Origin of the sequence: Nibrella viscosa (assembly GCF_039541875.1) — a bacterium.
GTDB classification, from domain to species: domain Bacteria; phylum Bacteroidota; class Bacteroidia; order Cytophagales; family Spirosomataceae; genus Nibrella; species Nibrella viscosa.
Genome location: NZ_BAABHB010000003.1, coordinates 461371 through 519041, shown reverse-complemented (window position 1 = coordinate 519041; position 57671 = coordinate 461371). Strand labels below are relative to the sequence as shown.

Annotated in this window: 51 protein-coding genes (1 of these 51 running past the window's edge); 44 read left to right on the top strand and 7 right to left on the bottom strand. The window is 53.7% G+C overall.

What is annotated here, in order from left to right; genetic code table 11:
* The 11 genes from ABD931_RS10740 to ABD931_RS10690 form a co-directional block, all read left to right on the top strand.
* Positions 1-427, top strand: partial view of a glycosyltransferase gene (locus ABD931_RS10740; RefSeq protein WP_345266832.1) — the 3' portion only. It extends 608 nt beyond the left edge of the window; the window shows 427 of its 1035 coding nt (coding positions 609-1035); its start codon lies beyond the left edge, outside the window; it ends in the stop codon at positions 425-427.
* A 14-nt stretch (positions 428-441) separates the two neighbouring features.
* Complete coding sequence (locus ABD931_RS10735; protein WP_345266831.1) at positions 442-1431, top strand: hypothetical protein; 990 nt, start codon at positions 442-444, stop codon at positions 1429-1431.
* A 99-nt stretch (positions 1432-1530) separates the two neighbouring features.
* Positions 1531-2634: a glycosyltransferase family 4 protein gene (locus tag ABD931_RS10730; protein WP_345266830.1), complete on the top strand. Its 1104-nt coding sequence runs from the start codon at positions 1531-1533 to the stop codon at positions 2632-2634.
* A gap of 1 nt (position 2635) precedes the next feature.
* Complete coding sequence (locus ABD931_RS10725) at positions 2636-3526, top strand: glycosyltransferase family 2 protein (RefSeq protein WP_345266829.1); 891 nt, start codon at positions 2636-2638, stop codon at positions 3524-3526.
* On the top strand, positions 3526-4866 hold the full coding sequence (locus ABD931_RS10720) for a hypothetical protein (protein WP_345266828.1): 1341 nt from the start codon (positions 3526-3528) through the stop codon (positions 4864-4866). Before ABD931_RS10725 ends, ABD931_RS10720 begins: the two co-directional genes overlap by 1 nt.
* 74 nt (positions 4867-4940) lie before the next feature.
* Positions 4941-6101: a glycosyltransferase family 4 protein gene (locus ABD931_RS10715; protein ID WP_345266827.1), complete on the top strand. Its 1161-nt coding sequence runs from the start codon at positions 4941-4943 to the stop codon at positions 6099-6101.
* Positions 6102-6114: 13 nt separating this feature from the next.
* A complete protein-coding gene (locus ABD931_RS10710; RefSeq protein ID WP_345266826.1) occupies positions 6115-7263 on the top strand; it encodes a glycosyltransferase in 1149 nt (382 codons plus the stop codon).
* Positions 7260-8201 carry a glycosyltransferase family 2 protein gene (locus tag ABD931_RS10705; RefSeq protein ID WP_345266825.1) on the top strand — a complete coding sequence of 314 codons (942 nt, stop codon included), beginning with the start codon at positions 7260-7262 and terminating at the stop codon, positions 8199-8201. Before ABD931_RS10710 ends, ABD931_RS10705 begins: the two co-directional genes overlap by 4 nt.
* Positions 8143-8721 (top strand): WcaF family extracellular polysaccharide biosynthesis acetyltransferase, encoded by a 579-nt coding sequence (locus tag ABD931_RS10700; protein WP_345266824.1) that lies wholly within the window; start codon positions 8143-8145, stop codon positions 8719-8721. Before ABD931_RS10705 ends, ABD931_RS10700 begins: the two co-directional genes overlap by 59 nt.
* Positions 8718-9482, top strand: coding sequence for a glycosyltransferase family 2 protein (locus ABD931_RS10695; RefSeq protein ID WP_345266823.1), 765 nt, complete (start codon positions 8718-8720; stop codon positions 9480-9482). Before ABD931_RS10700 ends, ABD931_RS10695 begins: the two co-directional genes overlap by 4 nt.
* Positions 9483-9601: 119 nt before the next feature.
* On the top strand, positions 9602-10810 hold the full coding sequence (locus ABD931_RS10690; RefSeq protein WP_345266822.1) for an MraY family glycosyltransferase: 1209 nt from the start codon (positions 9602-9604) through the stop codon (positions 10808-10810).
* A 90-nt stretch (positions 10811-10900) separates the two neighbouring features.
* Here ABD931_RS10690 and ABD931_RS10685 read toward each other — a convergent pair whose 3' ends face one another.
* Together ABD931_RS10685 and ABD931_RS10680 are read right to left on the bottom strand one after the other, a co-directional pair.
* Positions 10901-11044, bottom strand: coding sequence for a hypothetical protein (locus ABD931_RS10685; protein ID WP_345266821.1), 144 nt, complete (start codon positions 11042-11044; stop codon positions 10901-10903).
* Positions 11045-11295: 251 nt separating this feature from the next.
* On the bottom strand, positions 11296-11730 hold the full coding sequence (locus tag ABD931_RS10680; protein ID WP_345266819.1) for an ANTAR domain-containing protein: 435 nt from the start codon (positions 11728-11730) through the stop codon (positions 11296-11298).
* 370 nt (positions 11731-12100) lie between these two features.
* Between ABD931_RS10680 and ABD931_RS10675 the strand changes: the two genes are divergently transcribed.
* From ABD931_RS10675 to ABD931_RS10635, 9 genes are all read left to right on the top strand, one after another.
* A complete protein-coding gene (locus ABD931_RS10675; RefSeq protein ID WP_345266817.1) occupies positions 12101-12328 on the top strand; it encodes a hypothetical protein in 228 nt (75 codons plus the stop codon).
* 418 nt (positions 12329-12746) lie between these two features.
* A complete protein-coding gene (locus tag ABD931_RS10670; RefSeq protein ID WP_345266815.1) occupies positions 12747-12926 on the top strand; it encodes a hypothetical protein in 180 nt (59 codons plus the stop codon).
* A gap of 126 nt (positions 12927-13052) precedes the next feature.
* The gene (locus ABD931_RS10665) at positions 13053-14411 is read left to right on the top strand and encodes a Na(+)-translocating NADH-quinone reductase subunit A (protein ID WP_345266813.1); all 1359 of its coding nucleotides are present in this window, start codon (positions 13053-13055) and stop codon (positions 14409-14411) included.
* Between the two features lie 119 nt (positions 14412-14530).
* A complete protein-coding gene (locus ABD931_RS10660) occupies positions 14531-15688 on the top strand; it encodes an NADH:ubiquinone reductase (Na(+)-transporting) subunit B (protein ID WP_345266811.1) in 1158 nt (385 codons plus the stop codon).
* Positions 15681-16394 (top strand): NADH:ubiquinone reductase (Na(+)-transporting) subunit C, encoded by a 714-nt coding sequence (gene nqrC / locus ABD931_RS10655; protein ID WP_345266808.1) that lies wholly within the window; start codon positions 15681-15683, stop codon positions 16392-16394. The genes ABD931_RS10660 and nqrC overlap by 8 nt, the downstream gene beginning before the upstream one ends.
* Positions 16395-16496: 102 nt before the next feature.
* Positions 16497-17216 carry an NADH:ubiquinone reductase (Na(+)-transporting) subunit D gene (locus tag ABD931_RS10650; protein ID WP_345266806.1) on the top strand — a complete coding sequence of 240 codons (720 nt, stop codon included), beginning with the start codon at positions 16497-16499 and terminating at the stop codon, positions 17214-17216.
* Between the two features lie 11 nt (positions 17217-17227).
* Complete coding sequence (gene nqrE / locus ABD931_RS10645) at positions 17228-17842, top strand: NADH:ubiquinone reductase (Na(+)-transporting) subunit E (RefSeq protein ID WP_345266804.1); 615 nt, start codon at positions 17228-17230, stop codon at positions 17840-17842.
* Between the two features lie 10 nt (positions 17843-17852).
* Positions 17853-19103: an NADH:ubiquinone reductase (Na(+)-transporting) subunit F gene (nqrF, locus tag ABD931_RS10640; protein WP_345266802.1), complete on the top strand. Its 1251-nt coding sequence runs from the start codon at positions 17853-17855 to the stop codon at positions 19101-19103.
* 11 nt (positions 19104-19114) lie between these two features.
* Positions 19115-20110 carry an FAD:protein FMN transferase gene (locus ABD931_RS10635; RefSeq protein WP_345266800.1) on the top strand — a complete coding sequence of 332 codons (996 nt, stop codon included), beginning with the start codon at positions 19115-19117 and terminating at the stop codon, positions 20108-20110.
* Here the strand turns inward: ABD931_RS10635 and ABD931_RS10630 are convergent.
* Positions 20088-20312 carry a hypothetical protein gene (locus ABD931_RS10630; RefSeq protein WP_345266798.1) on the bottom strand — a complete coding sequence of 75 codons (225 nt, stop codon included), beginning with the start codon at positions 20310-20312 and terminating at the stop codon, positions 20088-20090. The two genes, ABD931_RS10635 and ABD931_RS10630, sit on opposite strands and share 23 nt — an antisense overlap.
* Before the next feature lie 173 nt (positions 20313-20485).
* Here ABD931_RS10630 and ABD931_RS10625 point away from each other — a divergent pair, with 173 nt between their 5' ends.
* The 6 genes from ABD931_RS10625 to ABD931_RS10600 all read left to right on the top strand — a co-directional run bounded on the left by ABD931_RS10625 (position 20486) and on the right by ABD931_RS10600 (position 26503).
* Complete coding sequence (locus tag ABD931_RS10625) at positions 20486-20920, top strand: CBS domain-containing protein (protein ID WP_345266796.1); 435 nt, start codon at positions 20486-20488, stop codon at positions 20918-20920.
* A 121-nt stretch (positions 20921-21041) separates the two neighbouring features.
* The gene (nhaD, locus tag ABD931_RS10620; RefSeq protein ID WP_345266794.1) at positions 21042-22379 is read left to right on the top strand and encodes a sodium:proton antiporter NhaD; all 1338 of its coding nucleotides are present in this window, start codon (positions 21042-21044) and stop codon (positions 22377-22379) included.
* Between the two features lie 202 nt (positions 22380-22581).
* Positions 22582-23268 carry a DUF4230 domain-containing protein gene (locus ABD931_RS10615; RefSeq protein ID WP_345266792.1) on the top strand — a complete coding sequence of 229 codons (687 nt, stop codon included), beginning with the start codon at positions 22582-22584 and terminating at the stop codon, positions 23266-23268.
* Positions 23269-23335: 67 nt separating this feature from the next.
* Positions 23336-25321, top strand: coding sequence for a M1 family aminopeptidase (locus ABD931_RS10610; RefSeq protein ID WP_345266790.1), 1986 nt, complete (start codon positions 23336-23338; stop codon positions 25319-25321).
* Positions 25322-25362: 41 nt separating this feature from the next.
* The gene (locus ABD931_RS10605; RefSeq protein WP_345266788.1) at positions 25363-25794 is read left to right on the top strand and encodes a VOC family protein; all 432 of its coding nucleotides are present in this window, start codon (positions 25363-25365) and stop codon (positions 25792-25794) included.
* Positions 25795-26065: 271 nt separating this feature from the next.
* A complete protein-coding gene (locus tag ABD931_RS10600; protein ID WP_345266786.1) occupies positions 26066-26503 on the top strand; it encodes a response regulator in 438 nt (145 codons plus the stop codon).
* 70 nt (positions 26504-26573) lie between these two features.
* Here ABD931_RS10600 and ABD931_RS10595 read toward each other — a convergent pair whose 3' ends face one another.
* Complete coding sequence (locus tag ABD931_RS10595) at positions 26574-26798, bottom strand: hypothetical protein (protein WP_345266784.1); 225 nt, start codon at positions 26796-26798, stop codon at positions 26574-26576.
* 428 nt (positions 26799-27226) lie between these two features.
* Here ABD931_RS10595 and ABD931_RS10590 point away from each other — a divergent pair, with 428 nt between their 5' ends.
* The 12 genes from ABD931_RS10590 (at position 27227) to ABD931_RS10535 (ending at position 44056) form a co-directional block, all read left to right on the top strand.
* Positions 27227-28807 carry a site-specific DNA-methyltransferase gene (locus ABD931_RS10590; protein WP_345266782.1) on the top strand — a complete coding sequence of 527 codons (1581 nt, stop codon included), beginning with the start codon at positions 27227-27229 and terminating at the stop codon, positions 28805-28807.
* A gap of 48 nt (positions 28808-28855) precedes the next feature.
* A complete protein-coding gene (locus ABD931_RS10585; protein WP_345266780.1) occupies positions 28856-31561 on the top strand; it encodes a DEAD/DEAH box helicase in 2706 nt (901 codons plus the stop codon).
* Between the two features lie 45 nt (positions 31562-31606).
* Positions 31607-31780: an antitoxin Xre/MbcA/ParS toxin-binding domain-containing protein gene (locus ABD931_RS10580; protein ID WP_345267237.1), complete on the top strand. Its 174-nt coding sequence runs from the start codon at positions 31607-31609 to the stop codon at positions 31778-31780.
* A 579-nt stretch (positions 31781-32359) separates the two neighbouring features.
* Positions 32360-33616, top strand: a complete 1257-nt coding sequence (locus ABD931_RS10575) for an HD domain-containing protein (protein WP_345266778.1) — start codon at positions 32360-32362, stop codon at positions 33614-33616.
* 152 nt (positions 33617-33768) lie between these two features.
* On the top strand, positions 33769-34821 hold the full coding sequence (lpxD, locus tag ABD931_RS10570; protein WP_345266776.1) for a UDP-3-O-(3-hydroxymyristoyl)glucosamine N-acyltransferase: 1053 nt from the start codon (positions 33769-33771) through the stop codon (positions 34819-34821).
* A gap of 83 nt (positions 34822-34904) precedes the next feature.
* Positions 34905-36299, top strand: a complete 1395-nt coding sequence (locus tag ABD931_RS10565) for a bifunctional UDP-3-O-[3-hydroxymyristoyl] N-acetylglucosamine deacetylase/3-hydroxyacyl-ACP dehydratase (protein WP_345266773.1) — start codon at positions 34905-34907, stop codon at positions 36297-36299.
* A 98-nt stretch (positions 36300-36397) separates the two neighbouring features.
* Positions 36398-37195, top strand: a complete 798-nt coding sequence (gene lpxA, locus ABD931_RS10560) for an acyl-ACP--UDP-N-acetylglucosamine O-acyltransferase (RefSeq protein WP_345266771.1) — start codon at positions 36398-36400, stop codon at positions 37193-37195.
* A 102-nt stretch (positions 37196-37297) separates the two neighbouring features.
* Positions 37298-37915, top strand: a complete 618-nt coding sequence (locus tag ABD931_RS10555; RefSeq protein WP_345266769.1) for an ABC transporter ATP-binding protein — start codon at positions 37298-37300, stop codon at positions 37913-37915.
* Between the two features lie 65 nt (positions 37916-37980).
* Positions 37981-41211: a DUF7948 domain-containing protein gene (locus ABD931_RS10550; protein ID WP_345266767.1), complete on the top strand. Its 3231-nt coding sequence runs from the start codon at positions 37981-37983 to the stop codon at positions 41209-41211.
* A gap of 113 nt (positions 41212-41324) precedes the next feature.
* Complete coding sequence (locus tag ABD931_RS10545) at positions 41325-41783, top strand: DUF4920 domain-containing protein (protein ID WP_345266765.1); 459 nt, start codon at positions 41325-41327, stop codon at positions 41781-41783.
* Positions 41784-42032: 249 nt separating this feature from the next.
* Positions 42033-43322 (top strand): metal-dependent hydrolase family protein, encoded by a 1290-nt coding sequence (locus tag ABD931_RS10540; protein ID WP_345266763.1) that lies wholly within the window; start codon positions 42033-42035, stop codon positions 43320-43322.
* A gap of 83 nt (positions 43323-43405) precedes the next feature.
* On the top strand, positions 43406-44056 hold the full coding sequence (locus ABD931_RS10535) for a response regulator (protein ID WP_345266761.1): 651 nt from the start codon (positions 43406-43408) through the stop codon (positions 44054-44056).
* On the opposite strand, the gene ABD931_RS10530 is transcribed toward ABD931_RS10535, so the two are convergent.
* On the bottom strand, positions 44037-46124 hold the full coding sequence (locus tag ABD931_RS10530) for an ATP-binding protein (protein WP_345266759.1): 2088 nt from the start codon (positions 46122-46124) through the stop codon (positions 44037-44039). The two genes, ABD931_RS10535 and ABD931_RS10530, sit on opposite strands and share 20 nt — an antisense overlap.
* 313 nt (positions 46125-46437) lie before the next feature.
* Between ABD931_RS10530 and ABD931_RS10525 the strand changes: the two genes are divergently transcribed.
* The 5 genes from ABD931_RS10525 to ABD931_RS10505 are packed head-to-tail and all read left to right on the top strand — an operon-like array spanning position 46438 to position 52840.
* The gene (locus ABD931_RS10525; protein WP_345266757.1) at positions 46438-48135 is read left to right on the top strand and encodes a trypsin-like peptidase domain-containing protein; all 1698 of its coding nucleotides are present in this window, start codon (positions 46438-46440) and stop codon (positions 48133-48135) included.
* Between the two features lie 23 nt (positions 48136-48158).
* Positions 48159-49352, top strand: coding sequence for a serine/threonine-protein kinase (locus ABD931_RS10520; protein WP_345266755.1), 1194 nt, complete (start codon positions 48159-48161; stop codon positions 49350-49352).
* A 36-nt stretch (positions 49353-49388) separates the two neighbouring features.
* Entirely contained in the window at positions 49389-50324 is a 936-nt protein-coding gene (locus ABD931_RS10515; RefSeq protein ID WP_345266753.1) for a Stp1/IreP family PP2C-type Ser/Thr phosphatase, read from the top strand.
* A gap of 13 nt (positions 50325-50337) precedes the next feature.
* Complete coding sequence (locus ABD931_RS10510; protein WP_345266751.1) at positions 50338-52164, top strand: serine/threonine protein kinase; 1827 nt, start codon at positions 50338-50340, stop codon at positions 52162-52164.
* 43 nt (positions 52165-52207) lie between these two features.
* On the top strand, positions 52208-52840 hold the full coding sequence (locus tag ABD931_RS10505; protein WP_345266749.1) for an outer membrane beta-barrel protein: 633 nt from the start codon (positions 52208-52210) through the stop codon (positions 52838-52840).
* Between the two features lie 51 nt (positions 52841-52891).
* On the opposite strand, the gene ABD931_RS10500 is transcribed toward ABD931_RS10505, so the two are convergent.
* Positions 52892-54325 carry an ester cyclase gene (locus ABD931_RS10500; protein WP_345266747.1) on the bottom strand — a complete coding sequence of 478 codons (1434 nt, stop codon included), beginning with the start codon at positions 54323-54325 and terminating at the stop codon, positions 52892-52894.
* Positions 54326-54682: 357 nt separating this feature from the next.
* On the opposite strand from ABD931_RS10500, the gene ABD931_RS10495 reads away from it, so the two are divergent.
* On the top strand, positions 54683-57253 hold the full coding sequence (locus ABD931_RS10495; RefSeq protein ID WP_345266745.1) for a TonB-dependent receptor domain-containing protein: 2571 nt from the start codon (positions 54683-54685) through the stop codon (positions 57251-57253).
* A gap of 1 nt (position 57254) precedes the next feature.
* On the opposite strand, the gene ABD931_RS10490 is transcribed toward ABD931_RS10495, so the two are convergent.
* Positions 57255-57587, bottom strand: coding sequence for a hypothetical protein (locus ABD931_RS10490; protein WP_345266743.1), 333 nt, complete (start codon positions 57585-57587; stop codon positions 57255-57257).
* Between the last annotated feature and the right edge of the window lie 84 nt (positions 57588-57671).

Sequence of the window (57671 nt, the reverse complement as noted above, 5' to 3'; positions counted from 1 at the left end):
GCTGGTGGCGGCTGCCTACAATGCCATCGACTTTGTGGATAAACCTATGCAGTTGTACCGGATTCACGTCAGGCAGCAGGTGGGCGTGAAAGGGGCAGATGATTCAGCCGGCAAACCCATTTCGCTGTGGGACCGCCTGAGTCGGGAGCGCACCATCAAACTGGAGCCGCTGCAGGAAAAGCATCAGCAACTGCAATCGATTTACAACTTTCTGACCGAGCGCGTACCGGCCAATGCCCCTGGTATGCCCCAGATCTGCCGCCGGCTCAGCCACTACCAGATGCGCAGTAGCTTACCAGACAACCGAATCAAACGCTTTTTCCCGGTCATCCGTAACGTGTGGCAGGGTAACTATCACCGCTACGCCGACGCAGCCGCCAACTGGTATGCCCCATATCTGGCGGCTTTAGGCGATATGCTGGAATAATTCTGAACAATCGAGTGCTACTAACTATTTGTACCCTTCGGCAACTGCCTCAGGCCCTGGCCCTGGGCGAGAGTTTTCGTCAACACCATCCGGATCTGCCCTTTGTGGTGGGTCTTGCCGATGATCCCTCGCACCTGCCGGCCTCCTTTTCTATACCTTATCCGATCATTACGGTCGCCGACTGTCTGGGTGAGCAGCTTTCGGCCCTGTCGGCCCGGTATACACCTGTCGAATTAGCAGCCGCCTGTAAACCGGCCCTGATTCGTACCGCTTTTGAGCGCTACCCGGCTGTCAGCTATCTGCTCTACGCCGATCCGTCTGTGTATATTTACCAGCCGTTAACGCCTGTTTTTGACAAACTGGCCGACCACACACTGGTACTGACGCCCCATATTACCCGGTCCCCGGCCGATGCTCATTTCCCGGATGAGAAGTATTTTCAGAACACCGGCCTGTACAGCGCCGACTTTCTGGCGTTCCGGCGCTCGGCCGAAACCGACCGCCTGCTCACCTGGTGGCAGGACCGGGTCACTCCGCGGGCGGTCATCGACTATTGTGAGGGGCTCTGCCTGGATCAGATCTGGCTGATGCACACCCCGGCCTTTTTCAATGGTGTTTTGGTGGTGAAAGATCCAGGATGGCATGTGGCACTCTGGAACCTCCACGAACGGCAGCTCGCGCAGGGGCCGGCCGGCTGGCAGGTCAATGCAGCCGGCCCGCTGCTGTTTGCCAACTTCAAAGGGCTGCATAATCCCGACGACGGCCTGTTTCCTTATCAGAATCGGTTCCGGTTATCGCAGCGCCCGGATGTGCAGCAATTACTGCAACAATACCGGTCACGCTGGCGGCAGCCGGCCTACAAAGAACTTTCCCGACTGCATCCGGCATACGGTATCCGTCCCGAACCCGTAGTTCTGCGCGGCTGGCGCCGTATTCTGGTAGGGTATATTCGGAAAGTAAATGATTTTATTGATTCTGTGCCGCTACCCGTGCTGAATCGCTGACGCATACTCAGTTCTTCACCTACGGCTTGGGATTTATAATATAAATCCATTTATTTGCGGGCAATTTTTCTAAGAAAAATCCAAACAGGCTCCGCTGGTATGAAGGTATTGTATGACCATCAGTCATTTACGGGTGCTGCTTATGGGGGGGTCAGTCGGTACTTTTTCGAACTGCTGCGGTCATTTGCAAAACGCGACGATATAGAGTTTGAACTGTCGCTCCGCTTTTCCAACAACGAGTATTTAGATCAGGAGTCGTTCAGTCGCCATTTTCGGTTTCGTCCCTTAGCGCATCTGCAGAACGTCAACCGGCTGGCGTCTATGCTAAATCGTATCCATAGCATTCAGCGGCTACAGAAGGCCCGGTTCGATGTGTTTCATCCAACCTATTACCATCAGTACTTTCTGAAATACATCAACGGCAAGCCCTTTGTACTGACGTTTCACGACGCTACCAGCGAGCGCTACGGTCACCAATACCCCGAACTTGGTGAAAACCTGAATGACGTAAAAAAGCTGCTTATCAAACGGGCCGACCGGATTATAGCGGTTTCGGAGTATTCAAAACAGGAACTGCTGACCTTTTATAATGTTGACCCGGATAAGGTCCGGGTTATTCACCTGGGCACCTCATTTGCCCACTATACACCCCGGCAAACCACCCCGGCCTTACCGTTTCCCTACCTGCTCTTTGTGGGAAAGCGCCCTTTGTACAAAAACTTTCCTGCCTTTTTTCGGGCCGTACAGCCGGTTTTGCACCGGCACCGGGATATACACCTGGTGTGTGCCGGGGGTGGAACTTTCACCCATGCTGAGCAGGAATTATTTCATGCCGCCGGGCTTACCCATCGGGTGCATTACCGGCCCGTTACAGACGCTGCGCTCTACAACCTCTACCAGCATGCGCTGGCGTTTGTCTTCCCTTCACTGAACGAAGGGTTCGGCATACCCGTTCTGGAGGCTTTTAGCTGCGGCTGTCCGGCGGTATTAAGCAATCGCAGTTCGTTGCCGGAGGTAGGGGCCGACGCGGCTGTTTACTTCGATCCGGACGATGACGAAGCCATCGCCGATGCCGTTGAGCGCGTAATTACCCAACCCAGCCTGCGCGACGACCTGCGCCGGCGGGGAGCCGGGCGTATCCGGCTTTTTTCCTGCGAAAAAACGGCGCAGCAAACGTTTCAGGTCTATAAAGAACTTGTCTGATATGCCAACCGGTGCCACCGATTTATTGCGTAATTTTGTAACCAGGCCCCTGTTCAACACCAGCGGCCCGCCGGCCGATGTTCGGGGCATACCCAAAATAACGATAGTTACCCCATCGTTTAATCAGGTCGACTACCTGGAACGAACCATCCTGAGTGTGCTGAACCAGCAGTATCCCAATCTCGAATACTTTATTATCGATGGCGGATCGACCGACGGCAGTATCGATATCATTCGAAAGTATGAACCGTATCTGACCGGCTGGGTCAGCGAAAAAGACAGGGGGCAGACCGACGCCATCAACAAAGGATTCCGGCGGGCTACCGGCGATCTGATTGCCTTTCAGAACTCCGACGACCTTTACGCGCCTGGTTCGTTTCACCGGGTGGCGCAAGCCTGGCAGCAGGCACCTAATACCGATGTTTTCTACGGAAACTTATATTTTATTGATGAGCAGGACGTTATCACAGAAGAGATGCGGGCCCTCACGTTCTGTGCTGCCTGTCAGGTGTATGAAGGTATGCAGGTTTTCAACCAATCGCTTTTTCTCAAACGGGATAGTCTGACCCGCTTTGGCCTGCTGGATGAGCAACTGCGGTTTGTTATGGACTACGAAATTATTACCCGACTGGGTGTACAGCCAGGCGTTCGTTTTCAGTACCTTAGCGATCTCTGGGGTGGGTTCCGCGTACAGCCGGCGGCCAAATCGTCGAACATCGCCGTAACAGGCCGCCAGGAGCACCAGATGATTAAGGACAAATACCGGGGCCGGCTCAATAGCCGGTTTGGCGAAACCTTCTGGCGACGCTACTGCCGGGTGCGAAAGCTCGCGTGGCATTTGACCAGGGGTGAGTTTACGTATATTTTACATCGACTATTACTCAAGAAATAATGATAGGCAGGCTGATCTACAGACTGGACTTAATGCGGATGTGCCTGGGCATCTTTTTGCTGATTGATGGGTTTCCGCTTATTTTTTACATCAAAGAATTTCTGCGTGTAGCCCCCGGTAGCACTACGTTCACGGCCATTTTTATTCTGGTCGGGCTCATAATCATGATTCCCATCAGTATGTTTCGGAAGCTCTACAAGCCTAATGTTACTTTATTCTGGTTCCTGCTGGCTTTCCTGGTCTGGTGTATGGCCTATATGTTCTTCTATAACCGGGGCGATAATGAGCGAACGAAAGACCTGATTTACTACAGTTATGTCATTGCCTTTCTGATCATACTGGTCAACGTTCCTAATACCGTAAACCGGGAGATTGTTATTGTGGGTGCCTTGTTTGCCCTGGTTTCCAACCTGGCACTTATTCACGCCCTGATTGCCGACCCAACCTGGACGATTGGACAACGGGCGGCTATTCTGTACGGCGAAGGCGATAACCGGACTGGTAATCCGCACGTGTTCTCCCGAAACGCCCAGATTGGTATGGTCTGTTCGCTGATCTGGGCCTATAGGTCCAACGCCGGTATTTTTGTTCGAAGTTTTGGCTTGATTCTGGCCTTTTTTAATCTGATCATTCTGGTGCTTACTTTCAGTAAAGGAGCCATTCTTTCTACGCTGATCGCCTTGGGGCTGTTTGCTGCGGCCAACTTCAACGCCAAAACCATGCGAAATATGGGCCGCCAGCTTGTGAGCCCTACCGGAATTGCCATCATGTTAATTCCATTCATCGCATTTCAGTATTTTATTTACAAAAGGCCGGATATCTGGGGCATTATTCTCTCGTATGGTTTTGCCATTTATGACCGCTTTTCTGAGAATATTCTAGCCCTGCTGGCAGATCGTTCGGCAAATGCCGGCCCGGTGGAGCTCGACGCATCATCGGCCAACCGGGTGGTCAGTTTTCACTTTGCCAACCTGGCCCTGGAAGGGCACGCTCACCGCCTGATCTTCGGATTCGGCTACAAGTTTCAGTACATGGATGTTCCGGTGCTGGAAACCCTGATTTGTCTGGGCATCTTTGGCTTCCTGCTGTACAGCACCATGCTGGTGAAATTCATGATACACGCGGTCCGGATAATCTTCAAAGGAGGTATTGAAATAGAGTTGTTCATTGCTTTCCTGTATATCTTCGTCTTTGTTAACTATTTTACAGGGGGGCGGCCATACGAAATGGCCAATTTGCTTCCGCTCTGTCTTTTTGTTCGTTTTCTGGGTATCTATTATCCCGATTATGTTCCCAGTTTCTTAAGCTCTGCCCGTAAACTACCGGCGGTGCCGGGTTAAAAGCAACCTACCGGCACACCAGGTACGATGCGCCGGTTGAGTTCTCGTCCAGTACAAGTCCGCCTTATCGGTTCATGCGAATTCTTATTGTTCATAACACCTTGTGGGCTCACTACAAGTCGGTACTGTTTCATCATCTGGCAAAAACTGCCCGGCAGGCATCGGCAGAGGTGTATGTAATTCAGATTGCACTCACCGAAAAGCACCGCATAGGCCTGGGCACCCCCGATCAACTTATCAGCGACTATCCCCATGAGGTGCTGTTCGACTCGGCGCTGGAAGACATCTCCCTGCTCCGGCGCGCCTGGAAACTCCTCAAACGCGGCTGGGCCTACAACCCGGACATTATTACCATTACGGGCTACTACGATCCGGCTCAGGTTCTGCTCGCCCTCGCCTTGAAGCTGCGTGGCTGCCGCATTGTGGTACAAAATGAATCAACGTCTGTGGATCAGGCCCGGCATTCCTGGCGGGAAACGCTGAAAACCTGGTTTTTAGACGCTTGCGACGGCTTCTTTTGTTTTGGCAGCCGCGCGGCCGACTATCTGCTCCGGCTGGGCGTCCGGCCCGACCGTATTCTGGTCAGCAACAACGCCGTGGTTGATAACCAGCGGCTCCAGGCCGTCTATGCTGAAGCCCGGCTGTACCGGGCCGAACGCCGGCGCGAACAGCAACTGAAGCCCTGCAACTTTATTTATGTAGGTCGCTTTACAGAGGCCAAAAACCTGCCTATGCTGCTCCAGGCCTTTGCCGAAGTCAGCCGGCGCAGTGCAGCGGCCGCCACGTGGGGGCTGCTGCTGCTGGGCGATGGCCACCAGAAGAACGAACTACAGCAGCAGGCAGAGCAGCTCAACCTGAGCGACTCGGTACGGTTTATTCCCGGTCAGTACTGGTATAAAGTCCCGGAATACCTGGCCCTGGCCGATGTGCTGGTTCTGCCCAGCCGCTCGGAACCCTGGGGGCTGGTCGTCAACGAAGCGATGGCCTGCGGCATGCCCGTTATCGTCTCTGACCGCTGCGGCTGTGCCCCCGATCTGGTGCGGCCCGGTGAGAACGGCTTTGTTGTCGGCGTCGATAACCCGGCGGAGCTGATACGCGCTATGGAGCTGTTTATCAACGAAACCGTCTCGGGCCCGGCCATGGGAGCGGTATCGCGCCGGCTTATTGCCTCGTATGCGCCCGAAGCCGTTGCCGGAGAAATGATGCAGGAATTTGTGAAACTCAACGGTACCTAGTTATTTGCGATCCATGCGCATTCTTACCATTTGTGCCTACACCTGGTCAATCGGCGGTCCGGCAAAGTTTATTTACGACCAGACGGAAGTTGCCCTGGCCAAAGGTCACCAGGTCGATATTCTTAGTCCGGTTTCGCCCGGCGATGAGGTGTATCCGGCTCCGCCCGGCGCACGGGTGATTACCTGCCTGCGTACTACGCCCATCAGCCGGTTTTTCCGGGAGTTTTCGGTAGCGCTATACCAGTTTCTGAGAGCGCATATTCACGACTACGACATTATTCTTTGCCACGGGCTGTGGCATTTCGGCAGCATCGCGCCGTTTCTGCTCGACCGTACCATTCCTAAGGTGGTCACCATTCACGGGCTCCTCGACCCCTGGGCTTACCGGCAGGGGTACTGGAAAAAGCAACTCATGTCGGTGCTGCTGCAAAAGCGGCTGCTGCGCCGGGCCGACCTGATCCACGTGCTGACCCCCGACGAACAGCAGGATCTGCTCCGCTTCCTCGGCCGTCCCCATCCAAATGTAGCCGTTATTCCTAATGGGATTCGGGTTGCCGACTTTGCCGAGCTACCACCCAAAGGCACGTTTCGGCGGCAGTTTAACCTGCCGGACAACAAGCACATCGTACTCTTCATGAGCCGCTTGAATTATAAAAAAGGCCTTGATCTGTTGCTGCCCGCTTTTCAGCGTTACATCCAGGAGGCTGGCACTGCCGTACTGGTACTGGCCGGTCCGGACGACGGCTACCAGCAAACGGCTCAGGCCTTTATTAATCAGCACAATCTGGCCGACCAAATCCGGATGGTGGGTATGCTGACCGGAGAAACCAAGAAGGCCGCCCTGGCCGATGCCGACATTTTTGTGCTGCCCTCCTATTCGGAAGGATTCTCGATGGTGGTGCTGGAAGCAATGGCCGCCGGTGTTCCCACCCTGCTCTCAGATCGGGTAGGATTCGCAGCCGCTATCCGGCAGCAGGAAGCCGCCTGCCTGGTTGACCTAACTATAGATAGTGTGGCCGATGGACTAAAAAAGCTCCTGCACAACAGTACCTACCGGGAACGGACACGGCAGCAGGCGCTGCACCTGGTGCGTAATCACTATGATCTCGACGCGGTAGCCGGCCGGCTGCTGGACGAGTACCAAAAAATTCTCCGCCCATGACCGACGTATCTGTTATTATTCTAACACATAACGAAGAGAAGCATATTGCCCGTTGCCTGCAAAGCCTGCACCGGTTTACCGATAAGGTATTTATCGTAGATTCTTTTTCGAGCGACCAAACCGTGGCCATTGCCCGTAGCCTGGGCGCGCAGGTGGTGCAGAACCCCTGGGTCACATATGCCACCCAGTTTAACTTTGGTATTGAGCACACGCCCTTTCAGACCCAGTGGCTGATGCGGATGGATGCCGACGAATACGTAACGCCTGAACTGGCCGACGAAATCCGGCAGCGACTCACTACCCTACCGGCCGATATCAGCGGGGTATACGTGAAACGCCGGGTGGTATTTATGGACAAGTGGATCCGGCACGGCGGTTACTATCCGACCTGGCTGCTGCGGCTCTGGCGCCGTGGGCAGGGACTCTGCGAACAAACCTGGATGGACGAGCACATTAAGCTCACCACCGGGCAGCCCATTCAGTTTGCCTCCGATATCGTCGACCATAACCTGAACAACCTGACCTGGTGGACCCAGAAACACAACCTGTACGCTATCCGCGAGGTAATCGATTTGCTGAATATTCGGTATAACTTTGACGAAACGATCCGAGTTGATCCCCGGTTGTTTGGTACGCAGGAGCAGCGAAAACGGTATCTGAAAGTTCAGTATGCGAGTTTACCGCTGTTTACGCGGCCTATACTGTACTTCGTGTACCGTTATCTGATCCGGCTTGGTTTTCTGGACGGCCGCAAAGGGTTCGTCTGGCATTTTCTGCAGGGGCTCTGGTATCGGTTTCTGGTTGATGCCAAGCTGCTGGAAGTATACCTGCGGGCCGGCCGCGACAAAGCAGCCATTGTGACGTTTTTTAAAGAAGAATATGGAAAAGACCTTCTCCCCGACGACCAGCGGAAAAACGGACCTGTCGCGGTTCAATAACAACTGGTATCGGCCGGGGCCGGCCTGGCGAACCATTCTGTGGTTTCTGACCAACGCTGTTTTCCTCAATTCGTACCTTCCCATACCCATAGCCGTGAAGGTGGCCCTGCTGAAGCTTTTCGGGGCTCGCCTTGGTCGGTTTGTGGTGATAAAACCGGCCGTAAACATCAAATACCCCTGGTTTCTGGAGGTAGGTGACCATGTCTGGATCGGCGAAAACGTGTGGATCGACAATCTGGCACCAATCACCATCGGCAACCATGCCTGTCTGTCGCAGGGAGCTATGCTGCTGACCGGCAATCACGATTACCGCCGTTCGGCGTTCGACCTGATGGTAAAACCAATTGTGCTGGAAGATGGAGTCTGGATTGGGGCCAAAGCAGTTGTATGTCCCGGGGTTACCTGCCACTCCCATGCCGTACTGGCCGTAGGCTCCGTTGCCACCCGACCACTGGAGGCTTATGGCGTATACCAGGGCAACCCGGCGGTGTATGTAAAAAAAAGAGAGATTAAGGCGTGAAAGTATCCATCATTACCGTAGTGTTCAACGGGGCCGAAACCATCCGGAGTACGATTGAATGTATTCTTAATCAGACGTATCCGGATATCGAGTATATCGTTATTGACGGCCAGTCGACCGACGATACCGTTGCTATTATCCGGTCGTATGAGCACCGGCTCGCCCGTTTTGTGTCTGAGCCCGACAAAGGCCTGTACGATGCCATGAACAAAGGCATCGGAATGGCGACGGGCGAGGTAATCGGGTTGCTGAACGCCGACGATTTTTATCCGGATAACGAGGTCATTGCGCACGTGGTAGATCGGTTCCGGCAAACCGGCAGTGATGCAGTGTACGGCGATATTCTGTATGTAAACCGCGATAATACCCAACAGGTGAAGCGGTATTGGAAATCGGGTCTGTACCGGGAGGGAGCTTTTAAATGGGGCTGGATGCCAGGGCATCCGGCATTTTTTGTCCGCAAACGAATTTATGATCAGTTTGGCCTGTTTAACATACAGCTCCGCAGTGCGGCCGATTACGAACTGATGCTGCGTTTTATCCACAAGCACAAAATTACCCTCAGTTATCTGCCCGAGGTGCTGGTGGTGATGCGGGACGGGGGAGTCAGTAACCGTTCGCTGAAAAACCGGTTGAAGGCCAACCGGGAAGACCAACTCGCCTGGGACCTGAACGGGCTAAAACCCTATGTGTTTACCCTCTGGTTAAAACCTTTACGGAAAATTGGCCAGTTTATCAGCCGTGGACCAGGTAAACCGTAAGGTAAAAACAACATTATCTTAACCTTGATTACTTGTTAAGTACAGAAAAAATGCAATTGTTTGCATGTTAGTCTGTTTGCCATCTGCGATAAGGTCTTGTCGTTTAAGCAACCAACCCTATGAATCTTGATTTACTGCTAGCCTTTATCCAAAATAAGCTGAACGACGAATTGTTTATGCTGGGCTTCTACCAGTGTATGCTTTCGTTTCTGGTGGCTTGTTTTGTCTCGGTGGTATCGATTCCGGTCGTTATTAAAATTTCGGAGCTGAAGGCGCTTATGGAAAAACCGGGCGAACGCCGGGCGCATAAAACACCCACGCCCACCTTTGGGGGTATCGCCATCTTTGCCGCCGTGCTTATCAGCTATTTTCTCTGGCCCAGCATCGATCAGACTGATATTTACCGGACCAACCTGTCGATTGTCGGCATGACCATCCTCTTCTTTATCGGGATCAAAGATGATCTGGTCGGTATAGATCCGAACAAAAAGATTTTCTTTCAGGTCTTACCGGCGCTTATCCTGGTGTTTTTTGGTGATCTGCGCGTCGATTACCTCTACGGCATTATGGGCTTCAACCATATTGAGGAGGTCATCAGTGTAGCCCTCACCTGCTTTATTTTTATTGCCCTGACCAACGCCATTAACCTGATCGACGGCATCGACGGGCTGGCCGGCGGAGTGGCTACCCTGGCCAGCGGCACATTTGGTGCCTGGTTTCTGGTAACCAACCATTTTGCTATGGCCTGTCTGGCCTTTACCCTGGCTGGAGCCCTAATCGGCTTTCTGCGGTTTAATTTTTCAAAAACCAGCAAGATCTTCATGGGCAATACCGGCTCACTAATTATCGGGTTTCTGCTCGCGTTCTTCGCGGTACGGTTTATAAACCTGAACTCATCGTATCGTTTTGACCCAACCTCCTTCTTCGACGCACCGATTATTGCCATCGTGATCCTGATCATTCCTATTTTTGATACCCTGCGGGTATTCATGGTCCGGATTCTGGCCGGCCGGTCGCCGTTTTCGGCCGACCGCAACCACATGCACCATATTCTGCTGGACAACGGGCTGTCTCATGCCGGCGCTACCGCGCTTTTGTGCGGAACCTCACTGTTCAACATCGTCCTGTTCTTTCTGTTCCACCGCAACATAACCAATACCCAGTCGCTGATGATTCTCGGCGGGTTATTCTTCCTGTATCTGCTGGCGGGGTTTCTGCTGAAGATGCGGGCGCTCCTGGTCGCCACGCATCCCAGGCGCCGGCGGGCGCTGCTCCGGAAAGAATTTCAGAACGCCCTGGGAGGGCGCCGACTGGTCGACTACCTGTAAAGCTACCTACCCCGGATAATCCGGTAAAGCAAAACAGCCCGGCAGAAACACTGCCGGGCTGTTTTGCTTTACTATACGTTCGCGTGTTCATCAGGACACGTTCGAGCGCTCACGCTGTTCCACTTCTTCCATAATCTGTTGCTCTTCATGCAACACAATATTCCGATCGCAAAAGCGGTATCCCACCAGAAAACCCAGGCACACCAGGGTACCCATGCCGTAATCCTTCATCATAAAGCAGTTGAGGAGCATTGCTACAAAAACGAGTACTAATGTCCCCACACAAATCGTATACAACCATTCAGTTTTCATAACGTTGCGTATTAGTTGAGTAAGTTGGAGGATGGTCCAGTGCCACTTACTTCCATTCTAGTTGCACGTACCTGACGCCCGGAACGAGTTCCTCCTATAAGCAGGATCTGATGTAAAGCCTGCTGTTTACCTTACGGCAATAACCTTGCCAAAGCTGTTGTGCCAGCCGGCGCTCAGGCCGCCCGAAGCGGCTTTGACGCCCAAGTCCGGCTGTAATTTTCCAGAAAGGCATGAAGATCCTCGGCTAGGGAAGTATACGTCGTTCGGTGGATATAAGCCGTTACGCCCTGGGCATCAAGCAACTCCAGGAGGCAGTCACTACCATACTGGCTGTAGACAATAATCGGCACCTGAGCGGTTAACGTATGCTGCTGTAGAACAGACACGATATCTATCGCCGGCTGATAGCCCATATCCAGATCAATCAGGATATGAGTTGGAGGCAGTCCAATGTCCTGCAACTGCGAATCCAGGTAAGCCTGAGCAACACAGGCAAACAGGGTGAATAACCCTGTTACGATTATTCCGTGCTGATGCAAGGCTTTTACCAGCCTGGCCTGATCGTTCGGATTACCTGTAATTGCTAAGATAGGGGTCGTGTTTTCCATAATATCAAAGAGTAATGATGAGGGGGTAAGCGGATTGTACAGAGGAGAGAAATCTATTCAGGTAAACCATACCAGTCAAGCCGGTTCGTACGAAATCTATATTTTTAGGTTTGAAACGACCAAAAAACCGTCTGTTAGTATGTACATACCAACGACTAATCACCTTTACTTGTAAGTTAGACCCTAATTAAGGGCCATCTCCAAATCATTTTAGTCAAATGAAAGCCAGTACCTGTGCGCTATGTATTCGTTCGGTGAGCCGCTTTTGGCAAACAGTAACCTTTCGCTAAATCGATTGTTCGTTATTCGTACTTATGTATTTTATTTGCAGCCATACCAGCCACACCCAACTGAACATCGAACAAACGTTATGAAAGTTAAAAACGAGACGGTGCGTTTTTGTCTCATGGTGCTCTTTGCGCTAAGCCTGCTGGCCGTTCAGCATCTTACTTTTTCGCATCACATAGTCCCTCATCGGTCAGTTCCTCCGGTTATGGCTGATTTTCCGGGCGGATCGCTTTTTTTCTCGCTGGTCGCTACCTGCTCGCTGGCGCTTCTGTTTGTCATAAATGTGAAGGGAAAAGGCAATTCTCAATAGATCGATCGTCAACAGCCGGCGGTCTCATTTAATAATCTCTGTCTTTGGTTATGGTTTTATCCTCAACTTTTAACCTGGACAAATTATGTACATATGGCTACCAGCGTTACCGAGCTGCTCCGTAACAAAAAGAAAGACTTCCTTGCCATCTGACTACAAAAACAACTCGCCAATGACAGCCTGAGGGATGATGTAATGACCAATGACGAACTGCGGGCACAGTCGGAGAATCTCCTTTTCCTGAGGCTTTGTTGCATGGCTCAGTTCAGGTAACCAACCTGAGGTAGTTTAGCCGTATTTGTCGTGTAGCGACACCATATTTGTAGAAAAAAATGCTGGAAGGGGCCACTGCGCCCACAGGGAACACCAAATTCGGGTTCTAAGCCGGTGGTCACAATTTCGTGAGTACTACCTACGAATGGCTTCTGTTTGCCGGTGGCAGAGCCCAGATAATGCGATGGTACTGCGCAACTATCCAAATCCGGTTGATGGTAAGACCACAGTTGAGTTTATGCTGCCGCAGGGAAGTGAATACTCCCTGGATAATTCCGCTGGTAACCGGTTCCCGCCACTCCCGGCAGAGTCGCCGGAGTCCTAACTTTAAACCACCTGCCTGTCAGCCGATTAGCTACCCGAAACTATTTTTCTACAATCTTTTCCCTTTTTTTCTTTGATTTTTGGCAAATCGTGATTGATTTGTAAGATAAAAAGATTGAGTAGGATTATGGCCAAGCCAATTGCAATTAAAAAAGGATTTGATATAAAACTTGCAGGTAGTCCCAACAAAACGCTTTCCGACACCCCTCTATCTGAAGTAGTCGCACTCCGACCCCCGGATTTTCTGGATGTAATACCCAAAGTGTTGGTCGAAGTGGGCGACAATGTGCTGGCAGGCCAGGCGATTTATTTTGACAAGACCCGGCCTACCCTGCGGTTTACCTCGCCCGTCAGCGGGGAAGTGATTGAGGTACTCAGGGGCGAAAAACGGCGCATCCTCGAAATCCGGATTCTGCCTGATAAGGATGAGACCCGCTACGTGGAGTACATCCGGGCGAACCCCGCCAACCTGAACCGGCAGGATATTCTCCAGCAGTTGCTCGACAGTGGCTGTTGGTCTTATATCCGGCAGCGTCCGTTTTCGCTTATCGCTAATCCGCTGGATACACCTAAAGCCATTTTTGTATCGGGTTTCGATACGGCTCCGCTGGCACCGGACCTGGGGTATATCATCGGCCTGGAAAAAGAGAACTTTCTGACGGGTCTGGTCGTACTCCGGCAACTGGCCAACGGTAAGCTGCACCTAAGCTTTGGCCGCAGCCTGCCCGAAAGCCTGACCGAAGCCGAACTGGAAGCCGTTGGCCGCGTTCACTACTTCCAGGGACCGCACCCGGCCGGCAACGTGGGCGTGCAGATCCACCACATCGACCCCATTCAGAAAGGCGATGTAGTCTGGTACGTACACCCGCAGGATGTCATCATTATCGGCCGGCTGTTCCGCGAGGGACGTTACCGCGCCGACCGGATCGTGGCCCTTACCGGCAGCAGCGTCACCGCCCCCCAGTATTTCCGGATGATGACCGGCCAGCGCATCAGCAGCGTGACCGAAGGCCGGGTAACAGGTGATGCCTTTATCCGGTACATTCAGGGAAATGTGCTGACGGGGACAACCTCCGCCCCCTCCGAATTCCTGTCGTTCTACACCAACCAGCTTACCCTGATTCCGGAAGGCAACCAGCCGGAGTTTCTGGGCTGGCTACTGCCCGGCTTTGGTAAGCTGAGCCTGTCTCGCACGTTCTTCTCCTGGCTCACACCCACCCGTTCCTATAACCTCGACACCAACGAACACGGGGAGAAACGGGCTTTTGTGCTGACGGGGCAATACGATCGGGTGCTGCCGATGAACATCTACCCCGTTCATCTGCTGAAGGCCATTCTGGCCAAAGACATCGAACGCATGGAGCAGTTGGGCATCTACGAAGTTGCCGAAGAAGACTTTGCCCTCTGTGAATTTGTATGCACCTCCAAGATCGACGTCCAGCGCATCATTGCCGAAGGGCTCGAATACGCGAGGAAAGAAGGTTAAAATGTTTCAATTTCAAGGTTTCATGTTCAAGGTTGTTGGCGTATCGGCATAACCTGAAACATGGAATTTTAAACGTGAAACTATTCAAATTTCCAAACCCTCAACCGTAAAATATTGCCGTGAAAATAGCTCGTCGATTAGTAGACTCGGTCAAGCCGCATTTTGAGAAGGGCGGCCGGTTCGAGAAGTTTCATCCGGCCTTCGACGCCCTCGAAACGTTTTTGTTCGTGCCGGGCAGTACCACCCGGCACGGGGTGCATATCCGCGACGCAATGGATATGAAACGCACCATGTTTACGGTCATCATCGCCCTCATCCCAACGCTCCTGTTCGGGATGTGGAATGTGGGCTACCAGCACTACCGCGCCTACGGCATGGAGATGTCGCTATTCGACAACTTCATGTTCGGCTTCTGGAAAGTGCTGCCCATCATCATTGTCTCCTATGCCGTGGGCCTGGGCGTAGAGTTTCTGTTTGCTATTGTGCGCAATCATCAGGTCAGCGAAGGCTATCTGGTCACTGGATTACTGATTCCGCTGACCCTGCCCGTAACCATACCTCTCTGGATGGTAGCGCTGGCCGCGGTGTTCTGTACATTGCTGGGCAAAGAGATTTTTGGCGGCACGGGCATGAACTTCATGAACCCCGCCCTGCTGGCCCGCGCGTTTCTGTTCTTCGCGTTTCCGGCGTATATGTCGGGGGATGTCTGGACGGATCTGTCGCCCGAACCCGGCCATGCGGTGGTCGATGCCTATTCGGGTGCCACCAACCTGGTCACGTTTGACACCAACTACCGCCAGATGGCCACCGTTTCCGATATGTTCTGGGGCATTGAGCAGGGCTCCATCGGCGAAACCAGCGTGTTTGCCTGCCTGCTCGGTGCGTTAATCCTGATCGTGACCGGGGTAGGAAGCTGGAAGATCATTGTCTCCTGCTTTGCCGGAGCCTGGGTTATGGGTGCCTTTCTGAACCTGGTTGCCCCTGCCGAGCTGGTCAACAACGCCATGAATGCGCCGGCCTATTACCACTGGCTGCTCGGCGGCTTTGCGTTTGGCGCGGTGTATATGGCCACCGATCCCGTTTCGGCCGCTCAGACTGAGCGCGGCAAGTGGGTATACGGCCTGCTGATTGGAGCCTTTACGGTCATCTTACGGGTCTTTAACCCGGCCTACCCGGAGGGCGTGATGCTGAGCATTCTGCTGATGAATGTCTTTGCTCCGCTGATTGATTACGTCGTTGTTGAGCAACACATCAAAAACCGCGTCAAACGTGCATAGCAACCGATACACCCTGATCTATGCCGCCGTGCTGTCTGTTCTGACGGCGGTGGTACTGGCCGTAGCCGCCGAGGGTCTCAAGCCCGCGCAGGAGGCTAATGTCGCCCTCGACAAAAAGTCGAATATCCTGCGGGCCGTGCGGTTCAGCTCCGAGCAACGGACCGATATTGAACGCGAATACAACACCCGTATTCAGGAGGTAGTCGTGGATGCAAACGGCAGCGAAAAAGCCGGCATCCGGGCGGCCGCCATCGACCTGAAAGATGAGATCGGTAAAACACCGGAAAAGCGCAATCTGCCGTTATATGTGTATTCGGCCGAAGGCGGGAAGACGTATTACATCGTACCCGTCCGGGGCGTAGGCCTCTGGGGACCCATCTGGGGATATGTATCGCTGGAAGATGATTTCAACACCATCTACGGCACTTACTTCGACCACAAAGGGGAAACCCCCGGCCTGGGTGCCGAAATTGCGGAACTGCCCTTTCAGCAGCAGTTTCAGGGCAAGAAGATCATGTCGGAAGATAACCAGTTTATCTCCGTCAACGTGGTTAAAAAGAGCGAGAAGAGCGCGGTTGGAACTGAACACCGCGTAGATGCCATCTCGGGGGGCACCATCACCTCCCGCGGCACCGATGCCATGCTGAAAAACTGCATAGCCCCCTACATGGCGTATTTCCAGAAGAAGAAAGCGAATAGAGTTTGAGGTTTGAAGTTTAACGTTTGAAGTTGGGCTGACGCACGCTTCAAGCGATAGCGCTCTTTTAACTTTAAACCTCAAACTTCAGCCCCCAAATCCAACCAAAAGATGCAAGCAGAAACCTCCCCCATTCTCACCCCAGCGCCGGTTCTGAAAGAGAAAAGACCGGCCCGGCGTCGGCTTACGCTCAGGAAAGATGACCTGCTCTCCAAAAAGGACGTCAAAGTCCTTCGCGATCCGCTCGACGACACCAACCCGATTACCGTACAGGTACTCGGTATCTGCTCGGCTTTGGCCGTAACGGTACAGATGAAGCCGGCGCTCATTATGGCGCTGGGTGTTACGTTTGTAACTGCTTTTTCCAACCTCATCATTTCCGCGATCCGGAACTCTATTCCCAATCGCATCCGCATAATTGTGCAGTTGATCGTGGTGGCTATGCTGGTGACAATTGTTGACCAACTCCTCAAAGCGTATATGTTTGACATTAGCCGGAAACTGTCGGTGTTTGTCGGCCTCATCATTACCAACTGCATTGTGATGGGGCGGCTGGAAGCCTTCGCCCTGGCGCAGCGCCCCTGGCCGGCCTTTCTGGACGGCATCGGTAATGGTCTTGGGTACGGCGTAATTTTGCTGGCCGTGGCCTTCTTCCGCGAACTGCTGGGCGCTGGTACGTTATTCGGCTATAAAGTTATCCCTCAGTTTGTGTACGATATGGGTTACGTCAACAACGGCCTGATGGTATTGCCCCCGGCCGCGCTGTTCCTGATCGGCATCTTTATCTGGTGGCAGCGCAGCCGCAACCGCAAACTCATCAACGTCTCTTAATCCTCCCCGCTATGGAACACTATCTGAATCTGTTCATAAAAGCCGTTTTTGTTGAAAACGTCATCTTTGCGTTCTTCCTCGGCATGTGCTCGTTTCTGGCCGTCTCCAAGAAAATCAAAACGGCGTTTGGTCTGGGGCTGGCGGTTATTTTTGTGATGATCCTGACCACCCCGCTCAACTACCTGATCCTGCGTTACACCCTGGGCGAAGGTGCGCTGAGCTGGATACACCCGTCGCTGGCATCGGTCGACCTCACGTTCCTGTCGTTTATCCTGTTCATTGCCACCATTGCCGGTGCCGTGCAGTTGGTGGAGATGGTGGTGGAGAAATACGCCCCGGCCCTGTACAACTCGCTGGGTATCTTTCTGCCGCTGATTACGGTAAACTGCTCCATTCTGGGGGCATCGCTCTTCATGCAGGAGCGGGAATACGGGTTTGCCGAAACGGCGGTGTTCTCCCTGGGGGCCGGCACAGGCTTTTTTCTGGCCATTGTGCTGCTGGCGGCCATCCGGGAGCGGCTGCGCTACTCCAACGTGCCCGAACCCCTGCAGGGGCTCGGTATTGCCATGATTATTACGGCCCTGATGGGACTCGCGTTTCTGAGCTTTTCCGGCATCCAACTGTAACCCAACTCGTATGCTACCCGTACTCTCTGCCAGTGTTGTCATATTCCTGCTGGTCATTATTGCCCTGGCCTTTCTGATCCTGACGGCCAAGGAACGGCTCCTGCCGCAAAAAGACGTGGCGATCATCATCAACGGTAACCAGGGCGAACCGGTTATTGTGAAGCCCGGCAGCACCCTGCTGTCGACACTGGCGGCCCAGAAGATCTTTCTGCCGTCGGCCTGTGGCGGGGGCGGCACCTGCGCCATGTGCAAATGCCAGATCTACTCGGGTGGGGGCGAAGTGTTACCCACAGAAACCAACCACCTCAACCGCCGTCAGGTGCAGGAAAAGATCCGGCTGGCCTGCCAGGTAAAGGTGAAGGAGGATATGGAGATCCAGGTGCCCGACGAGGTGTTTGGGGTCAAAAAGTGGGAATGCACCGTGGTGTCGAACGATAACGTGTCTACCTACATTAAAGAATTTGTGGTGGCCCTGCCCCCCGGCGAAAACCTGAAATTCCGCTCCGGCGATTACATTCAGGTAGACGTTCCGCAAACGTACATCGACTTCAGCACCGATCTGTACAACATTCCCGAAAAGTTCAAAGACGATTACGACAAGTTCAATATCTGGTCGCTGAAGGTGAAGGTAGAAGAGTCGTTGTTCCGGGCGTACTCTATGGCGAACCACCCGGCCGAGGGCAACATCATCATGCTCAACATCCGGCTGGCCACCCCGCCCTGGAACCGCGAGAAGAAAGCGTTTATGGATGTCCCGGCGGGTTTGTGCTCCTCGTACGTATTCTCCCGCAAACCGGGCGATAAGGTAACCATCAGCGGACCCTACGGCGAATTCCACGTTAAGCCGACCGAAAAAGAAATGATTTACATCGGCGGGGGGGCCGGTATGGCTCCGCTGCGGTCGCATATCTTCCACCTGTTCCACACGCTGAAAACAGGCCGGAAGGTATCGTACTGGTACGGTGCCCGCAGCAAACGCGAGATTTTCTACGAAGAAGATTTCCGGGCCATCGAGCGCGAGTTCCCCAACTTCCGGTTCGAGATTGCGCTGTCGGAGCCGCTGCCGGAAGATAACTGGACAGGCTACGTCGGCTTTATCCACCAGGTGGTGCTGTTCAACTATCTCGATAAACATCCCGAGCCCGAAGACATTGAATACTACCTCTGCGGGCCTCCCCTGATGCTCTCGGCCGTGCAGAAAATGCTCGACGACCTGGGCGTACCGAAAAACAACATCGCCTTCGACGACTTCGGAAGCTGATTATCCCCTCCATGACCCTTCCGTATCGTTACCTGGTTATTGCCTGTTTGCTGTTCGTACTGGGAGCCTGTCGTTTCAACCGCCGGTCGTATACCGAACTGGAAGGACAGGCCCAGGGTACGACCTTCCGCATAGTATATCTGGACCCGCAGGGACGCGATTTCAGCCAGTCGGTCGACAGTCTGTTTCGGTTGATCGACCGTAGCATGTCGCTCTGGGACAGCACCTCCACCATCAGCCGGCTGAACCGCAATGAGCCTGGTGTAAAAGCCGACGCCCACTTTGGCACTGTTTATGAACAGGCGTACTCGGTTTCGCAGGCTACCGACGGGTTATTCGACGTTACGGTAGGGCCGCTGGTGAAAGCCTGGGGGTTTAGCGTTAAGAAAGGACTGCCGCCCCCCACGGCCCGGCAAATTGATAGTCTGCGCCGGCTTATCGGTTACCAGAAGGTGAAACTCAACGGTGAGGTACTGACGAAAGCCGACCCCCGAATGCAACTTGACTTTAATGCGCTGGCGCAGGGATATACGGTGGATGTAGTTGCCGAATTTCTTCAGAAACGGGGCATTCGGAATTACCTGGTAGAAATTGGGGGCGAGGTGCGGACGCTGGGCACCAATGAGCGGAGAGAGCGGTGGCAAGTCGGCATTGATAAGCCGCTGGATACGCCCACCGAAGGGCGGCCGCTGCAAACAGTGATACCGCTAAGCGGGAAGTCACTGGCAACCTCGGGCAGCTACCGGAAGTTTGTGGTGCGCGACGGCAAAAAGTACAGCCACGCCATAGACCCGAAAACGGGCTACCCGATCACCCACAATTTGCTGAGCGTATCGGTCGTTGCCGACGACTGCATCACGGCCGACGCCTACGCTACGGCCTTTCTGGTAATGGGCCTAGAAAAAGCCATTCCGCTGGCAATGGCCAAAGGCATGGAACTTTACGGCGTATATGCCGATTCGACCGGTGCGTTTCGGGTACAGACTACGCCGGGGTTTGGTAAATAGCCGGCATTTTTTCCGGGTTGGCGCACTCCTCACCGGGCTTGCGGCCACATACACCACAAACAACATCGCTCTTGTTAAGCATGGGATTATTACCCGCGCAGGTGCCGCGAAACTCACCGCCTTTGACAAAAAGCAGGCGAACGCTGAAGAGAAAAAACGCGACCAGCATCAGCAGGCCGGATACCAGAATGACTGCAAGCATAGGTCTATGAATTGACGAATCAGGATAAAGATACACAATACCCACGAAATAATAATTTTTTGGGATTCATTTTCAATTTAAAAAGAACCGGTTAACTTAGCATTTCCCATACAGTCCCGTAACGTCCTCACTTGTTGGTTCTTAGTTTCTACACTCTAAAAACGTATACCCGTATGATATCAGTAAAAAAAATCTTGCAGAACAAAGCACAAATGGGTGTGTGTAGTGTGCGGCCCGACCATATGGTAATCGATGCGCTGAACCTGATGGCCGATTGCAACATCGGGGCCGTGGTGGTGATGGATGGTGAGGAGTTGGTGGGCATTTTCTCCGAACGCGATTACGCCCGAAAAGGCATCCGGCAGGGCCGCAAAGCCAAGAGTACGCCCGTGTCGGAGGTGATGACTCCTAAGGTATTTACGGTAACGCAGGATATGGACATTTACGATTGCATGAAGCTCTTCAGTGAAAAACGCTTCCGGCACCTGCCCGTTATGGACGACGATAAAGTGATTGGTGTGCTCAGCATCGGCGATATCGTCTCCGCCATCATGAAAGAGCAAAGCGACCATATTCAATACCTGGAGCAATACATCACCAACGCTTAAAAAGTTGTTTCAGATTCCAGGTTTCACGTTTCAGGTCAGGTTGGGTGGCGCCGACTTGAAACGTGAAACGTGAAACCTGAAACCTGAAACAATCCCCCCTACCGTAACCTTAACCCTTCTCATGGCTATTTTAATCGTTGTCGTATTTATCCTTGGATATATACTGATTGCCCTTGAACACCCGCTTAAAATTGACAAAGCGGCTTCGGCCCTGCTCACGGGTGTGCTCTGCTGGCTGGTTCTGCTGATCGGCTTTGAGCAGATGCCGGCGTTTCAGACGCTGACCGCCAGTACGGTTCCCCTCCCCCATCGCGATTCGCACGAGATCCTGAACCACGCCCTGTTTGAGCACCTGGGCGAAATTGCCGGTATTCTGTTTTTCCTGCTGGGGGCCATGACCATCGTGGAACTGGTCGACGTACACAATGGCTTCCGGACCATCACCGACCATATTGCCACCACCGACCGGGTTAAACTGCTGTGGATTATCTCCTGGGTATCGTTTTTTCTGTCGTCCGGGCTCGACAACCTCACCACCTCCATCATCATGTGCGCCCTGATCCGGCGGATTATCAAAAACAAGGATAATATCTGGCTGTTCGGCGGGTTTGTGGTAATTGGAGCCAACGCGGGCGGAGCCTGGTCACCCATTGGAGACGTTACCACGATCATGCTCTGGATCGGCGGGCAGATTTCTACGTTCCATGTGATGCAGGTATTGCTCTTACCGTCGGTGATAAGCCTGCTGGTGCCCTTGCTGATTGCCACCTTTTACCTGCGCGGCCATGTCGAAACGCCCTCCCATGCCGATAACCTGCTGCACACCAAAATTGAAACTACCCCCACCGAACAGGTTACCATGTTTGCGCTGGGCGGTATTGGGCTGGTATCCGTTCCGTTTTTCAAGAGCCTGACGCACTATCCGCCTTATATGGGCATTCTGCTGTCGGTGGGTCTGATCTGGGTCTTTACCGAGTTTCTGCACCGCGACAAAGACGACGAGAAAAAGCAGGGCCTGTCAGTAGCCGCCATGCTGCACCGCATCGACACACCCAGCATCCTGTTTTTTCTGGGTATTCTGCTGGCGGTGGGGGCCCTGGACACGTCCGGCCATCTGCGCCTGCTGGCCGCCGGCCTGGACAGCGCCGTGGGTAACATCTACCTGATCAACAGCCTGATCGGCCTCTTATCTTCTATTGTCGATAACGTACCACTGGTAGCAGCCGCTATGGGCATGTACCCCATGACCGAGTTTCCGACCGATCACGATTTCTGGAACCTGCTGGCCTACTGCGCCGGCACGGGCGGCAGCATCCTCATCATCGGCTCAGCCGCCGGCGTAGCCTCCATGGGTATTCTCAAAATTGACTTTATCTGGTACCTTAAGCGCATCTCCGGGTATGCGCTGGTTGGCTATCTGTCCGGCATCCTGGTGTATGCGCTCCTGCATTCCTTATGAGTAGTCCTCTTTTTCCTATACTCGATAAAAAGCCTGCTCCGGATGCGGAAGCGGGCTTTTCTGCTATTTATTCAGTATCTTTTTTTACGAATTGCCTCCCTGGCAACCAGGCCCTACCGGTAGTTGAGTGCAAGGGTAGCGGTAGTCAGTAACAAAGTGTTGATAAAGCCTGTTAACTTTCAGCGTGATTAACTCCTAACGAATGGATTTTACAACCATATTGCTGTTGTTGCTGACCGGCGGGGCGGGTGGCGCTATCTTTGTGACGCTGCTCAAACGCCGGGCCGGCGTAACCCAGGTCCGGAGCGACGTTACCCTGCTGCTGGAGCGTATTGAGAAAGTGTTCAAAGTGGTCATGGCCGAGGGATACTTTTCCGAGATATTCAACTACCAGGATCAGAAAAAAATCTTTTACCTGGTCGACGACCCCAAAAAAGCAATCATCATTGCGAAAGCTAAAGTACTGGTAGGCTTCGATTTCAGTAAGGTACGCTTCCGACAACCGCAAATCGGGGAGAAAAAGCTGGTCATCGACTATTTTCCGGAACCGGAGGTGTTGTCTATCGATACCGATTATAAGTTCTACGACATCTTCCCCGGCCTGCTCAATCATTTCTCCAGCGACGACTACACCAAAATTCTGGACGAAGCCAAGCAGGCCATGCACGAACGGGCCCTCCAGAGCGACCTCCCCCGCATTGCCAATAACCAGATCCAGTACATGATCTACCAGCTTTCCGACTCGATGGGCTGGCAACTGGAATTTCCCGAAAAGGAGCAGAAAAAACTGGAAGCGCTTACCCGTTACGACGGGCTGCGGGCTGATCCGAAGTTCCTGCCTGAACTGGGGCCGGGTGATGAGAACCCCGGCAAAAAGCATACTAACTAAGAACGACACTACGTTTGAACCATACCGAAGGTATACCGAACGCCCGAAATCCGTTGAATGACCCTTGATGAAAAAACTATACTCCTTTTTCTTTTTGCTGCTTTCCCTGCTCTCTGCCGTTGCCCAGGAACCAACCGGTGCCGACCTGTGTCAGGCTGGGCGGGTGCAGTATTTCGGCCGGCTGCTGGCTAACCCCCGGGCACGGATGCAGTACCCCGGCGATAATGCCATTGATGTTACCTACTATGGCCTCGACCTCACCATCACCCATACCCCCGCTTACCTGCGCGGAGCCGCTACCATCAGCCTGAAAAGCACCACCGAGAACCTAACCAGTTTTTACCTGGACCTGCAATCGGCCAACGGTAGCCTCCGGGTCGATTCGGTAAAGGCTTCCGGTCAGCGCCTTACGTTTCTGCACCAGAACAACCGGCTTACCATTACGCCACTCACGGCCTTGCGGAGCGGACAAGCCCTGACCCTGACGGTTTATTACCAGGGCGTACCCGGCAGCAGCGGCTTTGGCAGCTTTACCTTTAGCACGCACGGCCCCAACCGGGACCCCGCGATCTGGAGCCTGAGCGAGCCTTATGGAGCCAGTGACTGGTTTCCCTGCAAAGATACACCCGCCGACAAAGCCGACTCTTCGTCGGTTTCCATTACGGCCCCTGCCGTATTTGTGTCGGTATCCAACGGCACCCTGCTCGGCACCACCACCAATCCGGACGGCACCCGCACCTATCGCTGGCACAATCGCTACCCCATTGCCCAATACCTGATATCGGTGGCCATGTCCAATTACGTGCAGTATGATACCCCGTACCAGTACGGTACGGGCCAGACCATGCCGGTGCCGCATTATCTGTACCCGGAGTCTCTGGCCGCCAACCGCAGCAGCCTGGACGAGATCCCGAATATGCTGCGGGTATTTTCGCAACTTTTCGGCCCGTACCCGTTTTTGCAGCATAAGTACGGCCACGCCCAGTTCGGCTGGGGCGGTGGTATGGAACACCAGACAATCAGTTCCATGGGTGTATTCAATACCAGTATCAACGCCCACGAACTGGCCCACCAGTGGTTCGGCGACAAGATTACCTGCCGGGACTGGAACAATATCTGGCTCAACGAAGGGTTTGCCTCCTACGCCGAAGCTCTATACCAGGAGGCCATTGGCGGCCGCACGGCCTATAACAATTACATAACAAACTTTATGACCAGCGCCCGCCGGGCCACCGGAACGCTATACGTACAGGATATCAGCAACGTCAACAACATCTTCAGCAGCAACCGTACCTACGCCAAAGGCGCCGTGGTACTGCATATGCTGCGGGGGGTGGTGGGCGACAGTACCTTTGTCCGGATTTTGCGCACGTATAGTGCCAGTCCACGGGTAGCCTACGGCACGGCCGTTACAGACGATTTTCAGACTATTGCCGAGCAGGTGTACGGACAAAAGCTGGATTATTTCTTTAAAGAATGGGTGTACGGCGAAAATCACCCGACCTACAAAGTCGCTTATTCTTACAATGGCTCGTCGGCGGGGCGCCATACGGTACAGGTACGGCTGGAGCAGGCAGCGAATACCAATCCAAGCTCGTTTACCATGCCGGTCCAGATCCGGGTGCAATCGCTCGCCGGAGACACGACCGTAACCGTTTTCAACGACCAGCCAAACCAGGTGTTTACCGTACCCGCCAAAGGCCAGCCGACAGCTATTGTGCTGGACCCCAACAACTGGATTCTGAAAAACACGCCGGTAGAATATACCGCTGTTGTCACGGGCCTGCCGCAACCGGAGCCCACCTTGCTAAACATATTTCCCAACCCCGCTGCCGAAACGCTGGCGGTGGAGTTTTCGACACGTACGCCGGGTACGTGTACCCTCACGCTGGTGAATCCACTTGGGCAAACGATACGCACGCAGACGGACAGTAACCTGCCGGCCGGTCGGCATACCCGGACCCTCTCTGTACGTGATTTTCCCGCCGGGCGGTATGTATTGACCATTCTGTCGGCCGATGGACCACAGTCGGCAGCTGTACTGGTTCAGTAGGTTGCGTGCCGGATTCGCTTTTGACAAAAACAACCCTTTATATGCGAGCTGTTATTTTCCTGGCGTTCCTTTTGTGGGCCGGTAGCGTGTTTGGTCAGGATAAGCTGGGTATTGCCGGGCATAATCACCTGGCGCTGCACGTCAAAGATATTCAGGCCAGTGCCCGCTTTTACCGCGATATTATTGGCCTGACGCCCATTTCCGTACCCGACGATCTGAAAGCTATCCGGGCCTGGTTCGATATTGGAAACGGTCAACAGGTTCACCTGCTGGCCGGTCGTACCGAACCGATTACCCACGACCGCAATGGCAGTCATTTTGCGCTTTTTGTGGATAATATTAATCAATCGGAGCAGTTTCTGAAAAAGAGCAACATCACCTACCACAAGCAAGTCCGCTTCGACGGCGTGACCCAGATTTACTTCGCTGACCCCGACGGCTACCTGCTGGAGTTGAATGAAGCGAAAAAATAACCAGTAGTCTGCCCGGCAACATTCCAGGCAACGCTACCGGAAAAGAAACGCATTGCAGTTTTCGGCAACGACCGCTTTTTACGGGGTCCAGGCCAAGCCGCTGACTTGTCCAGGCGAGTCGTCTACACTTTCCGGAATGAAAAATCGGTGTAACCTTTCCCGGAAAAGATTAAAACTTCTATAAGAACCTTTTAATCCATATATGAAGTAGTTAACACCGTTAAGTGTAGTATCTTTACACCCATAATATCCGCTATTTCTCAACTTTTTCGTGAACAACCAACCTAAGACGCTCATCTTCATTGCAGATGATGACGAAGATGACAGGTACTTACTAAAGTTGTCGTTGCAAATAGGATTTCCGAAGTGCCTGGTCCGGTTTTTTGAAAACGGACAAGACCTGCTCGACGCGCTCCATGAAGAGCCGTTCGGTACGTGGCCTCAGCTTATTTTGCTGGACTTAAATATGCCGGTGATGGATGGCTTTGCAACCCTGGCCGGCATTAAAGAGCATGATACGCTTAAAATAATTCCGACGGTGATGCTGACCACCTCCGATAATCCGGGCGATGTAGAGCGCTGCTACCATATCGGCTGTAATGCCTACATGACCAAGCCCAGTAGTTTTGATCAGTTGTCCGGCATGTTTTCGCTGCTGCAACGCTACTGGGTTCAGGTGTCCCGGCTCCCCTCCACTCCTGTCAGTTAGCTTTTTCTCACCTTCGCTATACAAAAGGAACGCCCGGCATACCGGGCGTTCCTTTTGTATGAACAGGGTTCTATACCTCTTCCATCACCGCCAGTTGCTCCCGAATGCGGGTCAGCGTTTGCTCGGCCGACCGGAAGAATTCGTCAATCCTGGCCTCCAGTGCCATATCAATATCGTGGCCATCTTCCGGAGTGGCCTTCGCTTTATACATCATAATCAGGTCTGCCGTTTTTCGCATCTGCTCCGGTGTATCCATCGCGGTGATCGCCCGAAGCACTTCTTCTTTTGTTGACATAACAGTGCGTTGTTTGTTCCTACTCCAAATCACACATTCAGTAGTATAACTGATTTCATTAGGAGGTGGTTAGAAAATGAGGTGTGTAAGACGCTGTTTCGCTTGCCCAAAATGCTTTCTACGGCTATCTTGCCAACTAAATCAACTGAACTTTTTCTCTTATAAGAGACAAGTAACTCTGATATAAAGACATAGCGTTGCTTACAGTTTCCCCTCAGGAAAAACCGCCAAAATTTTAAGCGAGGGAGGAAACAGTAAAGCGGACGCACTCGAAAGGGTGCGCCGTCTTTGCTGTTTCTGCATTGAACCCTCGCTGGGCGCTTGGCGGTGCCTTCCTGAGATAAAATGTAGGCAGCGGAGGCCAAGCGCACCTGTTTTTTTACCCTCTGAGCCTCGGGGTAGCCCACCCAATTTCCCGACGCTCAACAATGCCCGAACTCCGCTGGCTTGGAAAAGACAAAGTAGTTAATCATCACCTCGACGTACCGTTTCGGGTACTCGACCCGCAATACACATTTGGCGCAGCCAACGACCATAACCGCATTATCCACGGCGACAACCTGGAAGCCCTGAAAGCACTGCTCCCCTACTACGAAGGCCGCATCAAGTGCATTTACATTGACCCGCCCTACAATACCGGCAACGAGAACTGGGTCTATAACGATAATGTCAACGATCCGAAAATCCGGCGCTGGCTCGGCAAAGTAGTAGGCAAGGAAAGCGAAGACCTCACCCGCCATGACAAATGGCTGTGCATGATGTACCCGCGACTGCAACTGCTGCACCGGTTGTTGGCTGAAGATGGAGCCATATTCATATCAATCGATGATAACGAGCAGGCGAGTTTGAAGTTGATGATGGATGAGATTTGGGGACCTGGAAATTTCATCGCAAACATCTTATGGAAAAAGAAAACCAATGGCAATAACATGGGGCATATTCCTCCTGTCCATGACTTTATTGTCTGCTACTCCAAAGACATTTCTAAGGTGACCTTTTTAGGAACACCTTTTGATGACGAATACCTATCCAAAGCTTATAGTAATCCAGATAACCATCCTAAAGGTCCTTGGAAGGTTACAGATTTGTCAGCTAACCACAAGGGGCCATATTTTGAGATCACCAACCCTGTTACTGGAGAGAAATTTCTCCCTCCAAAGGGAAGATACTGGGTTTTCAATGAAGCCGAAGTTAACAAACGCATTCATGAAGGAAGAATCATTTTTGGTAAAAATGGCACATCAAGACCTGTGCAAAGAGTATTCCTTCACGAAAAAGGAACTCCTACGAGGAAAGCTGAAACATGGTGGGACAAGCATGGATTAAACGCGGACGGGATGCAAGAGTTGTCAGGAATATTTGGAGCAAAGATATTTGACCATCCCAAACCTACTGGTACACTAAAACACTTATTCTCAATATCAACCGGCCCCAACGATATAATACTTGATTCCTTCGCCGGCTCAGGCACCACGGCCCATGCGGTTCTGAACCTGAACAAGCAGGACGGCGGTAACCGGCAATTCATCCTGGTGGAGATGGAGGATTATGCCGAAAGCATCACGGCGGAGCGGGTTCGGCGGGTTATCGACGGCTACGGCGGTAAAGAAGGCACCGGGGGCGGTTTTACGTACTACGAACTCGGACCTGCCCTGTTTACGGAAGAGGGGCTGTTGAACGAAGCCTTGCCGGTAGAGCGGATTCGGGAGTATGTGTGGTATTCGGAGACGAGGGCACCATTTGGACCTCAGATACCTCACCCCCCGGCCCCGATGGATAGCGATGGGGGTGACAATCCGTATTTGCTGGGGGTGCAGGAGGGAACGGCTTATTACTTCTATTATGAGCCGGAGGAGCTGACAACGCTTGACTATGAGTTTCTGGCGACCGTCCGCACTTCGGCGGAGCAGTATGTCATCTATGCCGACAACTGCCTGCTGCCCCGCGAATGGCTTCAGCAGCGCCAGATCATCTTTAAGAAAATCCCACGCGACATTTCCAGATTCTGAAGTGGACGTAAAACTCAAAAAGCCGGAATGTATTTCCGGGGTACTATTGTGGAACTGAAACCCTACCAGGCCGGCGTTATCCGCGACCTCGACCGCTATCTGGCCTATATTCAGGAAACGCACCGCTACGATGTGGCTTACAACCATTTCTGGCGTGACCAGGTCGGCGATTACGACCCGCTGACCGGTACGGGTATGCGGCCTTACCAGAACAACATTCCGGGTACACCACATGTCTGCGTAAAGGTACCCACCGCAGGCGGTAAAACGTTTATTGCCGTTAATGCGCTGCGTACGCTGTTTGATGCCTACGCAACCGAACGGCCCAAAGCGGTGGTTTGGATGGTGCCCTGGAGCAACCTGCTGGATCAGACGGTACGTAACCTTTCTAACCCGAGCCACCCTTACCGGCAGAAACTGAACAGCCTGTTTAACCACCGGGTGGCGGTTTACCAGAAAAAAGACCTCCTCCAGGGAGCTAACTTCAGCCCCGCAGTGGTGCAGCAGCAACTGAGCATCTTTGTGCTGAGTTTTGGTAGTCTGCGGGCCACCAAAAAAGAAGACCGGAAAATCTTCGAGGAAAACGGAGCGCTGTCCACCTTCGCCAGCCTGTATGATTCTGACCAGCACCTGCTGGCCGATACCGACCAGACTGCGCTGATCAACGTCATCCGCAGCCTGACACCCGTGGTGGTAGTCGACGAAAGCCACAATGCCGAAAGCGAACTGAGCGTAGAGATGCTCCGCAACCTCAACCCCTCGTTTGTGCTGGATCTGACCGCTACGCCGAAGAAGAACGCCAACATCATCAGCTATGTACCGGCTATTGAGCTGAAAAAAGAGCACATGGTGAAGCTGCCCGTGATTGCCTACAACCACAAGGATAAAACGCAGGTGGTCGAGAGCGCCCTAAACCTGCAACGGCAGTTGGAGCACCTGGCCAAAGCGGAACGCAAAGCGGGCGGGCGTTACATCCGGCCTATCGTCCTATTCCAGGCGCAACCCAAAGTCGGGGAAGACAACACGACCTTTGAGAAACTAAAAGCGCAGTTGCTGAAGCTGAAGATTCCGGAGGAGCAGATTAAAATCAAAACGGCCACCATCAACGAACTGGCCGGGATAGACCTGATGAGTCCGAGCTGCCCGGTGCGCTACATCATCACCGTCAACGCCCTGAAAGAAGGCTGGGATTGCCCGTTTGCCTACATTCTGGCGTCGCTTGCCGACCGGTCGTCGGCGGTAGACATCGAGCAGATTCTGGGGCGGGTGCTGCGGCAGCCTTACGTAGTGCGCCACACCAACGACCTGCTCAATGTCTCTTACGTACTGACGGCATCGGCCAAATTCAACGAAACGCTGCAAAGCATTATCCGGGGGCTGGAGTCGGCCGGTTTCAGCCGGAACGACTACCGTGCGGCAGGATCGCCTGCCGCAGGTGAAGCCCAGCAAACCGATAGCCACCCTAAACCGGCAACGCAGGTGTTACAGAGCTATCTGTTTCCGGAAACGGCGGAGCCTGGCAATGAGGAAATCGAACCGGAAAAGATTCAGTTTGACGCTACGGCTTCGCTGGATGAGCCGGTTATTCTGGCACCCTCATCCGCGCTGACCAGCATTACGCAGATAGCGGTGGAGAAAAATCAGGCGTTTGACCAACAGATTAAGCAGCAGGAGGCCGGCGAGTTGCTACCCCTGTTGTCGGAACTCGGCGATAAAGTGAAAACAGTTGCAATCAAAGACGATTATGCGGCCCTTGTTCAGACCCTAAGCCTGCCGCAGTTTTACCTGTCGGTACCGCCTATCGGCCTGTTTGGCGAGGCCGAACGCGTGCTGCTCAACCAGGAAGTGCTGCTGAAAGGCTTTAAACTGGCGGAGGAAGACATCAAAATCGATTGGGATACCGTCGACAGTGACTTGTACAAAATTGACCTTGAACACACCCAGGGCAATCAGTACCGGCCGGTCTTCCTGCAAATCGATAATGTCCAGGTGAAGGAAGTCTTTGTCGAGTACATCCTCAGCAAGCCCAAAGCCGGTCAGGTAAAAGACCTCGCGCACCGGCTGATGCAACAGATCGGCGATATGTACCCAATCCCCGACGCTCAGATCCGGCTCTACCTGGAGCGCATCCTGAGCAGTTTCGACGCCGGGCGGGTAAAAGACCTGCTGGCGCGGGAATACACCTACCGCGACAAGATCAAAAAGAAGATCCGGGCGCTGGCCGACCAATACGCCGAAGAGCAATTTAAAAAGCTATTGATTGTCGGTAAGATTATGGTAGAGCCGGGCTTCACGTTCAAGAAAGCCATTGTCCCCGGCACCCTGGGAAAATCGCTTGGCAAGTCGCTCTACGAGCGGGAAGGCAGCATGAACAATTTCGAGGAGCGGGTTATTGCTGAATTAGCTGCGCTACCCAATGTGCTGTTCTGGCACCGCAATTTGTCACGGGGGAAAGGCTTTGCCATCAACGGCTTCAAATCCAACCATTACCCTGATTTCATCCTGTACACCCAAAAAGGTACGCTCATCGTACTCGAAACCAAAGGCGACGACCGCGACAATTCCGACAGCGCAGCCAAAAACCGCCTGGGCCTCACCTGGGCCGATCAGGCTAATCGAAACCCCGCCACGATTGGCCCGGCAGACAGTGGCCCGGCAAACCGGAAGTACACGTATTTTATGGTGTTTGAAACCAGGCGTCTGGACGATACGCATACAATTGCAGAGGTGAAGGAATTAGTAAGTCAATTGTAAAAGAAGCCTGTTGAGCTGCCAACTTGCCATTGCATTGCTGTGAAAATGCAGTTTGGCCTGCTCGTTTTCGATGACCGGGCCGATGCACTGGCCGACTGGTTGCGCCATCCGCTCAGGGAGCTAAAAGGGAAGGCACCGTTGCAGTTGTTAACAACAATCAGTGGTTTTGGTTTTGTCGATGATGTGCTAACCCGCATTGAGTACGGCGTATACGTCTAAGACTTCGACCCTATAATTCAAATAAAAAGCCACTTAACATTGCTGCTAAGTGGCTTTCTCCATTGTGGGCCAGCCTGGGCTCGAACCAGGGACCACCTGATTCACTTTCCTCTGGTTTCCCAAAGTAGTAGGACTATCTCATCACCCTTCCCGAAGGCTTCGGGGATGGGGTGGGGGGCGTTAGCAGAAGCGTATCGGTAGGTCTCCTCACTTCTTAGTCTCTGCACCGTCCGGGTTACTTTACGACTGCTGTCGTAATTGACCATTTACCCGGCTTGGCTCAGGATTGCCATCGAACGTACCAGATTGATACTCGTTAAGGTTTCCCTGAATTAACCCCCTGCTCATTCGCTGATTCCTCAGCGAAAGCACCAGCAATAATTCGTTTAACCGAACTAAATTTGATGAGTCAGGTGCTCTAACCAACTGAGCTACAAGCCCATTTTCCGCTTCAACGAAGCGAAAGTATGCAAATATACAGCCAATAGGCAAAATTTGCAAGATACTCTTAGGGCGCGGCTCAAACATATCGGCCCGTATTTGGTATATTTGTTTGGTAAACAACAACCAAGCTCCACGTTGCCGCATCCCAACAAAAAGAAGATTCTGAACGACCCGGTTTATGGGTTTATCACCATTCCGACCGAACTGCTGTTCGATCTGGTCGAGCACCCGTATTTTCAGCGGCTCCGGCGGATCAAGCAACTCGGCATGTCGGAGTTTGTGTATCCGGGGGCCTTGCACACGCGTTTTCACCACGCCCTGGGGGCTATGCACCTGATGGGCCACGCCATGAATACGCTCCGCAACAAAGGTCATGTGCTGTCGGACGATGAGTGCGAAGCGGCCCAGATCGCTATTCTGCTGCACGACATCGGCCACGGTCCGTTCTCGCACGTGCTGGAATGCTGCATTCTGGAAGGCGTACCGCACGAAGAAATTTCGCTGCTGCTCATGCACGAACTCAACCGGCAGTTTGGCGGTGCCTTGTCGCTGGCCATCCGCATGTTTGAGGGCAGCTACGAACGGCCGTTCTTCCACCAGCTTATTTCGAGCCAGCTGGATATGGACCGCATCGACTACCTCAACCGAGACTGCTTTTACACCGGCGTTGCCGAGGGCACCATCGGTGCCGACCGGATTATCAAGATGCTCGACCTGGTCGATGACCAACTGGTGGTCGAAGCAAAAGGCATTATGAGCATCGAAAACTTCCTGAACGCCCGGCGACTGATGTACTGGCAGGTCTATTTGCACAAAACATCTATCTGTGCCGAGTCGATGCTGGTGCAGATCCTGCGCCGGGTACGGTTCCTGCTCCGGAGCGGAGAAATGGTGCCGGCCTCAGCTGACTTTCTGCTCTTTCTTAGTCAGACCATCCGTCTGGAAGAGTTTAGCCGCTCATCAGAATATCTGGAGGCTTTCACCCGCATCGATGACCATGATATCTGGTACTGCATCAAGCAGTGGAGCCGCCACCCGGACCAGATCTTATCTACGCTCTGCCAGATGCTGCTCAACCGCCGGCTGTTCAAAATTATGCTCTCAACGGAGCCGTTTGCGGGAGAGCTGGTGCAGGAACTGGAAAAGCAACTCCGGCAGAAAGGCCTGCAGGACGATGAGCTATCGTATTTTTTAGTGGAAGGACAGGCTACCAATGCGGCTTACCTGCCGCTGGGCGACAAAATTAACATCAAGCTGAAGAGTAATCAGGTGATCGACATTGCCGATGCATCGGATTTACCTAATATTAAGGCCCTGACGCATATTGTCCGGCGCTATTACGTCTGCTGGGCAAAACACCTGCGCTGGCAACCCAGTCGGGTACTTTCTTAAAATAGGATTAAAGCAAGGCTTTTTAGTTTGGTATACGTTGAACAATTTTTTGAAATAATCTTTCATCTGTATAAATAGTCTGATTTGTTGGCTACCTTAGCGCCCAAAACTTCTGAGCGTATTTTACGCTTCGCCACGGCTATTATAATTATATGGAGTTTACAGTCAAGCAGATTGCCATGCTGCTGGGAGGAGAGGTAGACGGTGACGATTCGTTAGTGATAAACCAGCTTGCCAAAATCGAGGAGGGGAAACCCGGCTGCATATCATTTTTATCCAATCCGAAATATGAGCCCCATCTCTATACTACCCAGGCGTCGGCGGTTATTGTTGATCGCAGCTTCACCCCAAAAATGGCGGTACCGGCCGCGCTGATCTTTGTTGACAACTCCTATTCGGCCTTTACGCGCTTATTGGAAGAATACCATCAGCGGATTGCCTACAAACGTGCGGGTATCGAACAGCCATCGCACCTGGGCGACGACAGTGAAGTAGGCGATCAGATTTACCGGGGTGCGTTTTCGTACATCGGGCGCAACTGCCGGATTGGCCATAACGTTAAAATCTATCCCCAGGCATATATTGGTGATAACGTCCGAATCGGCGATAACACAATCATCCATTCGGGAGTCAAAATATTGGACAATTCCGTAATTGGCAATTATTGCACCCTCCACCCCAACGTGGTGATCGGCAGCGAAGGCTTCGGCTTTGCGCCCCAGACCGATGGTAGCTTCAAAGCCATTCCCCAGTTGGGCAATGTCATTCTGGAAGACTTTGTGAGCATCGGGGCCAATACAACCATCGACTGTGCGACAATGGGCTCTACGGTTATCCGGCAGGGTGCCAAGCTGGACAATCTGATCATGATCGCTCATAATGTCGAAATTGGTAAAAATACCGTTATTGCCGCGCAAACCGGCGTATCCGGCTCAACCAAGATCGGCGACAACTGCATTATTGGCGGTCAGGTCGGCTTTGCGGGTCATTTAACCATTGCAAACCGTACCAAAGTGGGGGCACAATCGGGCGTTGGGAAATCCATCAAAGAAGAAGGTACGTCGCTAAACGGCTCACCCGCATTCGAGCTGAATGACCATTTTCGGTCGTTGGCCGTGTTCCGTAAACTCCCCCAGTTGGAGAAGCGGATTCACCACGTAGAAAAGCATCTGAACAATCAGGAGCAACACCTGAATCATAAGTAGCGTATAGTACATAGCCTGTAGCCGGATTACAATCCGTACCCATCAGCACCCCATGCTACAGGCTCAGAGAAAGGAATGATCGAATGAATAGCAAGCAGCAGACTATTGAGAAGGCCGTTTCGGTATCGGGAGTAGGCTTACACACAGGCGTAACGGCAACGATGACGTTCCTGCCTGCCCCCGCCAACCACGGTTATAAATTCCAGCGCGTAGACCTCCCCGGCCAGCCTATTGTAGACGCCGACGTTGATAACGTTGTGGACCTGTCACGCGGGACGACTATTGAGCAGAGCGGAGCCCGCATCCATACGGTAGAGCATACGCTGGCGGCATTGGTCGGCCTGCAGATCGACAACGCCCTGATTCAGCTCGACGGCCCGGAACCACCAATTATGGACGGCAGTTCCATCAAATTTGTAGACGCCCTGGAAGCTGCCGGGATTGAAGAGCAGAAAGCCAACCGGAACTATTTCGAAATCAGTGAATTTGTTCACTTCCGTAACCCGGAGAAAGATATTGAAATTGCCGCTTTGCCGCTGAACGATTATCGGCTGACGGTAATGGTTGACTACAACTCGCGGGTCATTAGTAGCCAGCACGCATCACTGAACGATATTTCCCAGTTTCGGTCTGAAATTGCGATGTGCCGGACATTCTGCTTTCTGCACGAACTGGAAGCGTTATATAAGCAGGACCTCATCAAAGGCGGTGACCTGACCAATGCCATTGTAATTGTCGACCGAGAGGTAAAGGATGGTGAACTGGATTACCTGGCCGATCTGTTGAACAAACCGAAGGTCAGTGTCAATAAGAAAGAGGGAATTCTGAATAACCTGGAACTCCACTACCCGAACGAGATGGCCCGCCATAAGCTGCTGGACCTCATTGGCGACCTGGCCCTGATTGGCCGGCCGCTGAAGGCGCAGATTCTGGCAGCCCGGCCTGGCCACGCAGCTAACGTAGCATTTGCAAAAAAAATCAAGAAGCTGATCCAGAAAAATGCCGCCAACCAGGTGCCTACCTATGACCCCAAACAGGCGCCGGTGTACGACATCAATCAAGTGTCAAATCTGCTGGCCCACCGGTATCCCTTCCAGATGATCGACAAGATTATTGCCATGGACGAAACCAGTGTGGTGGGCCTTAAGAACGTAACCATGAACGAGCAGTTCTTTCTGGGCCACTTCCCCGGCAACCCGGTTATGCCGGGCGTGTTGCAACTGGAGGCTATGGCACAGACAGGCGGTATCCTGGTCCTCAGCACCGTAACCGATCCCGAAAACTACTGGCCCTATCTGATCGGCATCGAAAACTGCCGGTTCCGGAAAAATGTGGTGCCCGGCGATACCATCATCTATAAATGCGAGTTTACCTCGCCTATGAAGCGGGGTATTGTGAAGATGCAGGGGCGGGGCTACGTTGCCGGACAACTCGTTTGCGAAGCCGAGATGATTGCGAGTTTAGTGAAGAAAAAATAAGTCGATAGTCGTTTGTCAATAGTCGATGGTCAATAGTCGTTAGTAAACAACGTCAGCGACTATTGACGAATGACTATCGACCAAAAAACGTAACTTGAATGCTACAACCATTGGCATACGTCCATCCTGAAGCCAAAATAGCCCATAACGTTGTTATCGAGCCATTTGCCGTAATTCATAAAGACGTTGAGATACAGGAAGGCACGTGGATTGGATCCCACGCGGTCATCAATGAAGGAGCCCGGATCGGAAAAAACTGCCGCATATACCCCGGTGCCGTTATCTCGGCTATTCCGCAGGATCTGAAATTCCACAATGAATACACGCTGACGTATGTTGGCGACAACACCACCATCCGCGAATACGCCACTATCAGCCGGGGCACCGAAGAACACTGGAAGACCGAAATCGGCAGCAATTGCCTGATTATGGCTTACACGCATGTGGCCCACGATTGCCGCATCGGCAACAACTGTATCCTGACCAATAATGTGCAGATGGCCGGCCACGTACACATGGGCGACTGGGCAATCATTGGCGGCTCAAGCTCGGTATTGCAATTTACCAAAATTGGAGCGCACGCTATGGTATCGGGTGGGTCGCTGGTCCGGAAAGATGTACCGCCGTATACCAAAGCCGCCCGTGAACCGCTCGCATATACTGGTATCAACTCCGTTGGCCTGCGCCGTCGCGGCTTTAGCAACGAGAAGATTAGCGAAATTCAGGAGATTTACCGGTTTATCTACCTGCGGGGGCTGAACAACGCTGAGTCATTAACTCAAATCGAACTGGAACTCCCCCCTTCCAACGAACGCGATGAAATTGTTAACTTTATCCGCACCTCTGAGCGCGGCATCATGCGCGGCCCATCAAGCGTGGGGGTAGAGAAGGAGTAAATTTGTTTGAAGTTTAAAGTTTGAGGTTTGAGGTTGCCTCGCCGTTTTAACCGCCGGGCGGCCCCGTTCAAACCTTAAACTTCAAACCTCAAACCATCATGCATGCAAATTCTGGCTGAACAACTGGGTAAAAAATACCGGAAAGAGTGGATTTTTCGCCGGGTTGACTTAGACCTGAACGCCGGAAACAGCTATACCTTCGTCGGCCCCAACGGTAGCGGCAAATCGACGCTGCTGCAGTTGCTGGCCGGTAGCCTCCCCATTTCCGAAGGTACGCTAACGTTTTATCGACAGGGGAAGGCGCTGGAGTCTGAAGACTGGTTCCGACAGGTAATCATTGCCGCGCCCTATCTGGAGCTGATTGAGGAACTGACGCTGCTGGAACTGCTGGACTTCCATTGCCGGTTCAAATCATTCAAGGCCGACTATACACCCGAAGACGTCATCGGCAGGATGCAGTTGACCCATGCTGCTCATAAAGAAATCAAGTTCTACTCGTCGGGCATGAAGCAGCGGGTCAAACTGGGGCTGGCGTTCTACTCGGAGGTACCGGTGGTGATTCTGGACGAACCGACCTCGAACCTGGACAAACAAGGAGCCGCCTGGTATCACGAGCACGTGCGGCAGCTCACCGCCGATCAACTGCTACTGATCGGCTCCAACCAACCTTCGGAGTACGAATTTTGCCCTCACGTGCTGGATATTACCCGCTGGAAGTAACCGCCACTGTTCGGTTTAAGAATAGTTTTTGTAGATTTAACGCCTGTTCTCTAGCCGTTTTCGGTATGTTGCGTATCTACTCCACCATTCTTTCACTCCTTCTGTTTTGCCTGTCACTCCAGGCCGCCCCCTCCAAGGGAATCGTGTTTGTGGAGAACCGGGGGCAATGGCCCGCCGACGTACGCTACCGGGCCGATCTGCCGGGTGGTTTTCTGTATTTGAAGCAAACCAGCCTGCACTATGTCTTCTACGACTCCCAATCCGTAGCCGACCGGCACGCCGGCAAACCCGAAGCCTACGCTAACCCCTCCCTGCGGGTTCACGGCGTGGAGATGGAACTGGCCGGTAGCCGGCCCGACAGCCGGATTGAAGGCCTGCACCCCGCCACAATCCCGATCAGTTACTTCCTGGGCAACGACCCCACCAAATGGGCCGGCGAGGTGCCCTCCTACGGCGAAATTATCTACCACGATATTTACCCCGGCATCGATCTGCGGCTGTACGCCTTTTATGAGACATTGAAATACGAGTTTATTGTACAGCCCAATGCCGATCCGTCGGTGATCCGGCTGGTGTACCAGGGTGCCGATAAGCTGCGGATGGACGATAAACGGCTGCTGATTGAGACCAGCGTCCATACCTTCCGCGAAAGCCAGCCATACAGCTATATCAGCCAAAACGGAAAAGCCGTTGAAGTGCCCGCCAAGTGGGAATTAGCAGGTACAACCGCCCGCTTTATCTTTCCGAACGGCTACGACCGCTCCCAGACGCTGACCATTGATCCTGAACTGGTATTTGCCACCTACACCGGCTCCCGGTCCGACAACTGGGGGCATACCGCCACCTACGATGCCGAGGGGAACCTGTATGCCGGGGGTATTGTGTTTGGTGCCCAGATGACCGTATCGCGGGGCGCGTACCAGGTCAATTATGCAGGAGAAATAGACGTGGCTATTTTCAAGTTCAACGCCAATAACGGGCAACTGCTCTACTCTACCTTTCTGGGCGGTAGTCTGGTCGAGACGCCAAACAGTATGATGGTCAACAGCAAAGGTGAACTGGTCATCTATGGCGTTACAGCCTCGGCCAATTTCCCAACCACCGAAGGCGCTTTCAGCCGGCGGTTTTCGGGTGGAGAGCCGTTTACCCCTTCCGGCAACGCTCCTCCGGCAGGCCCAACTACGGCTGTCAGCAGCATCTTCTTCCGCCAGGGTACCGATCTGTTCATCAGCAAGCTCAGCCCCACCGGAACGGCTCTCCCGGCCAGCACGTATGTGGGTGGCAGCCGGAACGACGGCCTGAACTATACGGTGCAGAACCTCAGCATTCACAACTACGGCGATGAACTACGGGGCGAAGTGCTGGTAGACCCTACCGACCGGGTGTATGTCTCAACCGTAACTACCTCCACCGATTTCCCGGCGACGACCGGACGATTCGGCGGTCTGGCCGATGCCATTGTACTACGGCTCAGTGCCGATCTGCGGCAACTTGAATGGGCCACCTTCCTGGGCGGCAGCGGCTACGATGCCGCCTACGGGCTGAAGCAGACACGCTCCGGAGCTTTGTTCGTAACCGGGGTAACCCACAGCACCAATTTTCCTGGTACCACCGGCGCCTACCAGGCTACACTGGGCGGGGAAGAAGATGCGTTTGTGGCCCGTTTTGTGAACGATCAGCTCGAACGCGCAACATACCTCGGCACTACCCGCGATGAAGTGGGATACCTGATCGACATTGACCCCGAGGAGCGACCGTATGTATTCGGCCTCACCAACGGCACCTATCCGGTAACATCGGGTATCTACCAGAATGCAGGTAGTGGTCAGTTTATTCACGCCCTATCGAGCGACCTGCGGCAGTCGGTATTTTCTACCGTAGTCGGTTCTGGTCGCCGGGGGGTGGCCGATATTAGTCCGACGGCCTTTCTGGTGAATGAATGTGGTAACATTTATCTCTCCGGCTGGGGTGGGGTGGTCAACCAGCGCACGGGCAACAACACCGCCAGCAACACCAATAACCTGCCGGTGACCACCAATGCCTACAAGCGCACCACCAACGGCAGTAACTTCTGGATAGCCGTGCTGGAGCGGGGGGCCAAATCGCTGCTGTACGCCACTTATATGGGCAGCGACAGCCCGGCTAACCCACTCAACGATCGGGGTGATCATGTCGATGGCGGTACCTGCCGTTTTGATAAAACGGGTGTGATCTATCACTCGGCCTGCGCCTGTGGCGGCACCCGCTTCCCAACAACACCCCAGGCCTGGTCGCAAACCAACAACAGCGATAACTGCAACAACGTCGCCTTCAAGTTCAACATCGACCGGCTGAAAGCTGCGTTCGATACTTATGAGGGCACCAAAAAAGACGTGGTCGAAGGCTGTTCACCACTGACGCTCGACTTTGTAAACACCAGCGAGGGCGGCATTCGCTACGAATGGACCATCACCGGGGGAACAAACGCTACGACAACAGATGTGGTCAAGTACACTTTCGATAAGCCGGGGCAGTACCTGGTTACCCTGCGGGCCTATAATCCGCTGACCTGCCAGCTGGTCGACTCGGCGAAACGGGTCATCACCATCCGGCCGGCCGATTTCCGCATCAGCCGCGACACCACGCTTTGCGCCGGCCAGACAGTGCAGTTGCGGGCCCAGGGAGCCACCCGGTACACCTGGACCCCCACCGACGGGATTACCACCCTCGCGGCCGCCAACCCGGTGGTAAATCCGACCAAAACCACCACCTATACCGTCGATATGGTAAACGAGTTTGGCTGCACCGCCCGCCGGAGTGTAACCATCAGCATTGATGAGTCATACCGCCCGGCCTTCAACCTAAACACCGCTACCAGCTGCGGTCAGCCCATGCGGCTGGAGTTTACCAACAAAACGGCCAATGCCGAGCGGTATGTCTGGTCGATGGGCAACGGCGATACCCTGCGCACCAATACTCCGGAAGGCTACCAGTATAAGACCTCCGGCCGTTATGAGGTAACGCTGACCGCCTTTAAGAATGGCTGCTCCCTGGCTGTTTCGCTGCCGATCGAGGTAGAGAACATGAGCGAGATCCCGAACGTGATTACGGCCAACGGCGACGGCAGAAACGAGGTGTTCGACCTGGGTATCCGAGGGGCCAAACTGGAGATTTATAACCGCTGGGGCAAGCTGCTGTACCGGACCGATAACTACGGTAATGACTGGGGTCCGAACGTACCACACGGCACCTACTACTACCTTATGACCACGCCCAGTGGCACCAAATGCAAAGGCTGGCTGGAAGTGCTGCAATAAGATAGTTTGAGCCGGGCGGCCGGTGCCGTTTGAAGTTTTAGGTTTGAAGTTGCTTCGCCGTTTTAACGTCAAACCTCAAACTCCTATATTTGTACCAAACACGTTTATAGCGTATGAGAAAACTACTGTCACTCGTTCTGATGCTGGGCCTTACCGCCGGCGCTTTTGCCCAGCAGGAAGCTGTCAGCTACCACGGCAAAAAGATTTCGGAGAAAGGCGCCATACCCGCCACACAACTGGCGGCAAAAATGAACGGTAAAGAGGCCCTCAACACCAAAGTGGAGGGAACTGTTGAATCCGTCTGCCAGGCAAAGGGCTGTTGGATGAAGGTAAAAACCAGCAATGGCGAAACCATGCGCGTCACCTTCCGGGATTACGGCTTTTTTGTACCGAAAGACATCGTGGGAAAAACCGTAGTTGTTGAGGGTACCGCCCAGACAACCACTACCCCGGTTGCCGAACTCCGGCACTACGCTGAAGATGCCGGCAAGAGCAAGGAAGAGATTGCAAAAATAACCCAGCCTGAAAAGGCGCTGGCCTTCGTGGCCGACGGCGTTATTGTGAAGCGTTGATCATAACCCAATCCGGTGCATAAGAGAAAAACCGCCTTTTGGGCGGTTTTTCGTTACGGTAGGTACTATAATGTACAGAGCTATTGGTAACTAAGTACAATACAAATGTATCCAGATTACAGACTACAGTAATTAAGCGCCCGTTAAACCTCCATTAGCGCTGAATTAAAAGAAAATCTTCCTTATTTTAGGATCGCATCAGCCGCTGCCTGCGGTTTTAATGTAGCCCACTCGTACTTATCTGTCTTTATGAATCGATTTTACCAAATTTCGCTGGTCCTCACCGGCCTTTGTTTAGTTGCCAATCCCCTGTTTGCCCAGCGCACCCTGCTCCACTGCGGGTCACTGCTGGATGGTACCCGCAGTGACCTACAGCGGGAAATGACCGTAGTGGTCGAAGGCAACAAGATCACCGCCATTCAGAAAGGCTACAGCCGCCCGGCGGGCAGTGATCAGGTTATTGATCTGAAAAACAAAACCGTACTGCCCGGCCTCATTGATATGCACGTGCATATCGAAAGCGAAACGCGCCGGGGCGGCTCCTACGACCGCTTTACCAACAACGTACCCGATATAGCCTTCCAGGCCGCGCAAATCGCCAAAACAACGTTACTGGCGGGCTTTACCACCGTTCGCGACTTAGGTGGTACCGGTGTCAACATCGCCCTGCGCAATGCCATTAACCGGGGACTGGTAGACGGCCCGCGTATTTTTACGGCCGGCAAGTCCATTGCCACCACAGGCGGTCATGCCGATCCGACCAACGGCTACCGCAAAGACCTGATGGGTGATCCCGGCCCGAACGAAGGCGTTATTAACGGGCCGGAAGATGCCCGCAAGGCCGTGCGCCAACGGTATAAAGATGGGTCGGATGTCATTAAGATCACCGCTACCGGTGGTGTGCTGAGCATGGCCAAAGATGGCTCCGGTCCCCAGTTTACCGAAGAAGAAGTGAGAGCCGTTGTTGAAGCTGCGAAAGACTACGGCTTTACCGTAGCCGCCCACGCTCACGGGGCCGAAGGCATGAAACGGGCCATCCGTGCCGGCGTAACCACCATCGAACACGGCACGCTGATGGACGACGAAGCGATTGCCTTATTCAAAAAGCACGGCACCTATTACGTACCCACCATTATTGCAGGCCGGACAGCCGCCGACTCAGCCCGGATATTTGGCTACTACCCCCCAATGGTAGCCGCCAAAGCCATCGCTATCGGCCCCAAAATCCAGGATACCTTTGCCAAAGCCTACAAGGCCGGTGTTAAGATCGCCTTTGGGACCGATGCGGGTGTATTCATTCATGGCAACAACGCTAAGGAATTTGAGTACATGGTAGAAGCGGGCATGCCACCGGCCGAAGCCATCAAATCCGCTACGGTAACCAATGCCGAACTATTAGGGATGAAAGACCAGATCGGCACCATTGAAACCGGTAAACTGGCCGATATTATTGCCGTGGACCAAAACCCGCTACAGAACATCAAAACCCTGCAAACGGTCCGGTTTGTAATGAAAGACGGCAAGGTTTACAAACAATAAGCCTACCGGCAGGAATATACGTACCAGGCCCTTGCCACTCGCTAAACTATGGCTATCTTTGGTTTAGCCCAACTGACCGCCGTATGTCTCCAATCCGCGTCATCATTACCGATGATCACGAAATGATTCTGGACAGTCTGTCCCTGCTGTTGAGCCGCATTGATGGTATCGAGGTGATCGGCACATTTAATGACAGCCGCGATGTCGTTGACTTTCTGCGCGGGAATGCCGTTGATGTAGTCCTCTCCGATATGAATATGCCCCACCTCGACGGCATTAACCTCACGCTGCAGATCCGGCAGCATTTTCCCACCACCAAGGTACTGATGCTGACCATCTCCGAAGATGTCGACAGTATCCGGGATGCCTTCCGGGCCGGCATATCAGGTTATGTGATGAAGAAAGCCGGCAAAGCGGAACTGGAGAAAGCCCTGAAAACCGTAGCCAGGGGTGAAAAGTATTTTTCGGAATCGGTGATGACGAAGCTGATGGCCTTACCGGTGGAGCCTATACGCCCATCGGACGAAGCGCCGGCTCCATTGGCCCCGCTGACGGACCGGGAGCTTGACATTATCCGCCTGATTGCCCAGGAGCTTTCCACCAACGCCATTGCCGAGAAACTATTTATCAGCCCCGGCACCGTAGAGACGCACCGGCACAACATCCTGCGCAAGCTGGGCGTCAAAAACTCCATCGGCATTATTAAGTACGCCGTCAGGCATGGACTGCTATAGGCACCCTGACGTTGATACAGGTTCCCTCGGGCTCCCGGCTGGAGATCAGATACGTTCCTCCGAGCCGCTCCAGGCGCGACTGGATATTTTGCAAACCAACACCGTCGGCACTTTGGGCTTTGTTTATACCCAGGCCGTCGTCCTGTACTGTTAAAGTAAGTAAGCCCTGACTGCGCTGCAGAACAATATTGGCCCGGCGGGCATGGGCGTGTTTGAGAATGTTGTTCACCAGTTCCAGCGTGATCGCATAGAGTTCATACGCTGTTTTCCCGAATATCTTTTCTCCAGACTCATCAACTTCCAGCAAAAAGCGTGTGCGGTTCTGCACGTTCAGGGTATCGGTCAGTTTAATCAGAGCCGCCTGCAGGCCCTGCTTCTCCAGGATTTCGGGCATCAGGTTGTGGGAGATCGTCCGAATATCTTCGTACACTTCCCCCATCTGTTCCAGCAACCGGGTATGCTCCTGCTGCTGGCTCAGATCCAGTTGCGAGGTATCCAGGGCTTCCAGCCGCCACTTCAGGGCCGATACTTTGGCCGCTACGCTATCGTGCAGCTCGCCGGCAACGCGCTTCCGCTCAAGGGTCTGTCCCTGATACAAAGCCGCTTCAATTTCGGCGTGCTTTAGCCGCAGTTCCTGATTCTTTTCCCGCAGCCGCCGGTTACTCCAGAAAGCAAGGCTCAGAATGCCGACGCTGAGAACCAGCAATACGATCAGAAAGTTGCGGGACTGGTTCAGCTTATCGTTTTCCAGGGACTGGATGAGGCTCTGCTGCCGGGCCTGCTGCAGCCGCCCAGCCTGCTCCTTTTTCTCAAAATCGTAGGTCATGCCGGCTATGGTTGCCTTCTGAATGGCTTCATCGTTCAGCATGGTATCCGCTTCGGCTTTGTACCACTTGTAATAATACAGGGCTTTGGCCGGCTGGTTCAGGTGTTCGTAGGCTTCGGCGAGCTGCCGGATGTACTCGGTCCGCTCCGGACGCATCTCTTTAACGCCTTTGGTCCAGGCCAATCCCGCCGATGCATACGGAATCACCCGCTGGTACTGGTTCAGCGCCAGATAGATCTGCCCAAAGGTAGCCTGAGCGCTGTGCTCCATCACCTCCTGCGATTTTTCGACGGTATTCCGGTAGGTCCGCTGCGACAGGGTAGTATACGACAGTGCTTTGTCGTACTGCTTCAGGTGGAGGTACATCCGGCCGGCATTGGCATACGCCCGCGCCAGATTAGCCGGTACATGGCGCTCTCCGTATACCTTTACCTGCTGCATATAAAGCGGAAGGGCTTCGGTATATTTCCCTTCCTTCTCCAGAATCTGGGCTTTCTTGCCAAGAATGAATATCCGGACCAATTCGTCGTTCAGCCGGGCGGCCACTTTTTCGGCTTCGGCAAAGCAGGCAAAGGCCGCGTCGTTCCTGTTTACCTTCACATAAGCCGCCCCCAGGTTGGGCAGCGTGGCCCGCAGCCCTTTCCAGTCCTGAATGCGTTCCTGCAACCGGCGGGCCTGCAGCCAGGCGTTGATAGCCTCCACATACTGCCCTTCGCCCATTTTGGCGATGGCGATTTCGTTATACGCCTGCGCCTGCCACTGTATATCGCCAGCCTGCCTAAATAGCGTCAATGCCTTGTTGATAAGCTGTCGGGACAGTGGCAGCTTTGCCATGATGTTCACATAAAGCTGTGCCCGCCGGAGCAGCACCTGCCCCTGTAGTGACAGATCATGAATGGCAATAGCCATGCGTTCGGCTGTGTCCAGGGTAGCGTGGGCCGATTTGGTGTCGGAGAGGTAATCGGCCTCGATTCGGGCCAGCGCCAGCCGGACGCGAATTTCGCCCCTGGCATCTTTCACCTGCTTCGCCAGCGTCAGGGCGTCCGTCAGGGTTTGCCGGGCCAGCGAGTCATAGCCGTTCCACCAGTAGTTGGTTGCCAGTTCGTGCAGGGTTCTCACTTTAACGCTATCGGCCCGTAGCTGCGGTAGCTGCCGGTTGAGCGAATCAAGTACCGGGTTCTGGGCAGTAGCTGCCGCATAGGCAAGACAGAACAGGAAGATGTAGAGATTCCGCATAATCATCAGGAAAAGGGGTGGGATGAATTTACGGTTTAATTCCTTTAAAGTCAAAGACGTATACGGGCCTATAGGAAAACCTGTAGGGAAAAAATACAGGTTTTCCGGGGTATAATATCAAGGCTTTTCCCGATTTCCTGCGGAGGCTTTATCCGCCAACTTTGTCCTATTCAAACGGCGACAGATTTTTCAGCGCCGGGTTTGCGTCAGTTCAAACGGGCTTTTACCGTTTCAGCAGGAATAAGGCCGGAAATAGCCAAACGCGCCTGCACATTTACAAACCAGCAAAGCAACTATAACACCCTCAATTCGCATAGTCATGACAACTACTGTAGATCGTTTCGTTATCCGGCACCTGTCCGGAACCAAAGCCAACCAGGTCGAGGAATTTGACTACAAAAAATACGCGGAGATTTCGTTCGGCCGGGCTTCGTCCAATGCGCTCCGATTTGATCCGGAACACGATACGGCCGTTTCGCGCGAACACGGTAAGATCGTAAAAGATACCGGCGAAGATCTGCGCTTCAGCATCATCGACAACAACTCACGGAACGGTATATTCGTCAACCGAAACCGCGTCAACGGTTCTGCCATACTGCAACCAGGCGATGAGATTCAACTGGGCCAGGGTGGTCCTGTTTTTCAGTTCGACCTGAACCCACGCCCCGCCGGCCTGCTGATGAATACCCAGGTTATTGAAGTGCCGTCGTTTAAACCCACCAGCGAAATCAGCCTGTCGGGCATGCCAACGCTCACCGACGATGGCGGCTCCGGTATGCCGCAGAAGGTGGGGCTGGGCAAGCAGACCGTTGAGCGGATGATGAGTACCGAGCGGACGAAAACAACTCGTTCGGTGCTGCTGGGTGCTGCGGTCGTGCTGGTGGTACTGGCCGGCCTCGGCTACGCCTTCCGGGATAAGCTGGGCAAGCGTGAGACCGTAGTGGTTAATCAACCCCCGGTTATTCAGCAGGTCAAAGCGGATAACGGGTTGTCTGTGGAGCAGATTGCGGCCGCCAACACCAATAAAGTAGTGTTTATCGAGTTTGGCTATAAACTGATCTTTACCCCAACCGGCGACGATATATACCACCAGTATATGCCGATCAAACAAAAAGACGGCAGCATCCGGGAAGTAGCACTTTACGTTGAAACCGCCGACGGCCATATCGAACCGGTGCTCGACACCAAAAAGAATGTTCAGGCCGGTCGCCCGATTGCCATGTACGGAGCCAGCGGTTCAGGGTTTGTTGTGTCGCCCCAGGGCCATATTATGACCAACCGGCACGTAGCGGCCGCCTGGAACTCGTACTACAGCTTCCCGCAGGACGCTTTTCCCGGTCTGCTGCTGGTGAAGGGACCCAAAGGCTGGCAGGTTGATCCGAACCGGGCGGTAGAGCCGTTCCGGTGGGTACCCGCCGAAACCCAGTTCTTTGGTCGCAAACCGATGTCGGGTAAAGTAATTGAGGGTGTAAATACCTACCTGGATGTAACCTTTAACAAAAACGAGCAGCGCTTCCCGGCACAGGGTAAACCTACCGTGTCTATGAAACATGATGTGGCTATCATTAAGGTTGATCTGGCCGAAACGCTGACGCCGGTGAAATTGCGCGATGCCGATAAGGATATTGCCGCCGGCCAGACCATAACGGTAATGGGCTATCCGGGTATTTCGCCGGATGTGGTGGTGGGTGAATACTCTTCCGACTTCAGCAACCGCAACCCGCAGATTATCAAGGTGCCCGACGCCACCGTGACGCCCGGCAATATCGGCAAAATTCTGCGCGGACAGGCCACCGGCAAAGCAGCCGCCTACTATAGTGAGTTTGGCGATTATTACCAGCTTACCGCCAACGCCACCGGTGCAGGTAACAGTGGAGGACCGGTATTCGATAAAGACGGCAACGTTATCGGGATATTCTCGGCCAGCACCAGCCGCGAAGACGCCACCCGTATCACCTTTGCCATACCCATCAAATACGGTATGGAACTGATGGGCCGCCGGCAGGTAGTAGACTAACAAACCCGCAAACCAGACTCCCCATGTCTCCCGTTCACCCGCTACTCCATCAGGTCGTTGCCGATTACCGGCTGACTGAGTACCTCGGTGCGGGTGGCATGGGGGAAGTCTTTAAAGCGGTACACCAGGCCTCGGGGCAGCCGGCTGCGGTCAAAGTACTGTACCGGCCCGAGTTTGCCGCCCGCTTCCGCAACGAAGCCTACGTGCAGGCGTCGGTATCGCACCCGCATATTGCCGCCCTGTACGAGTATAGTCTGCTCGACAACCGGCCGGCGCTGATTATGGAACTGGTAGAAGGCCGGCCACTCGATGAATTACTCCGGAAACGGGAACGGTTCGGTAACGCCGAAACCATCCGTATTTTCGGCCAGATTGCCGGGGCAGTGGCCTACCTGCACCAGCAGGGCATCATTCACCGGGATATTAAGCCCTCTAACGTGCGCATCCGGCCCGATGGGCAGGCCAAGCTACTGGATTTCGGCATCTCGAAAGGCAAGTTTACGCCCCAACTGACGCAGGCCGGCCATATTGTTGGCACCTCCGAGTATATGGCCCCGGAGCAGTTTCGCCACCAGGTAGCCCTTACATCGGATGTGTGGTCGCTGGGCGTGCTGCTCTACGAACTGACGACGGGGCACCTGCCCTTTGACGATAAGAACCCGCTGATGCTGCGCCGGCAGATTGAGCGGGGGCAGTATACGCCCCCGCGTTTGCTGAATCCGGCCCTGGCCCCGCATCTGGCCGACCTGATTACCGCCTGCCTGCAACCCAACCCGGCCCGGCGTCCGACAGCCACCGGGTTGGTCCGGGCGCTAACCCCCGGTCAGCCGGTTGAGCGGCTGAGAACGCTGACGCAGGAGGCCCAGCAGTGGGTCCGGTCGGGGCAAAACACATTCGGTCTGATCCTGGCCGGCGCAATCTTGCTGTCCACGGGCCTCTGGTTCTGGTTTGGTTCGCCGGCGCAGCCCGAGCCGCCGGAGCCGGAGGTTCTCGTTAAACCCACTCGCTATGAGCAGATTCAGGTAGAAGTGGTCAATGCCGATTATGATGTGCAACTGGTCCTGCCCGATGGCAGCGTCCAGAACAAAGAACCATTTGTGGTGAACCGGATTCCCGGCGAAGCCCTCCCGATCACTATTCGACACCAGGGGGTTGAACGGCAGTTTGTGATCGACCCTGGCGTCAACCATTTATACCAGTGTTATTTTGACAAATAGCTGGTCCGGCCCAAAGGGACCCATTTACAGACTTTTATGAAAAATTTCCTGAAACGTCTTTTTGGTCAAACGCAACCGACCCACCGGCCGGAACCGGAAGAGACGTCTACGCCCACCGACAACACGCCCGATCCGTCTCCCCTGGTAAGTGACGTAAATGCGGTGGTAGTCTCAGACCTGGGCAATGTCCGGGCCAACAACGAAGATACCGGCCTGTTTGTCCGGCTGGCCGACGAAGGCCTGCGCCGGGTAAAAGGCTATTTGCTGCTGGTGGCTGACGGCATGGGGGGGCATCTGGCCGGTGAAGTAGCCAGTCAGATGGCCGCCGAGATTGTCAGCCGCGACTATTTTCAACACCACGATACCATCGAGAAAAGCTTAGTACGGGCATTTCAGATCGCCAACCGGCAGATCTATGAGGAGGCTAAGCAGCACCCGACCTTTCGGGGTATGGGCACGACCTGTACGGCCGTGGTGGTGCAGAATCAGCAGCTCTACTATGCTCATGTGGGCGATAGCCGGGCCTACCTGTTCAAGCACGGGCAGCTTATCCAGATGACCGAAGACCATACCTACGTGCAGGAACTGCTGCGCTCCGGCGAAATTACCGAACAGGCAGCCGCCACCCATCCGGAACGGAACGTGCTGACGCAGGCTATGGGTACCAAGGCCGATCTGCGCATAGATCTGGGCCGCTGTATCTTACCCTTTGACCCCGGCGACCGGCTGCTGCTGTGCTCCGACGGCCTGTACGAATATTGCCGGGAGGCCGACCTGGTCCGGATGCTCAGCCACGGTAGTTTAATGGAAGCCGCCGACGAGCTTGTTAAGATGGCCAAAGCCCGGGGTGGTCACGATAACATTACCGTGGTTGTAGCCGAACGCACCAGCGTAGGCGTTGAAGCCGAGCCCCGCGAAACCAGAGAAATTGAGCTTCCACTGACGCGAGACATAGAAATTTCCAATGACTAACCATACACTTCCCATGAAGGGCCGACTTATCCAACAATACCGGGTTGACGCACTGCTGGGCGAAGGCGGCATGGGTACCGTTTATCAGGCAACGGACACGCTGCTGGAGCGGCTGGTAGCCATGAAAATGCTGCATCCGCACCTGCTCAATCAGACGTCGTTCATGGAGCGGTTCCGGAACGAAGCCCTGATACTCGCCCGGCTCAACCACCCCAATATTGCCGTAGTGTATAACCTGCTCCAGGACGGTACCGACTACTTTATGGCGATGGAGTACGTTGCCGGCGAAACCCTGGAGGCCCTGCTCCGCCGAACCGGCTCCTTATCGCCGGCCGTAGCCGCCGAAATTGTACGGCAGGGCCTGGAAGGACTGACCCACGCCCACCGCAAGAACATTCTGCACCGCGATATTAAACCCGCCAACCTGATGCTGACGCCCGAAGGGACCGTTAAACTGATGGATTTTGGCATTGCGCGGATGGCGGGCGAACAGCGGCTGACCCAGGCCAACCGCATTGTGGGCACCCTGGAATACATGGCTCCGGAACTCATCCGGGGAGAAGCTCCCTCGCCGGCATCCGATATATACGCCATGGGCGTGCTGCTGTACGAGCTCCTATCGGGCAAGCTACCCTTTGCCAGCAACACGGATTATGAGCTGATGCAGAGCATCATTAAAGACAAGCCCATTCCGCTCCGGAAACTGAACGGTCAGATTCCGAAAGAGATGGAGGCAATTGTCCAGAAAGCCCTGGATAAAAACCCGGCCAAACGCTTCACCGATGCGAAAGAGTTTCAGCAGGCCCTCCAGCCTTTTTACACGCAGGCTCCCGTGCTGGACCCGGCCACATTAGGACCTACTCTGCCGATGACGGCCGTGCTGGACATTCAGCCAAAACGCCAGTTGACCTCGGCAACTAAACGCATGACACCGGCGACGCAGATCCAGCGTATGACGCAGCTGTCGACGAGCTGGGTAAGGGCCAATTGGGAGCTGTCGCTGGCCGGGGTGCTCACGCTGCTGGCCGTTGTCTTTATCGTGCTGATGCTGACTGACACGGCACCCACAGAGAATACCACTGCCAGTATTGATTCGGTAACGGATCAGACACCGGTCCAACAGATGTCGGATGAGCCGGCAGAATCGTCGGGGGCGGTTTCGCTCCCCACCGGCCAGACCAATCAGCCGGTTCAGGCACCCGTTACCAAACCGGCACCGGTCGACGATTCGCCCAGGAGCGGGACGCCTAAGGAGCCGGAACCCAACAACCCGGAGCCCCGCAAATCGGAACCGCGCAAGCCTATTGCCGAGAAACCGGGGGCCGGCAAATCGGGCAACCCTAATCCGGTAGCGCCTAGAGACGAAAAACCGCCGGTTCAGGAGCAGCCTGCTACCGGTACCCCAACCGACCCCGTGGTGGAACGTCCGGCCGAACGGTCGGCCCCTACGTCACCGGCTTCATCGCAGAAGTCGATTGCCATCCGGCGGGTTCGGGTCAATCTGGCCCTGACGGAAAGCATCTCCTCGGCCAGCGCCAAAGAAGGGCAGAACCTTCGCTTCCGGGTGACGGAGTCGGTGATGAGTGATGGTCAGGTGGTAATCCGGGAAGGCGCTACGGCGTATGGCGAAATAACCCGGATTAAGCGGACGGGCGACGGGCTGTTTACCAATCGGGATTTGCTGGAGATCCGCATTCAGGCCGTTGAGGCCGTCAACGGTCAGCAAATACCGCTCCGGTCGGCCACCATCAGTCAGGAAGCCAAAGGCGAGGCCGTGCTGTTCCGCTCCGGCCAGACCTTCGAAGTACGCACCGGCGACAGTGTTATTACCCTACATTGAATTTTCCACCATCAAGCAGTATCACAAACTCACCATTCAAGTTATGCGCTCCTTTTGGTTTACATCTATCCTTATTGCATACACGCTGCTGGCAACGGCTCCGTCGTACGGGCAAACTCTCCGGCAGCGCTCCACCACCGAAGGACTCAGCCTGGGCATTCAGGGCAATGTCCTGAGTTGGTCGTCGGATTACTTTCAATACCTGGACGAACAAGCGGGTAGCGGCTCTGGCTTCGGTGTCCGGGTTGGGTATGGGTTTACGCAGCGGCTGGAGGCCTTCGGTCAATATGACATCAGCTTCATGAGTCTGGACCAACTCGATGCCGAAGCCTTTCGCATCAGCAGCCTGACCGGCGGTTTGCGGTTCAACTTCCGGGCCACCACGCGTCCGCTCCGGCCATACGTCGAATTGGGCTACGCCCGGCGCACCGGAAAGCTCGACCAGGTTGTCAACGGAAACAGCTATGATAACCTCCTGTTTAAGGGGGGTGCCTTACACGTTGGGGGAGGGCTGAGTTACTACGTAGCCCTGCCGCTGGCCATTACGCTGAACGGCGCGTTTCAGGGGGGCGGCAAATCGGCCATTCAGGTTAACGGCTTCGACTCCAGCAATCGCGCCGATGTCACTACCTTCCGGGTATCACTGGGACTCATTCTGTATCTGAGCGAGTTGTAAGGGGGAACTACTCCCCCTTTTTCATGGCCTGTTCACAGAAACTGCCGTTTTTTACTGAGCAGACAGTTGCGCCAATAAACGATGAACATCCAGGATACCCCAGTGACCGATGTACTTTCCATCGCGCAACTGAATGATGTCAATTACGTCCATTACTACCTCTTTGTGGGTAGGCTGTACGCCAAAAAACTCGCCCTTGTGTGTAGCATGAAATGATTTACGGGTGATTACCTTATCCCCTTCGGCAATCATTTCATGAATTTCCACCGTTAAATCGGGAAAAGCAGGCTTTAATAAGTGATTGAAGAAGTAAACAACCCCGTCACGATTCTGCGGAGAGCCAGGAGGAGCTGTGTAGTTAACAAAATCCTCGGCAAAAATCTCATTGAATGTCTGCAGATTGCCGCCCTCGATAAACTCTTTGTTGATCCAGCGGACGAGTACTTTGTTTTGTTCGGTTGTCATGGCTGTAGTATGATTGATTAAACAGCCAAAGTTCATGATTGCAGCAGAGAGGCTCATTGAACGAATCCGACCATGTATGGGATATTTACGACTGCTTTCTAAACTCCAGCGGGGTAAGTTCCGGAAAAAGCGGTTGAAGTGCGATGGGTCCGCAAAATCAAGCTTGTAGGCAATCTCAGCAATTGATAAATCGGCATATAGCAGGTACGCCTTGGCTTCCATCAGCATCATGTTGTTGATTAGCTCATGGGCTGTTTTATCGGAACAGGACTTGATCGCTCTGTTCAGATAATCCGGCGACACATGAAGCATATCGGCATAGTCGGCAACCCTTCGAACGGTAAGAAATTGCCGGCTCACCAGTTTCAGATAGCTGGTATACAAATGCTGCAGCGAGTTTGAGGTGGCCTGACCGGTGCGTAGTATCGCTCCGTAATGGCGATTGGCGTGGATGAGAATGAGCTGTATGTACAAGCAAATAACGTCATGACACATAAACTGCCGTTTGCTCACTTCGTCATTTATTTTGAAGATAATTGCCTCAATTTCACTGGCCGTATCCGTATTCAGTTCAAAGCATTGTAAACCAGCATAGGTTAGAAAGGGGAAGTACTCCTGCTGACCTGCCTTCAGCAATGAATGGGAAATAAACTGTTCGCCAAACAGCATGTAATACGCCAGAAAATCCTCACTGACGTCATAGAATGAAAAAACCTGCCCTGGTATTCCAAACAGGATGCAGTTTCGGTACGGTTGATAGGTTTCAAGTCCAATATCAAACCGGGCACTGTCCTGCCGGGTCAGAGAAATTCTGTAGTATTGAGTTTTAACCGGCCCAATATTTTTCCTTACATCGGTCGTCGAATAAAGCCCAAAGCCGCCATCAAGTAATTCGGCCGTTTTGTCCATGCCGAACTCACTATGCCCCTCCCCCGTTTTGTGCAGCTTATACAAATCGGTGTTCAGGGTAATTCTTCCAATATCGGTACCAATTTCTTTGACTCCCGGCTCCCGTACCATACCCAAAGACCTACATTCCGACTACAGGAAAACCTGTATATTGATCCTGACCTCTTGGCTAATTCTACTTTTTACTATAATTATTCATAAAAACATAGTATCAATCGCAAATTTCAGTATAATTACCCGCCAAAGCCACTCATGCTCCAAATCTGGTATTATTCCTGTAGGGCTTCAGGTTCCGGATTGGTCACAGCCACCTGGATAAACAGGCTGTATTCGTCACCATTGTACGTTTGATGCGCACCGTTGATGCCAGGGGGCAATCTCAAAGGCATAACTTATAATTGAATTAAACAAGGTTGTACCACTGAGGAATGCAAATTTCCTGATTCCTTTGCTACATTTTCGTAACGCATGAAACGATTATTTCTCTGCTTAAGCCTGACAATCCTTGTCCGAATGGCTATGGCACAAACCCGGCCTGCTACCCCTACCCCGGCATCTGTTCCCCGAACAACCTCTGCCCCGTTCTATACCGGTGAAGTAGTGGGTATGGTAGTTGACTCCATCGATAAAAAGCCGGTGCCGTACGCGTCACTGGCCCTGCTAAACGCCGAGAACCGGCTGGTGATTAGCCATCTTACCGGCGACCAGGGCGAAATCTCGTTTGTCAAACTCCCCAACGGCCGCTACCGGCTATTGGTATCATGCATCGGCTATGTACCCAGAATGCTGAACAACATTCTGCTTACCGACAGCCGACCCACGGTATCGATCGGTCAAATCAGGCTGCGGCCAGACCGTAAGACCCTGAAAGAGGTAGTGGTAACGGCGCAACGGGCCATGATTGAGGACAAAGGCGACCGGCTGGTGTACAATGCCGAAAAAGACATTGCGGCCGGGGGTGGTACGGCCACCGATGTGCTCCGGCGCATACCCGTGCTGAGTGTGGATCTGAACGGCAACGTACGGCTACGCGGCAACACTCAGATAAAAGTACTGCTGAACGGCAAGCCCTCTGGCCTGATGGCGCGTAATCTGGCCGAAGCCCTCCGGCAAATCCCGGGTAATCAGGTTAAAACCGTGGAAATTATGAGCAGTCCGGGAGCCCGGTACGATCTCGAAGGCACAGCAGGCGTTATCAACATCACCACAAAAAAGCCCCGCCAGGGCATCAACGGCGGCCTTAACGGGTCAATTGGCAACCTGGTTCGGTCGGTGGGTGGGTACGGTAGTGTCCAGGGTCGGCGACTGGGCCTGTACCTGACCGGCGGCTATTATGAATATCGTACTATCGGGGATGCCGATGTGTATCGGACATTCCTCCAGAATGGCCGCCCCATCAACACACTCTACCAACGTACCAGCCAGGATAATACCGGCACCGGCGGTAATGCCGAAGTGAGCCTCGATTATGATATTGACTCTACGGCCCGGCTCAGTTTGTGGCTGTACGGCTGGAGTGGCAACTGGCCAAACAACAGCCGGCTTTACAGTCTGCTGACCGATAACCGCAACCGTACCATCCAGGAGTTTCAGTGGGACATCCGGTTTATGGACGCGTACCGCAACGGCGAAGTTAACCTGACGTACACCAAAACGTTCCGGCGGGGCATTACCCTGCCGTTTCAGGCCTCTCCTGCGCAGCCGGATGTTCAGCATACGGCCGATAAGAGCCTCCGACCCGAACTGTCGGTCATGATGCAGGGGAGCTATATTCCTGACCAGTATACCTACACAGCCACCGAATCGACTATGGCTGAAATAGTCACCTATCGCGAACGCAGTACCAACCTGAGCCGGAACAACGAACTTACCTTTCAAACCGACTACACGCACCCGTTCCGGATCAGGAACCGGCAAAATACCCCTTTGGTCAACACAGAGATTGGCGCTAAGGCAATCCTGCGCGACATCGGCAGCGACTTTTCCCTGGAGCAGGCCCTCAACGGCTCAGGCAGTTACCGCCCCATGCCCAACCGGTCCGGCGCCTTCGATTACCAGCAGCAGGTTTACACGGCCTACGCATCGCTGCGGGCGGCCCAGGCAGGGAAGTGGAGCCTCAGCGCCGGCGGACGGCTGGAGCACACCTTCCTGGGCGGTAGTTTCTTTGGTACCCAGACAACCCTGAACCGGCAATTCCAGAACCTGATGCCCAACGTCATGGTGTCCCGGACGTTTAACAACAAACATACGCTCCGGATTAGTTACACCCAGCGAATAGCCCGGCCTACAGTCTGGTACCTCAACCCGTTTATCAACTCCAGTAATCCTAAATACCTGTCTACCGGTAATCCGGAACTGAATCCTGAACTGACACACTCACCGGAGCTTTCATACAGTTTGTTTACGAAAAAAGGGTTGTTTATCAACTCATCCCTTTATTACCAGCAGACAAATAACGCTATCGACTACCTGATGGGCATGGATATACACGGAATCTCTCTGTGGAAACCACAGAACATAGCGCAGCGCAGATTCTATGGACTACAGCTAAGTACCAATAGCCAGCCCGTCAGAAACCTGAATATATCCGGCGGGGGCCATCTGCAATGGGTCGAGATCAGCAGTGCCAGCCTCGGGCAAAGCAACCAGGGCCTGATCGGGAGCGCCACGGCCAATGTCTCGTACCGGATAGGCCGGACCGTTACGGTGCAGGCCGACGGCAACTATACCACCGGAACCATTATGCTGCAGGGGAACGCCCTGGCCTGGTATTCCTATACCATATCGGCAAAAAAAGATCTCTGGAACAAACGGGCCAGCCTTGTTGTCACGGCCTATACGCCATTTCACCACGAAATCCGGCAGGATACAAATCTGGACACCCCTACCTTTACCTCGTTCAGCCGGAATGCCACCGTTACCCGGTCGGCGCGGGTCTATTTCTCTTGGCAGTTTGGGCAAAGCACCAGCGGCAACGGCCGGCAGCGGAAACAGATTAATAATGAGGATAAAGCAGGCAGCCGGACCACCACCCGCTAAACTAGATGCGGCACAGGCACGCGTGTACCTGTGCCGCAATAACAACCGGAGACAGGTGCTGCCACGCTACCTGCCGACTGTAATAACCCAGTAAGGCCTGACTCCGTCTGAGAGCGTTTCGCCGGCGGGGTGTCAGCGCGGCCACAATAGCCCGTTTACCGGCAAGCAGCGTAGAAGAGCCATCCGGCGCTGCACCGGCGAGCAGATCGGCCAGTTGTAGCACACTCAATTCAATGTCAAATAACTGCCGGGCTGTTAAGGCTCCGGTTCGTTTTGTGAATACAGGTACGTGAGCACCGCCGTTGGCTGCGCTTTCAGGGTGTAAGGCGTTCATTGGATTTTTGGGCCGCCGAAGCGGTTGTTTACTGTTCGTTCCAACAAAGTAAACCGCCCAAAAACGTAACCTTTTTACGTTGTA

Coding starts and splice junctions, on each gene's coding strand:
- ABD931_RS10730 (WP_345266830.1), top strand. CDS start 1,531: ATGAAGGTATTGTATGACCATCAGTCATTTACGGGTGCTGCTTATGGG.
- ABD931_RS10725 (WP_345266829.1), top strand. CDS start 2,636: ATGCCAACCGGTGCCACCGATTTATTGCGTAATTTTGTAACCAGGCCC.
- ABD931_RS10720 (WP_345266828.1), top strand. CDS start 3,526: ATGATAGGCAGGCTGATCTACAGACTGGACTTAATGCGGATGTGCCTG.
- ABD931_RS10715 (WP_345266827.1), top strand. CDS start 4,941: ATGCGAATTCTTATTGTTCATAACACCTTGTGGGCTCACTACAAGTCG.
- ABD931_RS10710 (WP_345266826.1), top strand. CDS start 6,115: ATGCGCATTCTTACCATTTGTGCCTACACCTGGTCAATCGGCGGTCCG.
- ABD931_RS10705 (WP_345266825.1), top strand. CDS start 7,260: ATGACCGACGTATCTGTTATTATTCTAACACATAACGAAGAGAAGCAT.
- ABD931_RS10700 (WP_345266824.1), top strand. CDS start 8,143: ATGGAAAAGACCTTCTCCCCGACGACCAGCGGAAAAACGGACCTGTCG.
- ABD931_RS10690 (WP_345266822.1), top strand. CDS start 9,602: ATGAATCTTGATTTACTGCTAGCCTTTATCCAAAATAAGCTGAACGAC.
- ABD931_RS10685 (WP_345266821.1), bottom strand. CDS start 11,044: ATGATGAAGGATTACGGCATGGGTACCCTGGTGTGCCTGGGTTTTCTG.
- ABD931_RS10680 (WP_345266819.1), bottom strand. CDS start 11,730: ATGGAAAACACGACCCCTATCTTAGCAATTACAGGTAATCCGAACGAT.
- ABD931_RS10675 (WP_345266817.1), top strand. CDS start 12,101: ATGAAAGTTAAAAACGAGACGGTGCGTTTTTGTCTCATGGTGCTCTTT.
- ABD931_RS10670 (WP_345266815.1), top strand. CDS start 12,747: ATGGCTTCTGTTTGCCGGTGGCAGAGCCCAGATAATGCGATGGTACTG.
- ABD931_RS10665 (WP_345266813.1), top strand. CDS start 13,053: ATGGCCAAGCCAATTGCAATTAAAAAAGGATTTGATATAAAACTTGCA.
- ABD931_RS10650 (WP_345266806.1), top strand. CDS start 16,497: ATGCAAGCAGAAACCTCCCCCATTCTCACCCCAGCGCCGGTTCTGAAA.
- nqrE (WP_345266804.1), top strand. CDS start 17,228: ATGGAACACTATCTGAATCTGTTCATAAAAGCCGTTTTTGTTGAAAAC.
- nqrF (WP_345266802.1), top strand. CDS start 17,853: ATGCTACCCGTACTCTCTGCCAGTGTTGTCATATTCCTGCTGGTCATT.
- ABD931_RS10635 (WP_345266800.1), top strand. CDS start 19,115: ATGACCCTTCCGTATCGTTACCTGGTTATTGCCTGTTTGCTGTTCGTA.
- ABD931_RS10630 (WP_345266798.1), bottom strand. CDS start 20,312: ATGCTTGCAGTCATTCTGGTATCCGGCCTGCTGATGCTGGTCGCGTTT.
- ABD931_RS10625 (WP_345266796.1), top strand. CDS start 20,486: ATGATATCAGTAAAAAAAATCTTGCAGAACAAAGCACAAATGGGTGTG.
- nhaD (WP_345266794.1), top strand. CDS start 21,042: ATGGCTATTTTAATCGTTGTCGTATTTATCCTTGGATATATACTGATT.
- ABD931_RS10615 (WP_345266792.1), top strand. CDS start 22,582: ATGGATTTTACAACCATATTGCTGTTGTTGCTGACCGGCGGGGCGGGT.
- ABD931_RS10610 (WP_345266790.1), top strand. CDS start 23,336: ATGAAAAAACTATACTCCTTTTTCTTTTTGCTGCTTTCCCTGCTCTCT.
- ABD931_RS10605 (WP_345266788.1), top strand. CDS start 25,363: ATGCGAGCTGTTATTTTCCTGGCGTTCCTTTTGTGGGCCGGTAGCGTG.
- ABD931_RS10595 (WP_345266784.1), bottom strand. CDS start 26,798: ATGTCAACAAAAGAAGAAGTGCTTCGGGCGATCACCGCGATGGATACA.
- ABD931_RS10590 (WP_345266782.1), top strand. CDS start 27,227: ATGCCCGAACTCCGCTGGCTTGGAAAAGACAAAGTAGTTAATCATCAC.
- ABD931_RS10580 (WP_345267237.1), top strand. CDS start 31,607: ATGCAGTTTGGCCTGCTCGTTTTCGATGACCGGGCCGATGCACTGGCC.
- lpxD (WP_345266776.1), top strand. CDS start 33,769: ATGGAGTTTACAGTCAAGCAGATTGCCATGCTGCTGGGAGGAGAGGTA.
- ABD931_RS10565 (WP_345266773.1), top strand. CDS start 34,905: ATGAATAGCAAGCAGCAGACTATTGAGAAGGCCGTTTCGGTATCGGGA.
- lpxA (WP_345266771.1), top strand. CDS start 36,398: ATGCTACAACCATTGGCATACGTCCATCCTGAAGCCAAAATAGCCCAT.
- ABD931_RS10555 (WP_345266769.1), top strand. CDS start 37,298: ATGCAAATTCTGGCTGAACAACTGGGTAAAAAATACCGGAAAGAGTGG.
- ABD931_RS10550 (WP_345266767.1), top strand. CDS start 37,981: ATGTTGCGTATCTACTCCACCATTCTTTCACTCCTTCTGTTTTGCCTG.
- ABD931_RS10545 (WP_345266765.1), top strand. CDS start 41,325: ATGAGAAAACTACTGTCACTCGTTCTGATGCTGGGCCTTACCGCCGGC.
- ABD931_RS10540 (WP_345266763.1), top strand. CDS start 42,033: ATGAATCGATTTTACCAAATTTCGCTGGTCCTCACCGGCCTTTGTTTA.
- ABD931_RS10535 (WP_345266761.1), top strand. CDS start 43,406: ATGTCTCCAATCCGCGTCATCATTACCGATGATCACGAAATGATTCTG.
- ABD931_RS10530 (WP_345266759.1), bottom strand. CDS start 46,124: ATGATTATGCGGAATCTCTACATCTTCCTGTTCTGTCTTGCCTATGCG.
- ABD931_RS10525 (WP_345266757.1), top strand. CDS start 46,438: ATGACAACTACTGTAGATCGTTTCGTTATCCGGCACCTGTCCGGAACC.
- ABD931_RS10520 (WP_345266755.1), top strand. CDS start 48,159: ATGTCTCCCGTTCACCCGCTACTCCATCAGGTCGTTGCCGATTACCGG.
- ABD931_RS10515 (WP_345266753.1), top strand. CDS start 49,389: ATGAAAAATTTCCTGAAACGTCTTTTTGGTCAAACGCAACCGACCCAC.
- ABD931_RS10510 (WP_345266751.1), top strand. CDS start 50,338: ATGAAGGGCCGACTTATCCAACAATACCGGGTTGACGCACTGCTGGGC.
- ABD931_RS10505 (WP_345266749.1), top strand. CDS start 52,208: ATGCGCTCCTTTTGGTTTACATCTATCCTTATTGCATACACGCTGCTG.
- ABD931_RS10500 (WP_345266747.1), bottom strand. CDS start 54,325: ATGGTACGGGAGCCGGGAGTCAAAGAAATTGGTACCGATATTGGAAGA.
- ABD931_RS10495 (WP_345266745.1), top strand. CDS start 54,683: ATGAAACGATTATTTCTCTGCTTAAGCCTGACAATCCTTGTCCGAATG.
- ABD931_RS10490 (WP_345266743.1), bottom strand. CDS start 57,587: ATGAACGCCTTACACCCTGAAAGCGCAGCCAACGGCGGTGCTCACGTA.